The sequence below is a fragment of the Streptomyces sp. NPDC127117 genome, from assembly GCF_042677325.1.
Taxonomy (GTDB): domain Bacteria; phylum Actinomycetota; class Actinomycetes; order Streptomycetales; family Streptomycetaceae; genus Streptomyces.
Map to the genome: position 1 here is coordinate 255,903 of NZ_JBHXTM010000003.1, position 55,470 is coordinate 311,372.

At 72.1% G+C, this 55,470-nt stretch carries 53 protein-coding genes and 1 pseudogene (2 of these 54 running past the window's edge); 29 read left to right on the forward strand and 25 right to left on the reverse strand.

From position 1 onward, the window contains the following. Positions 1 to 131: the 3' portion of a ferredoxin gene (locus ACFVH0_RS04665; protein WP_385817998.1), read on the forward strand. Its footprint begins 103 nt before the window's first position; 131 of the gene's 234 nt are visible here — the last part of the coding sequence; its start codon lies off the left edge, out of view; its stop codon occupies positions 129 to 131. A 37-nt stretch (positions 132 to 168) separates the two neighbouring features. Here ACFVH0_RS04665 and ACFVH0_RS04670 read toward each other — a convergent pair whose 3' ends face one another. Beyond that, positions 169 to 684, reverse strand: a complete 516-nt coding sequence (locus tag ACFVH0_RS04670) for a hypothetical protein (protein WP_385817999.1) — start codon at positions 682 to 684, stop codon at positions 169 to 171. Between the two features lie 504 nt (positions 685 to 1,188). On the opposite strand from ACFVH0_RS04670, the gene ACFVH0_RS04675 reads away from it, so the two are divergent. From ACFVH0_RS04675 to ACFVH0_RS04705, 7 genes are all read left to right on the forward strand, one after another. After that, positions 1,189 to 2,163 carry an urea transporter gene (locus tag ACFVH0_RS04675; RefSeq protein WP_385818000.1) on the forward strand — a complete coding sequence of 325 codons (975 nt, stop codon included), beginning with the start codon at positions 1,189 to 1,191 and terminating at the stop codon, positions 2,161 to 2,163. A 4-nt stretch (positions 2,164 to 2,167) separates the two neighbouring features. Then, the gene (locus ACFVH0_RS04680) at positions 2,168 to 2,473 is read left to right on the forward strand and encodes an urease subunit gamma (protein WP_266419767.1); all 306 of its coding nucleotides are present in this window, start codon (positions 2,168 to 2,170) and stop codon (positions 2,471 to 2,473) included. Positions 2,474 to 2,511: 38 nt separating this feature from the next. Continuing rightward, positions 2,512 to 2,919, forward strand: coding sequence for an urease subunit beta (locus ACFVH0_RS04685; RefSeq protein WP_385818001.1), 408 nt, complete (start codon positions 2,512 to 2,514; stop codon positions 2,917 to 2,919). Then, positions 2,919 to 4,643, forward strand: a complete 1,725-nt coding sequence (ureC, locus tag ACFVH0_RS04690; protein WP_385818002.1) for an urease subunit alpha — start codon at positions 2,919 to 2,921, stop codon at positions 4,641 to 4,643. The genes ACFVH0_RS04685 and ureC overlap by 1 nt, the downstream gene beginning before the upstream one ends. Before the next feature lie 46 nt (positions 4,644 to 4,689). Beyond that, positions 4,690 to 5,388, forward strand: coding sequence for an urease accessory protein UreF (locus ACFVH0_RS04695; RefSeq protein ID WP_385818003.1), 699 nt, complete (start codon positions 4,690 to 4,692; stop codon positions 5,386 to 5,388). 110 nt (positions 5,389 to 5,498) lie between these two features. After that, positions 5,499 to 6,140, forward strand: a complete 642-nt coding sequence (gene ureG / locus ACFVH0_RS04700; protein ID WP_124718496.1) for an urease accessory protein UreG — start codon at positions 5,499 to 5,501, stop codon at positions 6,138 to 6,140. 59 nt (positions 6,141 to 6,199) lie between these two features. After that, complete coding sequence (locus tag ACFVH0_RS04705) at positions 6,200 to 7,078, forward strand: urease accessory protein UreD (protein WP_385818069.1); 879 nt, start codon at positions 6,200 to 6,202, stop codon at positions 7,076 to 7,078. A gap of 71 nt (positions 7,079 to 7,149) precedes the next feature. Here the strand turns inward: ACFVH0_RS04705 and ACFVH0_RS04710 are convergent, their stop codons facing one another. Then, positions 7,150 to 8,619 carry a PHB depolymerase family esterase gene (locus ACFVH0_RS04710; protein ID WP_385818004.1) on the reverse strand — a complete coding sequence of 490 codons (1,470 nt, stop codon included), beginning with the start codon at positions 8,617 to 8,619 and terminating at the stop codon, positions 7,150 to 7,152. A 283-nt stretch (positions 8,620 to 8,902) separates the two neighbouring features. On the opposite strand from ACFVH0_RS04710, the gene ACFVH0_RS04715 reads away from it, so the two are divergent. Continuing rightward, positions 8,903 to 9,709, forward strand: coding sequence for a 3-hydroxybutyrate dehydrogenase (locus tag ACFVH0_RS04715; RefSeq protein ID WP_385818005.1), 807 nt, complete (start codon positions 8,903 to 8,905; stop codon positions 9,707 to 9,709). 61 nt (positions 9,710 to 9,770) lie between these two features. Continuing rightward, positions 9,771 to 11,753, forward strand: a complete 1,983-nt coding sequence (locus ACFVH0_RS04720) for a helix-turn-helix domain-containing protein (RefSeq protein WP_385818006.1) — start codon at positions 9,771 to 9,773, stop codon at positions 11,751 to 11,753. A 119-nt stretch (positions 11,754 to 11,872) separates the two neighbouring features. Here ACFVH0_RS04720 and ACFVH0_RS04725 read toward each other — a convergent pair whose 3' ends face one another. The 8 genes from ACFVH0_RS04725 to ACFVH0_RS04760 all read right to left on the reverse strand — a co-directional run bounded on the left by ACFVH0_RS04725 (position 11,873) and on the right by ACFVH0_RS04760 (position 18,860). Further along, positions 11,873 to 12,757 (reverse strand): alpha/beta fold hydrolase, encoded by an 885-nt coding sequence (locus tag ACFVH0_RS04725; RefSeq protein WP_385818007.1) that lies wholly within the window; start codon positions 12,755 to 12,757, stop codon positions 11,873 to 11,875. Then, entirely contained in the window at positions 12,754 to 13,908 is a 1,155-nt protein-coding gene (locus ACFVH0_RS04730; protein ID WP_385818008.1) for a branched-chain amino acid ABC transporter permease, read from the reverse strand. The genes ACFVH0_RS04725 and ACFVH0_RS04730 overlap by 4 nt, the downstream gene beginning before the upstream one ends. Further along, entirely contained in the window at positions 13,905 to 14,792 is an 888-nt protein-coding gene (locus ACFVH0_RS04735; RefSeq protein WP_385818009.1) for a branched-chain amino acid ABC transporter permease, read from the reverse strand. The genes ACFVH0_RS04730 and ACFVH0_RS04735 overlap by 4 nt, the downstream gene beginning before the upstream one ends. Continuing rightward, complete coding sequence (locus tag ACFVH0_RS04740) at positions 14,792 to 15,538, reverse strand: ABC transporter ATP-binding protein (protein WP_385818010.1); 747 nt, start codon at positions 15,536 to 15,538, stop codon at positions 14,792 to 14,794. The genes ACFVH0_RS04735 and ACFVH0_RS04740 overlap by 1 nt, the downstream gene beginning before the upstream one ends. After that, positions 15,535 to 16,326, reverse strand: coding sequence for an ABC transporter ATP-binding protein (locus ACFVH0_RS04745; RefSeq protein WP_385818011.1), 792 nt, complete (start codon positions 16,324 to 16,326; stop codon positions 15,535 to 15,537). Before ACFVH0_RS04745 ends, ACFVH0_RS04740 begins: the two co-directional genes overlap by 4 nt. 3 nt (positions 16,327 to 16,329) lie before the next feature. Further along, entirely contained in the window at positions 16,330 to 17,571 is a 1,242-nt protein-coding gene (locus ACFVH0_RS04750) for a substrate-binding domain-containing protein (protein ID WP_385818012.1), read from the reverse strand. A 211-nt stretch (positions 17,572 to 17,782) separates the two neighbouring features. After that, entirely contained in the window at positions 17,783 to 18,133 is a 351-nt protein-coding gene (locus tag ACFVH0_RS04755) for a DUF4190 domain-containing protein (RefSeq protein ID WP_385818013.1), read from the reverse strand. 115 nt (positions 18,134 to 18,248) lie between these two features. Continuing rightward, positions 18,249 to 18,860, reverse strand: a complete 612-nt coding sequence (locus ACFVH0_RS04760; protein WP_385818014.1) for a TetR family transcriptional regulator — start codon at positions 18,858 to 18,860, stop codon at positions 18,249 to 18,251. Between the two features lie 230 nt (positions 18,861 to 19,090). Between ACFVH0_RS04760 and ACFVH0_RS04765 the strand changes: the two genes are divergently transcribed. The 3 genes from ACFVH0_RS04765 to ACFVH0_RS04775 are packed head-to-tail and all read left to right on the forward strand — an operon-like array spanning position 19,091 to position 22,333. Continuing rightward, complete coding sequence (locus ACFVH0_RS04765; RefSeq protein WP_385818015.1) at positions 19,091 to 20,422, forward strand: glycosyltransferase family 4 protein; 1,332 nt, start codon at positions 19,091 to 19,093, stop codon at positions 20,420 to 20,422. Positions 20,423 to 20,480: 58 nt separating this feature from the next. Continuing rightward, positions 20,481 to 21,239: a class I SAM-dependent methyltransferase gene (locus tag ACFVH0_RS04770; protein WP_385818016.1), complete on the forward strand. Its 759-nt coding sequence runs from the start codon at positions 20,481 to 20,483 to the stop codon at positions 21,237 to 21,239. Beyond that, the gene (locus ACFVH0_RS04775) at positions 21,236 to 22,333 is read left to right on the forward strand and encodes a prenyltransferase (RefSeq protein ID WP_385818017.1); all 1,098 of its coding nucleotides are present in this window, start codon (positions 21,236 to 21,238) and stop codon (positions 22,331 to 22,333) included. The genes ACFVH0_RS04770 and ACFVH0_RS04775 overlap by 4 nt, the downstream gene beginning before the upstream one ends. Before the next feature lie 73 nt (positions 22,334 to 22,406). On the opposite strand, the gene ACFVH0_RS04780 is transcribed toward ACFVH0_RS04775, so the two are convergent. Beyond that, positions 22,407 to 22,604 (reverse strand): hypothetical protein, encoded by a 198-nt coding sequence (locus tag ACFVH0_RS04780; RefSeq protein ID WP_360549374.1) that lies wholly within the window; start codon positions 22,602 to 22,604, stop codon positions 22,407 to 22,409. 352 nt (positions 22,605 to 22,956) lie between these two features. On the opposite strand from ACFVH0_RS04780, the gene ACFVH0_RS04785 reads away from it, so the two are divergent. The 6 genes and pseudogenes from ACFVH0_RS04785 (at position 22,957) to ACFVH0_RS04810 (ending at position 29,258) form a co-directional block, all read left to right on the forward strand. Beyond that, entirely contained in the window at positions 22,957 to 25,926 is a 2,970-nt protein-coding gene (locus tag ACFVH0_RS04785) for a BTAD domain-containing putative transcriptional regulator (RefSeq protein ID WP_385818018.1), read from the forward strand. Between the two features lie 175 nt (positions 25,927 to 26,101). Then, a complete protein-coding gene (locus ACFVH0_RS04790) occupies positions 26,102 to 26,668 on the forward strand; it encodes a hypothetical protein (RefSeq protein ID WP_385818019.1) in 567 nt (188 codons plus the stop codon). Between the two features lie 40 nt (positions 26,669 to 26,708). Continuing rightward, the gene (locus tag ACFVH0_RS04795; RefSeq protein ID WP_385818020.1) at positions 26,709 to 27,497 is read left to right on the forward strand and encodes a maleylpyruvate isomerase family mycothiol-dependent enzyme; all 789 of its coding nucleotides are present in this window, start codon (positions 26,709 to 26,711) and stop codon (positions 27,495 to 27,497) included. Between the two features lie 114 nt (positions 27,498 to 27,611). Continuing rightward, positions 27,612 to 28,688, forward strand: coding sequence for a PHP domain-containing protein (locus ACFVH0_RS04800; RefSeq protein WP_385818021.1), 1,077 nt, complete (start codon positions 27,612 to 27,614; stop codon positions 28,686 to 28,688). Between the two features lie 4 nt (positions 28,689 to 28,692). After that, positions 28,693 to 28,893, forward strand: a pseudogene (locus ACFVH0_RS04805) (VOC family protein); the annotation flags it as partial. 101 nt (positions 28,894 to 28,994) lie between these two features. After that, positions 28,995 to 29,258, forward strand: coding sequence for a hypothetical protein (locus ACFVH0_RS04810; protein WP_385818075.1), 264 nt, complete (start codon positions 28,995 to 28,997; stop codon positions 29,256 to 29,258). Here ACFVH0_RS04810 and ACFVH0_RS04815 read toward each other — a convergent pair. The 4 genes from ACFVH0_RS04815 to ACFVH0_RS04830 all read right to left on the reverse strand — a co-directional run bounded on the left by ACFVH0_RS04815 (position 29,251) and on the right by ACFVH0_RS04830 (position 32,969). Continuing rightward, a complete protein-coding gene (locus ACFVH0_RS04815; RefSeq protein ID WP_385818022.1) occupies positions 29,251 to 30,258 on the reverse strand; it encodes an LLM class F420-dependent oxidoreductase in 1,008 nt (335 codons plus the stop codon). The genes ACFVH0_RS04810 and ACFVH0_RS04815 overlap by 8 nt on opposite strands. A gap of 120 nt (positions 30,259 to 30,378) precedes the next feature. Next, positions 30,379 to 31,203, reverse strand: coding sequence for a DUF5336 domain-containing protein (locus ACFVH0_RS04820; RefSeq protein ID WP_385818023.1), 825 nt, complete (start codon positions 31,201 to 31,203; stop codon positions 30,379 to 30,381). Between the two features lie 192 nt (positions 31,204 to 31,395). Continuing rightward, a complete protein-coding gene (locus ACFVH0_RS04825; protein ID WP_385818024.1) occupies positions 31,396 to 32,346 on the reverse strand; it encodes an N-acetylmuramoyl-L-alanine amidase in 951 nt (316 codons plus the stop codon). Positions 32,347 to 32,381: 35 nt separating this feature from the next. Then, complete coding sequence (locus tag ACFVH0_RS04830; RefSeq protein ID WP_385818070.1) at positions 32,382 to 32,969, reverse strand: class I SAM-dependent methyltransferase; 588 nt, start codon at positions 32,967 to 32,969, stop codon at positions 32,382 to 32,384. A 360-nt stretch (positions 32,970 to 33,329) separates the two neighbouring features. Between ACFVH0_RS04830 and ACFVH0_RS04835 the strand changes: the two genes are divergently transcribed. Continuing rightward, entirely contained in the window at positions 33,330 to 33,764 is a 435-nt protein-coding gene (locus ACFVH0_RS04835) for a VOC family protein (RefSeq protein ID WP_385818026.1), read from the forward strand. A 110-nt stretch (positions 33,765 to 33,874) separates the two neighbouring features. On the opposite strand, the gene ACFVH0_RS04840 is transcribed toward ACFVH0_RS04835, so the two are convergent. Genes ACFVH0_RS04840 through ACFVH0_RS04850 form a run of 3 tightly spaced genes read right to left on the reverse strand, consistent with a single transcriptional unit; the run spans position 33,875 to position 37,544 of the window. Further along, positions 33,875 to 35,203, reverse strand: coding sequence for a M20/M25/M40 family metallo-hydrolase (locus ACFVH0_RS04840; protein WP_385818027.1), 1,329 nt, complete (start codon positions 35,201 to 35,203; stop codon positions 33,875 to 33,877). After that, positions 35,200 to 36,591, reverse strand: coding sequence for a cytosine permease (locus ACFVH0_RS04845; protein WP_385818028.1), 1,392 nt, complete (start codon positions 36,589 to 36,591; stop codon positions 35,200 to 35,202). The genes ACFVH0_RS04840 and ACFVH0_RS04845 overlap by 4 nt, the downstream gene beginning before the upstream one ends. Further along, positions 36,591 to 37,544 (reverse strand): DUF1177 domain-containing protein, encoded by a 954-nt coding sequence (locus ACFVH0_RS04850; protein ID WP_385818029.1) that lies wholly within the window; start codon positions 37,542 to 37,544, stop codon positions 36,591 to 36,593. The genes ACFVH0_RS04845 and ACFVH0_RS04850 overlap by 1 nt, the downstream gene beginning before the upstream one ends. 151 nt (positions 37,545 to 37,695) lie before the next feature. Between ACFVH0_RS04850 and ACFVH0_RS04855 the strand changes: the two genes are divergently transcribed. Beyond that, a complete protein-coding gene (locus tag ACFVH0_RS04855; RefSeq protein WP_385818030.1) occupies positions 37,696 to 38,523 on the forward strand; it encodes an IclR family transcriptional regulator in 828 nt (275 codons plus the stop codon). 29 nt (positions 38,524 to 38,552) lie between these two features. After that, a complete protein-coding gene (gene pepE / locus ACFVH0_RS04860; RefSeq protein WP_385818031.1) occupies positions 38,553 to 39,281 on the forward strand; it encodes a dipeptidase PepE in 729 nt (242 codons plus the stop codon). On the opposite strand, the gene ACFVH0_RS04865 is transcribed toward pepE, so the two are convergent. Beyond that, complete coding sequence (locus tag ACFVH0_RS04865; protein ID WP_385818032.1) at positions 39,244 to 41,037, reverse strand: MFS transporter; 1,794 nt, start codon at positions 41,035 to 41,037, stop codon at positions 39,244 to 39,246. The two genes, pepE and ACFVH0_RS04865, sit on opposite strands and share 38 nt — an antisense overlap. Positions 41,038 to 41,297: 260 nt before the next feature. Between ACFVH0_RS04865 and ACFVH0_RS04870 the strand changes: the two genes are divergently transcribed. From ACFVH0_RS04870 to ACFVH0_RS04880, 3 genes are all read left to right on the forward strand, one after another. Then, positions 41,298 to 43,478, forward strand: a complete 2,181-nt coding sequence (locus tag ACFVH0_RS04870; RefSeq protein WP_385818033.1) for an acyl-CoA dehydrogenase — start codon at positions 41,298 to 41,300, stop codon at positions 43,476 to 43,478. A gap of 47 nt (positions 43,479 to 43,525) precedes the next feature. Further along, positions 43,526 to 44,722 (forward strand): lipid-transfer protein, encoded by a 1,197-nt coding sequence (locus ACFVH0_RS04875; protein WP_385818071.1) that lies wholly within the window; start codon positions 43,526 to 43,528, stop codon positions 44,720 to 44,722. A gap of 87 nt (positions 44,723 to 44,809) precedes the next feature. Beyond that, positions 44,810 to 46,246, forward strand: a complete 1,437-nt coding sequence (locus tag ACFVH0_RS04880) for an MFS transporter (protein WP_385818034.1) — start codon at positions 44,810 to 44,812, stop codon at positions 46,244 to 46,246. A 118-nt stretch (positions 46,247 to 46,364) separates the two neighbouring features. On the opposite strand, the gene ACFVH0_RS04885 is transcribed toward ACFVH0_RS04880, so the two are convergent. Genes ACFVH0_RS04885 through ACFVH0_RS04900 form a run of 4 tightly spaced genes read right to left on the reverse strand, consistent with a single transcriptional unit; the run spans position 46,365 to position 49,937 of the window. After that, the gene (locus ACFVH0_RS04885; protein WP_385818072.1) at positions 46,365 to 46,997 is read right to left on the reverse strand and encodes a response regulator; all 633 of its coding nucleotides are present in this window, start codon (positions 46,995 to 46,997) and stop codon (positions 46,365 to 46,367) included. A gap of 5 nt (positions 46,998 to 47,002) precedes the next feature. Beyond that, on the reverse strand, positions 47,003 to 48,238 hold the full coding sequence (locus ACFVH0_RS04890) for a sensor histidine kinase (protein ID WP_385818035.1): 1,236 nt from the start codon (positions 48,236 to 48,238) through the stop codon (positions 47,003 to 47,005). A gap of 29 nt (positions 48,239 to 48,267) precedes the next feature. Continuing rightward, positions 48,268 to 48,990 carry an ABC transporter permease gene (locus ACFVH0_RS04895; protein ID WP_385818036.1) on the reverse strand — a complete coding sequence of 241 codons (723 nt, stop codon included), beginning with the start codon at positions 48,988 to 48,990 and terminating at the stop codon, positions 48,268 to 48,270. Next, a complete protein-coding gene (locus ACFVH0_RS04900; protein ID WP_385818037.1) occupies positions 48,990 to 49,937 on the reverse strand; it encodes an ABC transporter ATP-binding protein in 948 nt (315 codons plus the stop codon). Before ACFVH0_RS04900 ends, ACFVH0_RS04895 begins: the two co-directional genes overlap by 1 nt. 275 nt (positions 49,938 to 50,212) lie before the next feature. On the opposite strand from ACFVH0_RS04900, the gene ACFVH0_RS04905 reads away from it, so the two are divergent. The 3 genes from ACFVH0_RS04905 (at position 50,213) to ACFVH0_RS04915 (ending at position 53,254) form a co-directional block, all read left to right on the forward strand. Further along, positions 50,213 to 51,085, forward strand: coding sequence for a MaoC/PaaZ C-terminal domain-containing protein (locus ACFVH0_RS04905; protein WP_385818038.1), 873 nt, complete (start codon positions 50,213 to 50,215; stop codon positions 51,083 to 51,085). Positions 51,086 to 51,195: 110 nt separating this feature from the next. Then, the gene (locus ACFVH0_RS04910) at positions 51,196 to 52,272 is read left to right on the forward strand and encodes a Zn-dependent alcohol dehydrogenase (protein WP_385818039.1); all 1,077 of its coding nucleotides are present in this window, start codon (positions 51,196 to 51,198) and stop codon (positions 52,270 to 52,272) included. Positions 52,273 to 52,312: 40 nt separating this feature from the next. Continuing rightward, positions 52,313 to 53,254 carry a 3-oxoacyl-ACP reductase gene (locus tag ACFVH0_RS04915; protein ID WP_385818040.1) on the forward strand — a complete coding sequence of 314 codons (942 nt, stop codon included), beginning with the start codon at positions 52,313 to 52,315 and terminating at the stop codon, positions 53,252 to 53,254. An 86-nt stretch (positions 53,255 to 53,340) separates the two neighbouring features. Here the strand turns inward: ACFVH0_RS04915 and ACFVH0_RS04920 are convergent, their stop codons facing one another. Next, complete coding sequence (locus ACFVH0_RS04920; protein ID WP_259933563.1) at positions 53,341 to 53,508, reverse strand: hypothetical protein; 168 nt, start codon at positions 53,506 to 53,508, stop codon at positions 53,341 to 53,343. Positions 53,509 to 53,633: 125 nt separating this feature from the next. Then, on the reverse strand, positions 53,634 to 54,941 hold the full coding sequence (locus ACFVH0_RS04925) for a hypothetical protein (protein WP_385818041.1): 1,308 nt from the start codon (positions 54,939 to 54,941) through the stop codon (positions 53,634 to 53,636). A 199-nt stretch (positions 54,942 to 55,140) separates the two neighbouring features. Between ACFVH0_RS04925 and ACFVH0_RS04930 the strand changes: the two genes are divergently transcribed. Continuing rightward, positions 55,141 to 55,470 carry the beginning of an ABC transporter substrate-binding protein gene (locus ACFVH0_RS04930; RefSeq protein ID WP_385818042.1) on the forward strand. It continues 711 nt past the right edge of the window, so the window shows 330 of its 1,041 coding nt (coding positions 1-330); the start codon lies at positions 55,141 to 55,143; its stop codon lies beyond the right edge, outside the window.

The following is a 55,470-nucleotide window of genomic DNA, read 5'->3' on the forward strand; positions in this document are numbered from 1 at the left end:
AGTCCCGCCCGTCGGCCCCGGAGACCGACGCCGACGAGAAGGTGCTCGCGGCCGCGGAGGGGTGCCCGGTCGAGGCGATCACGATCACGCTGACCGACTCGGGGGAGGTCGTCTTCCCGCCGGAGGACTAGGGCCCGTCCGGCGGATGACTTGTGGGCAGCAGGGCCGTCACCGGGTATCGGCGCGCAGCCCCCGGATGTAGTGGCCGGACCGTGTGCCGTCCTTGCTGCGGGTCTGCTTGCCGGGGGTGAATCCTGCCCGCCGCGCGACCGCGGCAGATGCGGGATTCTCCGGCTCCACCTGGATCGCGGCCCCCTGCCCGCCCTCGCCGGCCGCGTACCGTAACGCCAGGAGGAGGCGCGGGTGGCCAGGCCGTGTCCCAAGTGCAGTGCTTCTGTCCGGAGTTGTCCCAGCCCGGACGGAGAATTCGCCGGTCTTCGCCTGCTCGACGGTGACCCGGGCCTTCGGGTCCTTCGCCTGGCCCTCGGGCACCCACTGCCCCACGTACTTCTCGGGCACGGGCGCCTCGCCGGCCCTGGCCCTGAAAAGGACGGCCCTGTACCGGCCGTTGTCGGTGGCGAAGTCGTGGTTGCCGTCCTTGCGGGTCTTCAGGGTGTACGACGGCAGGAACTTGCACGTGCCGCCGCTGAAGACGCTCTCGCTACGGGCGTCACGCCCTCCCACCGGTTCCTGGCCCGGAACCCGCGCTGTTCGGCCGAGTTGTGGCGGGTGCCGACGACCGCCGCCGTCACGCCGGCCCGCAAGCGGCCGGGGACCGAGCCGTTGATCCCGGAATTTCCGGGTTCGGAATCCGTACGTGAGCGGGGAATCGTCTCGTGTCCCCGATTGTGGACCCACGCCGCTCAACTGCCCCGATAGGCCAAGCAATTGGTCAAACAACAGGTACGAAATGTTCAACCTCTGACCAAGGTTTCCGTGGAAACAAGGCCGTAACACACTGCAAGGCGTCGTGCGGGCACGCCTCTCATCTGTGGACATGTCTGAGTGTATTCGTGCAGTCGCATTGTGTTTCGTCAACTCGGCGCCGTTGTCGCGCCGTTATCGGGCGTACCGTCTCAACAGATTGTTGATCAAGGTCCCTTTCTTCCGGGGTGCCAGGAGAAAGGGGTAATTCGGCATGCCTTCATTTGCCGTTGTCCCGTCCGTCATGTCCTCGAAGGAGAAGACGTGCCCGCAGCGAAACAGGCGGTGCAGATGCAGATGCGGGACTGGTCCTCCTACCGTGCCGGACTCGTGCAACTGCGCGGTGTTGCCCAGGTCGCGCTCATTTCCAGCCCCTGGGCCGGTCTGCTGTTCACCGTCGCGCTGTTCGTCGGCGGTTGGCGCATCGGTGTGTACGGTCTGCTCGGCGCCGCCTCGTCCGCCGGGGCGGCGGTTCTGCTGGGGGCGGACCGGCAGGGCGTGGTCAACGGGCTCCAGGGGTACTGCGGTTGCCTGACCGGCATCGCCCTCGTCGTACGGCTCGGCGCCTCGTGGCAGACCGCGGTGCTGGTCGTACTCGGCGCGGCGGTCTGCTCGGTGCTCAGTACCGCGGCTGGGCGCTTCCTCGACCCGCGCGGGCTGCCCGTGCTGACGGCCCCGTACTGCCTGGTCGCCGGTGCGCTGACGATCGCGCTGCCGAACGGCCCGGTCACCGCGGGCGCGGCCGCCCGTGTCCCGGGGTTCACCGGGCTGACGGCCGCCGAGGCCGGGCGGGCGCTCTGCAACAACATCGGCCAGATCTTCTTCCTGGACAACTGGTACGCGGGCCTGATCCTGCTCGCCGGACTCCTGGTCGCCTCCCGGACCGCGGCCCTCGCAGCGGCGGGCGCCAGCGTCCTCGCGCTGCTGACCGCCTGCGCGGCGGGGCTGCCCGTCGACCGGATCACCGAGGGGCTGTACGGCTACAACGCGGTGCTCTGCGCGATCGCGCTGGCCGCCACCTTCCTGACGCCCACCCCATGGACCTTCGGATACGCCGCGCTCGCCGTCGTGGCCTCGGTCCCTTTCACCGCCGCCTGGGAAGCCTTCGCCCAGCCGTCCGGCACAACCCCCTTCACCTGGCCGTTCACCGTGACGACCTGGCTCTTCCTGGCGGCCGGTCCGGCTCTGGACCGCCCCGGGCTCTCCTTCGGACACGCATCTTCGAGAAAGCAAACGTGACGTCATGAACCTCGCACCGCGGGAAATCGACAAACTCCACGTCTATGTGGTCGCGGACCTGGCCCGCCGCCGCAGGGACCGGGGAACCAAGCTCAACTACAGCGAAGCCGCCGCCCTGATCACCGAGGCCGTCCTGGAGGCCGCGCGCGACGGCCACACCGTCGCCGAGTGCATGGAACTGGGCCGCAGGGTCGTCTCGGGCGACGACGTGATGCCCGGTGTACGGGAGATGCTCACCGTCCTCCAGGTCGAGACGGCCTTCGTCGACGGGACGAAGCTGGTCACCTGCCACGACCCGATCAGCGCCTGAGACGTCCGGGACACCCAGGGGACACAGAGGAGATTCAGATGTCGGGCGGAGCTCACTACCTCTACGGGGACGACCCCGTGGAGATCAACGCCAACCGCGCCAGGACCAGGCTCACCGTCGCCAACACCGGTGACCGGGCCGTCCAGGTCGGCTCCCACTACCACTTCTTCGAGACCAACCGCGCCCTGCGCTTCGACCGCGAGGCCGCCTACGGCATGCGCCTGGACATCCCCTCCGGAACCGCGGTGCGCTTCGAGCCCGGCGACACCCGCGAGGTGGAGCTCTGCGCCTTCGGCGGCAACGGGCGGCTCACCGGCTTCGCCGCGCTCGTCAACGGCGGCCTGTCCGCCCCGGACACCCGGCGCGACGCGCTCCGCCGCGGAGCGGAACTCGGCTTCGTGCAGCCCGAGTCCGGAACCGAGAAGAACGAAGAGGAACGGATCTGATGGCGATCATCCCGCGCAAGCAGTACACGGATCTGTTCGGCCCCACCGTGGGCGACCGTTTCCACCTGGCCGACACCAACCTGATCGTCGAGGTCGAGTACGACCACAACGCCGGTTCCTACGGGGAGGAGGCCGTCTACGGGGGCGGCAAGGCCATCCGGGACGGCATGGCCCAGGACCCGTCCGCGCTCAACCGCGAGGGCGCACTGGACCTCGTCATCACCAACGTCGTGGTCCTCGACCCGGTCCTCGGCGTGGTCAAGGGCGACATCGGGGTCCGTGGCGGCCTGATCGTCGGCGTCGGCAAGGCGGGGAACCCGCATCTCCAGAACGGCGTCGACCCCAAGCTCGTCATCGGCCCCGGCACCGAGGTGATATCCGGCGAGCACCTCATCGCCACCGCGGGCGGCGTCGACACGCACATCCACTTCATCGCGCCCCAGCAGGCCCAGGAGGGCCTGTCCAACGGCATCACCACCTTCTTCGGCGGCGGCACCGGACCCACCGACGGAACCAACGGCACCACCTGCACCCCCGGTCCCTGGAACATCCACCGGATGCTGGAGGCCGTGGAGGACCTGCCGGTCAACGTGGGGCTGCTCGGCAAGGGCAACGGCAGTCTGCCCGAGGCGCTGCGGGAGCAGGTCGAGGCGGGAGCGGCCGGGCTGAAGGTGCACGAGGACTGGGGCGCCACCCCCGCCTCGATCGACACCGCGCTGCGGGTCGCCGACGAGTACGACGTACAGATGGCCATCCACACGGACACCCTCAACGAGGGGGGTTTCTACGAGGACACCCTCTCCGCGATCGACGGCCGGACCATCCACACCTTCCACACCGAGGGCGCCGGTGGCGGTCACGCCCCCGACATCATCCGGGTGTCGGGCGAGGCCAACGTACTGCCGGCCTCCACCAACCCCACCCTGCCCTACACGGTCAACGCGGTGGACGAGCTGCTGGACATGGTGATGGTCTGTCACCACCTGTCCCGCGACATCCCCGAGGACGTCTCGTTCGCCGACAGCCGGGTGCGCGCCGAGACCATCGCCGCCGAGACCGTACTCCACGACCTCGGGGTCATCAGCATCTTCTCCTCCGACTCCCAGGCCATGGGCCGGGTCGGCGAGTCCTTCCTCCGGGCCTTCCAGACGGCGCACCACTGCAAGGAGATGCGCGGCCCGCTGGCGGAGGACAGCTCCCGCAACGACAACGCCCGTGTCCTGCGGTACCTGGCCAAGCTGACCATCAACCCCGCGACCGCGGTCGGCGCCGCGGACGTGATCGGTTCCCTGGAGCCGGGCAAGCTCGCCGACATCGTGCTCTGGCCGATCCACTCCTTCGCCGCCAAGCCCAGGCTGATCATCAAGGGCGGCATGGTCAACTGGGCTCTGATGGGCGACCCGAACGCCTCGCTGCCGACACCCCAACCGGTGTACTACCGGCCGATGTTCGGCACCCACGGCCGGGCCAAGCAGCGCACCTCGGTGACGTTCATGTCGCAGGCGTCCATCGCCGCCGGGGTTCCGGACGAGCTGGGGCTCCAGCGGCGCATCGAGCCCGTGCGGCGCTGCCGGACCATCGGCAAGCAGCACATGGTGCGCAACGACGCGCTGCCGCACATCGAGGTGGACCCCGAGACGTACAAGGTCACCGTGGACGGCGAGCCCGCCACCATCGAGCCGGCCGAGCGGCTTCCGCTCAACCACCTCTTCTACATCGTCTGACGCATGCCCGACATCGTCTGACGACCGCCCGAACGGAAGACCCGGTGTGAACGACCCGATACCGATCCCGGCGCTGCTGACCGGACTCCAGCTCACCGACTCGGCCTTTCCCAGCGGCTACTACACCCTCTCCCACGGGCTGGAGGGCTTCCAGCAGGCCCGCTCGGTCACCCCGTCCGGCCTGCCGGCGCTCCTGCACGACCTGCTGCGCCACAGCGTGGGCCCGGCCGACGCCACCGCCCTCGCGCTCGCCCACCGTGCGGTCACCGCCGACGACTGGGACGAGGTGGTGGCCGTGGAGCAGCGGCTGCACGCCACGAAACTGGGCCGTGAGGCCCGGCAGGCCGCCGTCCGCACCGGGCGGCAGCTGCTGGACCTGGCCGGCGAGGTCTACGGCACCGCGCCGATCGAGCGGTACCGGGACCTGTACCAGGACGGCGCCGTACGCGGCTGCCAGCCGGTCGTCGCCGCCGTCGTCCACGCCGGCAACGGGCTGCCCGTCCGCCAGGCGGTCACCTGCGAACTGTTCGCCTTCGCGGCCAGTTTCGTGGGGGCCGCCATGCGGCTGCGGCTCACCGACCACCGCCGGGCGCAGGTCGTGCTGCACGGGGCCGCCCCGGTCATCGAGGAGACCGCCGAGGCGGCCCTGGACCGGGAACTGCCCGACATCGGCGGCTGCGTCCCGGTGGCCGACGTCATGGCCGGCCGCCACGAGCGGGCCGAGGCACGGCTGTTCGCCAGCTAGAACCCCCCTCGCACCCCTTCCACCACACCACACCACACCGAACCGCACCGGACAGGATCACCATGCACGACCCCATGCAGGCCAGGCACCACCACCACGACGACGAACTCATGCGGCGGCCGAAGGACGGCGTGCTGCGCGTCGGGATCGCCGGACCGGTCGGCTCCGGCAAGACCGCACTGATCGAGGCGCTCGTCCCGGTGCTGATCGAGCGCGGCCGGACCCCCGCCGTCATCACCAACGACATCTTCACCACCGAGGACGCCGCGCATGTGCGCCGTACCCTGGCCGGGATCCTCGACGCCGAGCGGATCGTCGGTGTGGAGACCGGAGCCTGCCCGCACACCGCCGTCCGGGACGACCCGACGATGAACCAGGCGGCCGCGGACGAACTCCTGGAGCGCTTCCCCGAGGTGGACACCCTGCTCTTCGAGAGCGGCGGGGACAACCTCACACTCACCTTCAGCCCCGCGCTGGTCGACCTGTTCCTGTTCGTGCTGGACACCGCCGAGGGTGACAAGATGCCCCGCAAGCGCGGACCCGGCATCACCGAGTGCGAACTGCTCGTCATCAACAAGGTGGACATCGCCCCCTACGTACGGTGCGACCTCGGTGTCATGGAGTCGGACGCGCACCGCGTCCGGGACGGCCGGCCGGTGGTGCTCACCAACTCGCTCACCGGAGAGGGCCTCGGCACCATCGCCGACTTCCTCCTGTCCCACGAAGCCGCCCAGGAGACGGCCTCCGCGTGACCGGGGCGCCCGCGCGGCTGGATCCCGCGCACTACGAACCCCGGCGGGTACCGGCCCGGATGCTCGGCCTCACCGGCACCCCGGACACCCTGGCCGCCGGGCGCCCCGGCAAGGTCGGACTGCTCGAACTGGGCTACGCGCGGGTGGGCGGGCGGACCGAACTCGTCGACCGGTACCAGAAGTCACCGCTGCAGATCATGCGCCCGCTGTACATCGATCCGCTGCGGCCCGACCTTCCGGTGACCTATCTGATGTCGACCGGCGGTGGCATCATCCAGGCCGACCGCAACCGGATCGACATCGACTGCGGCCCCGGCACCTCGGTCCACCTGACCACACAGGCCGCGACCAAAGTGCACCGGATGGAGTTCGACCACGCGACCCAGATCGTCAACCTGGCGGCGGGGGAGGGCAGTTACGTCGAGTACCTGCCGGACTCCCTCATCCCCTACCGGGACGCCCGCTTCTACCAGCACACCCGCGCGACCGTCGACCCGACCGCCACCGTGCTGCTGGGCGAGACGATCGCCGCCGGACGGCTCGCCCGAGGCGAACGGCACGCCTACCGGATGCTCTTCAGCGATCTGGAGATCCTGCGCCCCGACGGGACGCTCCTGGCGGTGGACAGCGTGCGGCTCGACCCGCACGGGCCGGGCGGGGTCACCGGGCCGGCCGTCTTCGCGGGCCACGACCTGATGGCCTCCCTGTACGCGGTCACCCCGCTCGCCCCCGCGGGCCGGATCGCCGACACCCTCCACGAGGCGCTCGAACCGACCGGTCTGCTCTTCGGGGCGAGCACCCTGCCCGACGACTGCGGGGCGTGGGTCCGGGTCGTCGGCAGCGATCCGCCCGCCCTCACCCGGGCGATGCGCACCGCGTGGGACGCCGTGCGGCGGCTGCTCATCGGCGTCCCGGCCCCGGACCTGCGCAAGACCTGACCCCACGTACCGGAGATCGGGGCCGCACACCGGGGCCGCACACCGGGGCCGGGCACCGCACCGGACACCGCTCAGGCCGTGCACCCGGTGTCCGCGATCACGAAGTACCCCGTCGGCGACTCCCGCAGGGTGTGGGTGACGAACACGTTGTACAGGCCCATGTTCTGGTCCGAGCCGTTGGCGTACACATAACCGCCCGTGGTGTGCGCCCGGCCCGCCGACACCTGCGCGTAGTTGGTGGCGGTGAAGCACCGCGCCGGGGTGCCGCCGGTGGTGGTCGCCGTCACCTGGGGCGAGGCGGTGCCGGGCGTGCCCGATCCGTCGACCGCCGTCACCGTGTAGCGGTACGCCGTACCGGCGGTGAGACCGGTGTCCGTGTACGCCGTACCGGCGGTGGCGGCGGCCTTCGTACCGTTGCGGTGCACCGCGTACGAGTCCGCCCCCGCGACCGCGTCCCAGGACAGCGAGACACGGTCCGCCGCGACGTCCGTGACACGCAGGCCGGACGGGGCGGGAAGCTGCTCCCCGCCGCCGGGCACGTCCCGGTCCAGGCCCCAGAAGACACCGGTGTGATACGTCGAGCAGATGGCGGTCAGGAAGTACGCGGCCGTCGTCCCGCACTGCTCGGCGCCCGAGCCGGGGCTCACGGCCAGACCATGGCCCATGCCGGAGACGGAGTACGTCACCACCGCCGGATTCCCCGAGGCGTCGTCGTACACGCTGCGCGTCGTGTTGCCGGGGAGGCTGTCCGTGGCCGACGGGGTCTGGCCGATGCCCCAGACGTCCGTCCACTGGTCGCGCAGGGCCGTCGCGTTGGCCGGGTACACCGTGTAGTCGGCGCTGCCCTGCCAGATCGCCACCCGGGGCCAGGGCCCCGTGTACCCGGGGTAGGAGGCGCGCACCTTGTCGCCCCACTGCGCGGGCGTCAGCTTCTGCGGCCCCGTCTGGCAGCCGGACGCGCCCGCCTGGCTCGTCGCGCACTGGGCGGGCAGGCCCGAGGCCACGGAGCCGCCCGCGAACACGTCCGGGTAGGCGGCCAGCAGGTCGGCCGTCATGCCGCCGCCCGCCGAGAGGCCGGTGACGTACACCCGGCGGCCGTCCGAGCCGTACTGCTGCTTCGCGTACTCCACCATCTGCACGATCGAGGCGGCCTCGCCCCGGCCCCGGCCGTCCTCGGCCGGATCGAACCAGCCGAAGCAGGACAGCGCGTTGTTGGCGGCCGTGGTCTGCGGGAACACCACGGCGAAGCCCCACAGGTCGGCGTACTTCGGCCAGCCCGAGTTCGTGTAGTAGTCGTTCGCGGTCTGCGTACAGCCGTGCAGGGCGACGACCAGCGGCGCGTTCGCCGGCAGGGACGCGGGGGCGTACTCGTACATCTGGAGGCTGCCGGGGTTCGAGCCGAAGCCGGTGACCTGTTGCAGACCACCGGCGGCCGTGGCCGGCGGCGCCGCTCCGGTGGTGCCGAGCATTGCCGCGACGAGAGCGAGAGCGGCCGTGGGGGCGACGCGCCGGAGCAGGCGTCGCAGGATCGATGGGCGCACGGGTGCCTCCCTGTGAGGGCTGTGCCTGCTGATCGGACACTGCCGGCGGACGCTACGACCCCCGCGCGCCCCCGCCCATGGGCCCGGCGGCCACTTGCCGGCACCGGCTGTGTGCGGCACCGCCGTTGCGTGCCCCGGCCGGCGGCGGCGGACCGTGCCCGGCGCGGCACACCGACGGCCCGCCGCCCGACCCGCCCCATGTACGCGGCCACCATGCCGGCGTACGACGGTGTGTGCACCGGCCCCGTGTGACGTGGGCCCCGGTCTCCTTACGGTGACGGCCATGGAGACTCCTCAGCCCCAGGCCCCCGGGCCCGCCCCGCTCACCGACCCGCCGCCCGCGAACCCGACGCCGACCGGGCGCACCGCGCTGGTGACCGGCGCAGCGAGCGGCATCGGGCGGGCCTGCGCACAGGCCCTGGCGGCCGCCGGCGCCCATGTGCACGTGGTGGACAAGGCCGCCGACGCCGTGAAGAGCCTGGCGGAGGCGATCGGCGGGACGGCGTGGGTGGCCGATCTCGCCGTCCCCGACGTGGTGGACACCCTGCCCGCCGACGTGGACATCGTGGTCAACAACGCCGGGCTCCAGCACGTCGCCCCCGTGCACGAATTCCCGCCGGACCGCTTCGCACTGATCCAGCGCGTCATGGTGGAGACCCCGTTCCGCATCTTGCGCCGGACCCTGCCGGGCATGTACGAACGCGGCTGGGGGCGTGTGGTCAACATCTCGTCGGTGCACGGACTGCGGGCCAGCCCCTACAAGTCGGCCTATGTGACGGCCAAACACGCACTGGAGGGACTCAGCAAGGTGGTCGCGCTCGAAGCGGCGGAGCACGGGGTGACGAGCAACTGCGTCTGCCCCGGGTACGTACGCACCCCGCTGGTCGAGAACCAGATCGCCGACCAGGCCCGTACGCACGGCATCTCCGAGGAGGAGGTGGTGGGCCGGGTCATGCTGGAACGCAGTGCGATCAAGCGGCTGATCGACCCCGGCGACGTCGCCGAGGCCGTGCTGTGGCTCTGCGGGCCGCGCACCGGGCACATCACCGGAACCTCGCTCTCCATGGACGGCGGCTGGACCGCCAACTGACCCCCGCCCCCGCGAATCCCGCCCCCCCACGAATCCCGTCCCCTACGAATCCCGGCCGCCCATGTCTGAACCGTCCACCTCCGCCTCCGCCGCGCCCCATCTGCGACGCCTGCTCGACCTGCTGGCCGACGACGCCCCCGCCGAGGCGCTGGGCGCGGTCTCCTCGCAGGCGCGGGCCGCCGGGGTGCCCGCCGGCGATCTGGCGGAGGTGGAGCGGGCCGCCGCCACCGCCCTGCGCATCAGGGGCGCCCTGCGCCAGCACCGCCGCCGCGAGCTCCAGCTCACCGCGCTCTTCGACACCGCGGGCGACCTGGCCGCCTCCCGCGACCTGGACGAGGTGCTGAACGCGATCGTCCGCCGGGCCAGGATGCTGCTCGGCACGGACACCGCGTATCTCACGCTTCCCGACGAGGAAGCGGGGGACACCTACATGAGGGTCACCGACGGATCGGTGTCGGTGGCCTTCCAGCGCCTGCGGCTGGAGCTGGGCGAAGGGCTCGGCGGGCTGGTGGCGCAGACCGCGAGCCCGTACGCCACCCACGACTACCGCACCGACGACCGCTTCCACCACACCCGCAACATCGACTTCGCGGTGCTCGACGACGGGCTCGTCGCCATCCTGGGCGTGCCGCTGCTCCTCGGTTCCAGCCGCGGCGGCACCGGAAAGGTCATCGGCGTCCTCTTCGCCGCCGACCGCGCGCCCCGTGTCTTCAGCCCCGACGAGGTCGCGTTGCTCTGCTCGCTCGCCGCCCATGCCGCGATCGCCATCGACACCGCCCGCGCGCTCGCCGACACCCGGTCCGCGCTGGACGAACTGGCGGGCGCGAACGCCGAGCTGGCCGAGGCCAACGCGGCGGTACGGGCGCACTCGGCGGCCATGCGACGGGCCGAGGAGTCCCACGACCGGCTCACCGACCTGGTGCTGCGCGGCCGGGACGTCAAGGACGTCGCGGCGGCGGTCGCCGGGCTGCTGGACTCCCCGCTGACCATTCACGACCCCGGCGGGCGGCCCCTGGCGGCCGTCCGGCCCGACGGCGCGGACTTCGCCGCCGACGGCATGGACGCCGGATGGCTGGCCGAGACCGCCGAGGAATCCCGTACCGGCGCCCGTGCCGTGCACCGCGACGGCCGGTGGATCTGCGCGGTCCTCGCCGGGCGGGAACTCCTCGCCGGTCTCGTCCTGCACCGGCGCGGACAGCTCGACGACTCCGACCGGCGGCTCTTCGAACGGGCCTCGGTGGTCACCGGACTGCTCCTGCTGCTGCGCCGCACCGTCGCCGAGACCGAGAACCGGATCCGGGGCGAGCTGATCTCCGACCTGCTGACCGACGCGGACCGCGACCCGGCCGGACTCACCGAACGCGGCCGCCGCCTGGGCATCGACCTCGACCGCCCGCATCTGCTGCTGGTGGCCGAGTGCGGGGCCCGGGAGCGGCTGGCCCCCGCCGCGATGCGCTATCTGTTCGGCGGGGACATCCACGGGGTGAGCGCGGAACACGCCGGGGCCGTGGTGCTGCTGGTGGCGGCCGGTGACCCCGGACCGGCCGCGGGCGACGCTGCCCGCGCGGCGGCGGCCCAGCTCGGCCGGCTCGCCCAGACCCCCGTCACCGTCGCCGCCACCGGCCCGGCGCGCGGCGCCCGCGAACTGGCCGCCGCCTACGGGGAGGCCACCCGCTGCCTGCGCGCGATGCGGGTCCTCGGGCGCACGGGAGAAGGCGCCTGCGTCGAGGAACTCGGCTTCCTGGGCGTGGTCCTGGGCAACGCGCAGGACATCGACGGCTTCGTCTCGGCGACGCTCGGCCCGTTGCTGGAGTACGACGCGCAGCGCGGCACCCACCTGGTGCGCACCCTCGGCGCCTACTTCGGCTCCGGGGGCAGCCTCGTCCGCGCCAAGGACGAACTCCACGTACACGTCAACACGGTGGTGCAACGGCTGGACCGGGTGCAGGTGCTGCTGGGACGCGACTGGAACGAGCCGGGACGCGCCCTGGAGCTGCAACTCGCCCTGCGGCTCCACCTGCTGGCGGGCGGCCGGGACCGCTAGGGCCTCTCGTTCGGATCCTGCCGGGCTCGCGTGCCCCGGTGCCTGATCCGGCCCGATCCAAACGAAAGGCCCTGGCGCGCGTGTCCGGCAGACCGGATCCGGACACGCCCCGGCCGTCCTCAGGCGCCGGACAGGTCCAGCAGCCGGCGCGCGATCTCCTTGCCGCCCGCGTCCCCCGTCAGCACCGTGTAGTGGTTGACGCCCCGCACCGCGACCGGCGTCACCCGGGTGCCCCCGAGGTCCGCCGCCGCCAGCCGGGTCTCGTCGTACAGGCCCTGCTCCTCGTCCATCAGGCCGCGCTGCGCCCACAGCAGCGTCGCCGGGACGGGCAGCTTCCGTACCGCCGTCAGCACCTCCTCGTCGAAGAGGCCGATGCCGTCGGTGCGCACCGCCTCGATCCGGCAGGTGGAACGCATGGCGGGCTCGTCCCCGGTCAGATCGCGCTGGATGTACGCGTCCACCTCGTCGGACCAGGCGTCCGCGAACGCGGGGTGCGCCCGCCAGAACGAGCGGTACGCCGCCCGGTCCGGAAAGGTCATCGACAGCCGGTCCATCGCCGGGCCGATCACGGCGGTCATCAGCTCGTCCGGCGCGAGGTGCGTGGGAGCGGGGAAGCCGATGCCGCCGTCCACCAGCAGCAGCGGCCCGAACCGCTCCGGGTGCCGTACGGCGGCCAGCGCCGCCACGAACGCGCCCATCGAATGGCCCGCCAGCACCACCCGGCCGGTGCCCAGCGCCGAGGCCACGGCGGCCACGTCGTCGGCGTGCGCGGCGATCCCGTACGGTCCGGGCAGCGCGGAACTCCCGGCCCGGCCCCGCAGATCCGGCGCGACCAGGGTGACGCGGCCGTCCAGCAGCCGCGCCACCGGCCCCCAGGACAGCGCGTTGGCCGTGATGCCGTGCAGGGCGAGGACGACCGGCGCCCCGGGCTCCCGGGCCGGCCACCGGAGCACCGCCAACTCGCCCCCGTCGACGGGGACTCGTACCTCTTCGTACGCGATCACGGGTGTCCGTTCTCCTTCCGGGACTTCCTGTCCATGGACGGTTCGGTGGCGGCGGGCGTACGGCGTGCCGCGCGCAGCCGGGACGGCAGCCGGGCCAGTCCGCCGGGCAGCAGGTGTACCACGGCGACGAACAGCACACCGAGCAGGAACAGCGGCTGGGACAGCGGCACCCGCAGCACCGCGGGCAGTTCGGCGACCGCGCCCGAACCGGCCAGATCGCCGAGCCGGTGATCGGCCCAGGTGTAGAGGATGCCGCCGGCCATCGGCCCCCACCGGGTGCCGGACCCGCCCAGCACCACCATCACCAGCAGCGACAGCGTGAAGTCGGAGGTGGTGGTCTGCGGGGTCGAGCCGCCGGTGAGCAGCAGGTGCACCAGACCGCCCAGCGCGGCCAGGGCGCCCGCCAGGACGAAGGCGGTGAGCTTGAACCCGTACGGCTTCAGCCCCAGCACCTCCACCCGGCGCTCGTTCTCCTTGATGCCCTCCCAGACACGCCCGGTGGGGGAGTTGACCGCCCGGTGGACGACGGCGAGCGTCAGGACCAGATAGCCGAGCGCCAGCCAGTAGAGGTTCGCGGTGTTCTCGATGCCGACCAGCCCGGACGGCAGCAGCTCGGCCGGGGCGGCCCGGCCCTCCTCGCCGCCGGTCAGGCCGCCGGGGTTGCGGGAGACCAGGATCGACCCGGCCTGGGCGAACGCCAGCGTCACCATGGAGAAGCCGATGCCGGTGACCCGCAGGCTCACCGACCCGAGGACCAGCGCGAGCGCGATCCCGCAGCAGACGCCGAGCAGCGCGGACACGGCGAACGGGAGACCGGCCTCCAGCAGGAACACGTTGGTGGCGTAGCTGCCCGCCGCGAAGTACAGCGCATGCCCGAAGGAGAGCAGCCCGGTGCGGCCGAGCAGCAGGTCGTAACCGGTCGCCAGGGCGCCGAACAGCAGGCAGATGGCGAGGAGTTGGAGACTTCCCGGACTGCCGAGCGGGCCGTCCAGGAGCCCCGGCAGCGGCAGCGCGCTGAACGGGGCGAGGGCCAGGACCAGCAGTACGGCGGCGGGCCACCAGCGGCGCAGCAGCCGGACGGTGCTCCCGGACGCCTGCGCGGCCGGATTCTCCCCGCCGGTGCGGTGTTGTGTCTCGGTGGCGGTGCTCACGCGAGCCTCCCGGTCAGTCCGCGCGGCCGTACGAGCAGCAGCGCGGCGAGCAGGACGACGACCGCCAGGTCGCCGAGGCCCGCTGCGGTGTAGTAGTTGGCGAACTGCTGGACCAGGCCGATGACGACGGACGCCACGGCGGCGCCGCTCACCGACCCCATGCCCCCGGTGACCACCACGACGAACGCGAAGATCAGCAGGGAGGTGCCCTGACGCGGGTCGACCGAGCCGAAGTACAGGCCGCCGAGCGCCCCGCCGAGCGCGGCCGCGCAGCCGCCGATCGCGAAGACCAGCGTGAACGCCTTCCGCACGTCGACGCCGAGCGCGGTGACCATGGCCCGGTCCTCGACCCCGGCCCGTACGACCAGACCGTGCCGGGTGCGGCCGAGGAAGAGCCGCAGCGCCACGAGGACGACGACCGCCGCCGCGACCAGGACCAGCCGGTTGACCGGCACCTGGGCGCCGAACAGGCCGAACGTGCCGGACAGCGCCTTCGGGCCGGGGAAGGTGCGGGCGTCCGAGCCCCAGATGCCCGACAGCAGCGCCGGGACGGCGAGCCCCACCCCGACCGTCGCGAGGACCTGCTCGCGGGGCCGGGTGTAGAGCGGCCGTACGACGGCGAGTTCCAGCAGCACGGCGGCCGCGGTGCCCACCGCCGTACCGAACAGGACGGCGAGGACGAAGCCCGCCCCGCCCGGACCGGCGCCCGGCAGATTGCCGGAGGCCGCCCACCAGGTGCCGTACGCGCCGATGGAGAGCAGCGCCCCGTGCGCGAAGTTGAGCACGTCCATCAGGCCGAAGATCAGCGAGAGTCCCGATGCGATCAGGAAGTAGAGGGCTCCCAGACCGAGTCCGGTCATGGTGAGCAGAACGACGGTGGACATCAGGAATCCGCCTCCACGGAAGGTGCTTCGGTGGCCGGGCCGTGTCCCACGCCCAGCAGGCGCCGTGCGGCTTCCGCGTCGCCCAGCAGCTCGGCGGCCGGTCCCTGATGGGCGGTCCGGCCGTCCGCGAGCACCGCGCAGTGCCGGGCCAGGCGCCGCACCACGGCGAGGTTCTGCTCCACGAGCAGCACCGGCACCGCCTCGGCGGCCCGCTCCAGCACCCGGGCGACCTCGGTGACCACCTTCGGCGCCAGGCCCTTGGTGGGTTCGTCGGCGATGATCAGCCGGTTCCCGTTGAGCAGGGTGCGGCCGATGGCCACCATCTGCTGCTGCCCGCCGGACAGTGTTCCGGCCAACTGCCGCTCGCGGCGCTTCAGTTCGGGGAACAGCTCATGGACCAGCGGGTAGGCGGGCCCGTCCGCGCCGCGCCGCTCGGCCAGGCGCAGGTTCTCCGCGACGGTCAGCCCGGCGAAGACACCGCGGTCCTCGGGCGCGTAACCGATGCCGAGGCGCACCACGGTGTGGGTCGCCATCGCCACGGTCTCCTCGCCGTCCAGCCGCACGCTGCCGGTGCGCGGGACGAGGCCGAGCACGCCGCGTACGGTCGTGGTCTTCCCGGCGCCGTTGCGGCCGAGCAGCGCGGTCACGCCGTGCCGGGCGACGTCCAGGTCCACGCCGTGCAGGATGTGCCGGCCGCCGATCAGGACCCGCAGATCCCGTACGGCGAGCAGGGTTCCGGCCGTCACAGCCCCTCCCCGAGATAGGCCTGCTGGACGGTCGGATCGGCGGTCACTGCCTCGGGGGTGTCCAGCGCCAGCAGCCGTCCGTGGTGCATCACGGCGAGCCGGTCGGCCAGCCCCAGCAGGACGTCCATGTGGTGCTCGACCATCAGGACCGTGCGGCCCTCGTCCCGGTGCAGGGCGCGGATGAGTTCGGTCAGCGCGGGGACCTCCTCCGCGCTGACCCCGGCCATCGGCTCGTCAAGCAGCATCAGCCGGGGCTCGCCCACCAGCAGCACCGCGAGTTCCAGCTTCCGCTTCTCGCCGTGCGACAGCTCGGCCGCCGTCGCCCGTGCCCGGTGGCCGAGACCGGTGCGTTCCAGTACGCCGTCCACCTCGGCGGTGTACCGGGACGCCCGCCGCCACAGCCGGTGGGAGCCGCCCCGCGCGGCCTGGGCGGCCAGCCGGACGTGGTCGGCCACGCTCATCGCCGGCCAGAGGCTGGACGTCTGGAACGTGCGGCCGATGCCGTGCCGCGCCCGTGCGTGCGCGGGCCGGCCGGTCATGTCCGTGCCGTCCAGCGCGATGGTGCCGGAGGTGGCAGTGGTCAGCCCGCTGATCAGATTGAACAGGGAGGTCTTGCCCGCCCCGTTGGGGCCGATGAAGGCCAGGAACTCGCCCTCGTGGACGCTCAGTGTGACGTCCTCGACGATCGTCGCCCCGCCGACGCCCCAGCCGAGCCCGTCCAGTCGGAGCACCGGGGCGGTGCTCCGCACCCCGCCCGGGTGTTCCGCGGTGGTGTCCGGTGCGGTCATCGGTCAGCCCGCCGAGGGCTTCGCGGGCGGCGCCACCTCGTCCATCGGCGCGGTGCTCACCAGCTCCGGGCGGGCTCCGGCGCCCGACCCCCTGAGCCTGGCGACGAACATCGGCTGCACCAGGGCGTGGTCCTCGGCCCGGACCTGCTCCTTGCCCTTCACCCCGTCGAAGCTCCAGCCCTCCAGGGCCTCGACCATGGCGGCGGTGTCGGTGGCGCCGCCCTGCTCGACCGCGCGCACCACCATCTGCGCGGCGGTGAAACCGTCGGGGGTGAACAGGTCCGGGGTGCCGCCGGCCTTCTCGACGGAGTCGAGCATGGACTTCTCCACGGCGTTGTCGCCGCCCGCGCCGGGGAAGTAGTGCGCCAGGAACGAGACCTTGGATCCGGCGGCACCGAAGACCGGGTACGAGGCCGTTCCGGCGAGGCCGGTGACGACCTTGCCGGCCTCCAGCACGCCCTGCTGGTCCAGCGCGGTCCACAGCGCCGGCGCGGTCGAGCCGGCCCAGGCGACGAAGACCAGATCGGGCCTGCCCGCCTTCACCTGCCGGGCGAACGGGGTCAGGTCCGTGGCGCTGGGCGGGGCCAGTACGGAGCCGACCTTCGCCCCCTCGGCACCGAGTACGGCCTTCACCGCGGTGACATTGGCCTGGCCGAACGTGGAGTCCTGGGCCAGCACCGTGACTTTCTTGCCCCTGGCCTCGCCGAGCATCGCCCCGGCGGTGAGGATGTCCTGGTAGGACTGCCGTCCCGACCGGAAGGTGTAGTCGTTGATGCCGGTCACGGCGTCGGTGGCGGCCGGGCCGCTGATGTAGAGCACCTTGTTCTGGGCGGCGAGCGGCGCCATCTGGAGCGCCACCCCGGAGTCGGTGGTGCCGGCCAGCACCTTGTAGCCCTTGCCGATCAGGTTCTTCGCCGCCGAGACCGCCTTGCCCGGATCGCCCGCGTCGTCCTGCTCGGTGACCTCGATGCGGTGCCCGGCCACCTTGCCGGTGCCCTTCGTGGCGTGGTCCAGACCCGCCATGAACCCGTCGCGGTACTGCTTGCCGTAGTCCGCGAGGAGCCCGGTCCGGGAGTACACCAGACCGACCTTGACGGTTCGGTCCTTCGAGTCCCCGCCGGAGTCGCTCCCGCCCGCCTTCCCGGCGGCGGTGCACCCGGCCAGCACGAGACCGGCGGCGGTCAGCACGGCGGCGGTGGAGAGGGATCTGCGGTGACGGGCGGTGCCCGTGGCTCTGCGACGCATGGTGACCGGCTCCTCGGCGTGTTCATGTGATGTCGCCGAACCGTATGAACACTGTGGAGCCGTCGACATGGTGCAGGACACCCCACCTGGCGCGGTGCGCGTGTGGGGGCCGCACATGGGCCCGGAAAGCGAAAGCCGCGCCGGGGAACCGGATCGTACGGTTCCATCGGCGCGGCCGGTGCGCGGTGCGCGGGTCCTGGGCGGTGGCCCGTCACATCGCGCTGATGCCCTGGACCGTGGCCACGGTGATGCCGAGCACGGCGAACGCGATGCCGACCCAGCCCATCACGATGCCCGCGACCGCCTGGCCGCGGCCGCTGCCCTCGCCCCGGTCGGCCATGCGCTTGGCCGAGATGCCGAGGCACAGCGCGATGATCGGCAGGATGATCGGAATGAGCACCAGACCGAGGATGCCGAGCACCATCGAGGCGGTCGCCTTGCCGCTGGGCAGCGCGGCACCACCGGCGTATCCGTAGCCGGCCGGGGGCTGAGCGCCGTATCCCGGTCCGCCGGGGGCCTGGGCCTCCGTCGTGCCGCCTGCAATGCCTGACTGGTCAGCCATGTCTTCCTCTCCATCGGTGCTGGTCATGACCATGTTAAGGAGCCGCCTGTGGCTCTTTCGGTCAGAACGGTGAGAGGAGTGTGATGAAAACGCCGCGAAGTGGGGCCTGTGTGTGCTAGGGGGCTTCCGTGGGCTTGGTCACGTCGATCAGTCGGCACACCGTGTCGATGTCGATCTTCACCTGGGCGATCGACGCCCGGCCCGACAGCCAGGTGATCAGCGCGGAGTGCCAGGTGTGCTCGATGACGCGGACCGCGGACAGCTGCTCCGGCGTCGGATGCTCCAGACCCATCGCGTCCAGGATGATCGCCGTCGTGATCCGCGAGACGGTGTCCACCTCCGGGCTGACGCTGCGGTCCGCGAACGTCAGCGCGCGCACCATCGCGTCCGCCAGATGCGGCTCGCGCTGGAGCGCGCGGAAGGCCCGCATCAGGGTGTCGGCGACCCGCTGCGCCGGGTCCTGGCCGGCCGGCGGGCGCTTGTGCAGCGTCGTGTGCATGTGCTGGAGCTGGTCCTGCATGGTGGCGACCAGCAGATGGATCTTGGACGGGAAGTAGCGGTACAGCGTGCCCAGGGCGACCCCGGCCTCCTCCGCGACCTCGCGCATCTGCACCGCCTCGAAGCCGCCCCGGCCGGCGAGCTGGGCGCTGGCGTGCAGGATGCGGCGCCGACGGGCCTCCTGCCGTTCGGTCAGGGGCGGCGATGCCGGCTTGGCCTCAGCTGTCATGTGTCCCCATCCATGGCTTCTGTCCGCGACCGGAGGGAGGCGCTCGGTCTCCCGGGGGCGCACAGCATGCCAGCGTGCCCGGTGGTGGCGCGAATCACCTGATCCGGCCGTTGCACCGACGCTACCTGCCGGTAGATTCGTAGCTCATTGAACGATCCAGTCTGAAACTTGTTCTAGATTAGCGTGAGCGGTTACGCTCCGGCGAACACGCAGTGAGAAGGGGGCCGAGTGTGACCGCTGAGGCCATAGAGTCGGGCCCCCGCACGGGCAGCGACACGTCGGGCACCGCCGACGACCGTCCGTTGCGCATCGCACTCCTCACCTACAAGGGCAACCCCTTCTGCGGCGGCCAGGGCGTCTACGTGCGCCACCTCGCCCGCGAGCTCGCCCGCCTCGGGCACAGCGTCGAGGTGATAGGCGCCCAGCCCTATCCGGTGCTCGACGAAGGCGTCCCGCTCACCGAGCTGCCGAGCCTGGACCTCTACCGCCAGCCCGACCCGTTCCGCACTCCCGGGCGCGGCGAGTACCGCGACTGGATCGACGCCGCCGAGGTCGCCACCATGTGGACCGGCGGCTTCCCGGAACCGCTCACCTTCAGCCTGCGCGCCCGGCGCCATCTCGCCGCCCGCCGCGGCGAGTTCGATGTCATCCACGACAACCAGACGCTCGGCTACGGACTCCTCGCCGACCTCGGCGCCCCGCTCGTCACCACGATCCACCACCCCATAACCGTCGACCGCCGACTGGACCTGGACGCCGCCGGCACCCGCCGCCGGCGCGCCTCCGTACGCCGCTGGTACGGCTTCACCCGGATGCAGAAGCGGGTCGCCCGCCGGCTGCCCTCGGTGCTCACCGTCTCCGGCTCCTCCCAGCAGGAGATCATCGACCACCTCGGGGTGCGCCGGGACCGTATCCATGTCGTGCACATCGGCGCCGACACCGACCTCTGGTCGCCCGACCCGTCGGTCGCCGAGGTGCCCGGCCGGATCGTCACCACCTCCAGCGCCGACGTCCCGCTGAAGGGTCTCGTCCACCTCGTCGAGGCGCTCGCCAAGCTCCGTACCGAGAACCCGAAGGCGCACCTCGTGGTCGTCGGAAAGCGGGCCGAGGACGGACCGGTCGCACAGGCCATAGAGCGGCACGGACTCCGGGAATCCGTCGAGTTCGTCAAGGGCATCAGCGACGCCGAGCTCGTCGACCTGGTGCGCGGCGCCCAGATCGCCTGCGTCCCCTCGCTGTACGAAGGGTTCTCGCTGCCCGCCGCCGAGGCCATGGCCACCGGCACCCCGCTCGTCGCCACCACCGGCGGTGCCATCCCCGAGGTCGCGGGCCCGGACGGCGAGACCTGCCTGGCCGTCCCGCCCGCCGACGCCGGGGCGCTGGCCGACGCGCTCGCCCGGCTGCTCGGCGACCCGGAGCTGCGGGCCCGGCTCGGTGCCGCCGGCCGTGACCGGGTGCTCTCCCGCTTCACCTGGAAGCAGGCCGCCATCGGAACCGCCGCCCTCTACCGCGAGGCGATCGCCGCCCGGTCCGGTGCCACGCGCGCCGGCCGCGGCCGTTGACGCCGCCCGTTCCCGTCGTAACCGCCCCCGCCTCCCCCGACCGCGAAAGCAGGCACTCGTGCTGACCGTGGACTTCACCCGCTTCCCGCTCGCCGCAGGTGACCGAGTGCTCGACCTGGGCTGCGGCGCCGGACGCCACGCCTTCGAGTGCTACCGGCGCGGCGCCCAGGTCGTGGCCCTCGACCAGAACGGCGAGGAGATCCGCGAGGTCGCGAAGTGGTTCGCCGCGATGAAGGAGGCCGGCGAGGCCCCCGAGGGCGCCACCGCCACCGCGATGGAGGGCGACGCGCTCAACCTGCCGTTCCCCGACGAGTCCTTCGACGTCGTGATCATCTCCGAGGTCATGGAGCACATCCCCGACGACAAGGGTGTGCTCGCCGAGATGGTCCGGGTGCTCAGGCCCGGCGGCCGGATCGCGATCACCGTGCCCCGGTACGGCCCCGAGAAGGTCTGCTGGACGCTCTCCGACGCCTACCACGAGGTCGAGGGCGGCCACATCCGGATCTACAGGGCCGACGAACTGCTCGGCAAGATCCGCGGCGCCGGCCTCAAGCCGTACGGCACCCACCACGCCCACGCCCTGCACTCGCCGTACTGGTGGCTCAAGTGCGCCTTCGGGGTCGACAACGACAAGGCGCTGCCGGTCCGCGCGTACCACAAGCTGCTGGTCTGGGACATCATGAAGAAGCCCATGGCGACCCGGGTCGCCGAGCAGCTGCTGAACCCGGTCGTCGGCAAGAGCTTCGTGGCGTACGCGACCAAGCCGCACCTGCCCGTGGCCGCCGCGGCCGAGGACCTCACCAAGGCCGAGGCGTGACCGTTCCCGAGCAGACCGAGCACCTCGTACTGCCCGGGGTCCTCACCGCCGAGGAGGCCGCCGAGACCGTCGCGGCCCTGCTCGCGGTGCAGCGCGAGGACGGCGCCCTGCCCTGGTTCCGCGGCCACCACCTCGACCCGTGGGACCACACCGAGGCCGCCATGGCCCTCGACGTGGCGGGCGAACACGCCGCCGCGGAGCGCGCGTACGACTGGCTGGCCCGGCACCAGAACGAGGACGGATCCTGGTACGCCGCGTACCACGACGGAGACCCGGACCGGCCGACCGACCGCTCGCTGGAGACCAACTTCTGCGCGTACGTGGCCGTCGGCGTCTGGCACCACTACCTCGCCACCGGCGACGACGCGTTCGTCGACCGGATGTGGCCGACCGTCTTCGCGGCCGTCGAGTTCGTCCTGCGGCTCCAGCAGCCCGGCGGCCAGATCGGCTGGAAGCGCGAGGCCGACGGAACCCCCGTCGACGACGCGCTGCTGACCGGCTGCTCCTCCATCCACCAGGCGCTGCGCTGCGCGCTCGCCATCGCCGAACGGCGCGAAGAGCCGCAGCCCGACTGGGAGTTGGCGACCGGTGCGCTGAGCCACGCGATCCGCAGCCACCCGGAACGCTTCCTGGACAAGAGCCGCTACTCGATGGACTGGTACTACCCGGTCCTCGGCGGCGCGCTCACCGGAACGGCCGCCAAGGAGCGCATCGAGGAGAGCTGGGACCGCTTCGTGGTCCCCGGCCTCGGGGTGCGCTGCGTGCTGCCCAACCCGTGGGTGACCGGCGGTGAGAGCTGCGAACTCGCCCTGGCGCTCTGGGTGATGGGCGAGTCCGACCGGGCGCTGGAGATCCTCCAGTCCATCCAGCATCTGCGCGCCGAGGGCGGCATGTACTGGACGGGGTACGTCTTCGAGGGCAACCGGGCGTTCTGGCCGGAGGAGCTCACCACCTGGACCGCCGGATCGCTGCTGCTCGCGGTCGCCGCGCTCGGCGGCGACGAGGCGACCGCGGAGGTCTTCGGCGGCGAACACCTGCCGCGCGGGCTGGAGCCGGACTGCTGCCGCCAGGGCGAGAGATCCCAGGACGGGTAACGGCCGCGTGACTGGGGGAAGCGGCTCTTGTCCCGCCGCTTCCCCGAGCCGGATACGTACTCCGTGCGGATACCTATGCCGGGGTGCTGAGCACGGCATACAGGGCGTAGAGCACCACGGGAAGCGCACCCACGAGCCCCGTCACGGCCGCGATCACCGAGGGCAGCCGCTTGTTGGTCCTCAGCGACCTGATGAGGTAACCGACCAATACGAAATAGGCCAGAGTGACCACGACTCCGGCCCACAGCACAGGTGGACTGATTGATTGCATGACAATGCTCGTTCTCCTTGTGACGGTGCCCAGTCCGGATCTGCTGCGCGCACCGACAGGCAGGCCATGCAGGGCCCTTGGCAGGGGCCGGTCCACCCGCGGTTCGCGGCAACGGGATGACGGTAGCTCAAAGTCACTTGACTGAGCTAGAGTTGAAGAAAAGTGCAGCGCGAAATGATCGGCTGTCAGGCCGGGCGGTCGGGGCCCGGGATGCCACTCCCGGGAGCCCCGCCTCGGCGCAGCCCCGGACTGGGCAAGTCACAGAGTGCGATGCGTCGATGGTCGCAGGTGCCGATAAACGATCCGTATACGTCTGCTAAACGAGTTGGTACGCTGCCGAAAGGGGGCAGCGATGGATGACGCGTCACGGGAGCCGGAGCGGCGTCCCGTCATGTCGCCCGACGGCCCGGTGGCACTGCGCTTCAGCGTACTCGGCCCGGTGCGCGCCTGGCGCGGAAACGAAGCACTGCCGAGCGGATCACCGCAGCAGCGCGGGCTGTTGGCCGCCCTGCTGCTGCGCGAGGGCCGTACGGCGACCGCGGCCGAACTGATCGACGCGCTGTGGGGCGACGAGCCCCCGTCGCAGGGGCTGGCCGCCATCCGGACATATGCCTCCCGTCTGCGCAAGGTCCTCGACCCGGGCGTCCTGGTGAGCGAGTCGGGCGGTTACGCGATCCGGGGCCTGCCGGACGGAGCCCTGGACCTGTCGACGGTGCAGGATCTCGCGGAGCGGGCGGAGCGGGCCAGAGGCGATGGGGAGGCGGGCCGCGCGAGTGATCTGCTCCGCAGGGCGCTGGACCTGTGGGACGGCGAGCCGCTGTCGGGGGTGCCGGGCCCGTACGCGGAGGCCCAGCGCATCCGTCTGGAGGAGTGGCGCCTCCAACTGATCGAATTCCGCCTGGACATGGAGCTGGAGCAGGGCCACCACGCGGAAGCGGTCTCGGAACTCACGTCGCTGACGGCGGTGCATCCGCTGCGCGAGCGGCTGCGGGAGCTGCTGATGCTTGCGCTGTACCGCAGCGGCCGTCAGGCGGAGGCACTGGCGGTCTACGCCGACACCAGACGGCTGCTGGCGGACGAACTGGGAGTGGACCCCCGCCGCGCCCTGACGGAGCTGCAGCACCGGATTCTGCAGGCTGACCCGGCCTTGGCGGAGCTGTCCGCTCCGGAGCCCGAGCCGCCCGTGGCCTCCGTTCGTCCCGCCCAACTGCCCGCCACGGTCCCCGACTTCACGGGCCGTGTGTCGTACGTGGAGGAGCTGGGGGAGGTGCTGGCATCGGCCGACGGGCAGGTCATGGCGGTGTCGGCACTGTCGGGAATCGCGGGCGTCGGCAAGACGACGCTGGCGGTACACGTCGCTCACCGGGCCCGCCCGGCATTTCCCGACGGTCAGCTGTACGTAGACCTTCAGGGCCTGCGGACGACGAGGACGGAGCCCGAGACGGTCCTGGGTTCCTTCCTGCGCGCTCTGGGCACGCCGGAAGCGGCGATCCCCGCCTCCCTGGAGGACCGGGCGGCGCTGTACCGCTCGGTCCTGGACGGGCGGCGGGTGCTGGTGCTCCTGGACAACGCGTGCGACGCCGCCCAGGTGAGGCCGCTGCTGCCGGGCACGGAGGGATGCGCCGCGCTGATCACGTCCAGGGGGCACCTCGGCGACCTGGCGGGCGCCCGTCTGGTGGACGTGGACGTGCTGAGCCCGGAGGAGGCCCTGCACCTGTTCACCAGGATCGTCGGCCACGAACGGGTCGCGAGCGAGAGTGTGGCGGCGCGCGACGTCGTTGCCGCGTGCGGCTTCCTGCCGTTGGCGATCCGGATCGCGGCGTCGCGGCTGGCGGTGCGGCGGACCTGGACCGTTTCGGTACTGGCCGCGAAGCTGGCGGACGAGCGGCGGCGACTGGACGAGCTGCAGTCCGGTGACCTGGCGGTGAAGGCCGCCTTCGAGCTGGTCTACGGGCAGCTGGAATGCGCGCAGGCGCGCGCGTTCCGTCTGCTGGGCCTGGCGGACGGGCCGGACCTCTCTCTGCCGGCCGCCGCGGCCGTGCTCGGCCTCCCCCAGGAGGACACCGAGGAACTCCTGGAGTCCCTCGTCGACACATCGCTGGTGGAGTCGGCGGCACCGGGCCGGTACCGGTATCACGACCTGCTCCGCCTCTACGCGCGTGCCTGCGCGGAGCGGGACGAGCAACTGCCGGGTGAGCGGGCAGCGGCGCTGTCCCGGTTGCTCGACTTCTACCTGGCCACCGCAGCGGGCGTGTACGCACTGGAGCGGCCCGGCGACCGCCTGATCGAGCACCTGGAGCCGACCACCGGCGACGGGCTGGTCTTCACCGCCCGCGCCGAGGCGTTGGACTGGCTGTTCGGCGAGGCAAAGGCGCTGCTGTCCGCGGCCCATCAGGCCGTCGACACGGGCGAGTTGCGCAAGGCGGCCGATCTGCTGCTGGCGACGCGGGACCTCGCCGAGTCCGGCAGCGAATTCAAACGCTACGAGTTGGCGGTCACGGCCCTGCGGGGCGCCGCTGCGGCAACCGGCGACGAGCGCACCGAGGGCCGGACGCGAACCGCTCTCGCCCACCTGCACTCCCTCGCGGGCCGCTTCCGGGAGGCGGACCACGAAGCACGCGAGGCGGTACGGCTCGGCGGTTCGGCCGGCGACTCCTGGACCATGGGCGACGCGCTCAACAGCAGAGGCGTCATCGCGCTGTACCAGAAGCGGTACGGGGACGGGGAGGCGCAGCTCTCCCGGGCCATCGAGTGCTTCCGCGCGCTCGGCGACCGCCCCGGAGAGGCCGCCGTCCTGTGCAACCTCTCGCGCATCCACCTCGCGACCGGCCGGACCGCGAGCGCCATCGCGCTGGCCCGGCAGGGCATCGAGATCTACGACGCGATGGGCAGCTCCGTGCGCGGCGCCAACGGCCGCTACGCGCTTGCCCTGGCCCTCACCCGGAGCGGCGAACTGGACTCCGCGAGCGACTGCCTCCACGAGGCGCTGGACGTCTTCCGTGCGGGCCGGCAGCAGCTGTGGGAAGGCATGAGCCTGTTCCGTCTGGCCGAGGTCGACCTCGCCGCGCGGCGCCCGGCGCAGGCCGCGGCCAACGCCGAGACGGCGCTGATCACGCTGGGCGGAATCGGTGGGGAGTGGCGTCGGGCCAACGTGCTGACCGTGCTCGGCCACGCACTTTCGGAACTGGGCCAGACCGGCCGTGCCGTCGCTTCGTGGAACGAGGCGCTCGATGTCTACGAGCGGTTGCACGCCCCGGAGGCCGGGACGGTGCGCGCATTGCTCCTCGACGGGCACCCGGACCGGACGTACAGCGTCGCCTGACGCGACCGCCGCACCGGCCGGTCCTCATGCCCCTGTCGCGTGCCCCGCACCGGGAACCCGGACGGCGTTTCCCGAGTGGCACGCCGTCCCGGGCCGGGCGAACCTTACCGAGAGTGCCCACAAGCGTCACTCACCGTAGAGATCGCCCTGATGCGCCCGGCCAGGGAGGCCCGCTGTGCCCAGTTCCGCCGCGACCGGTCCCGTACCGCTCCGCCGTCCGATCGTCTCGCTGCTGCTGTCCTGCGCCCTCGTCGTGGGCGCCACCGCGTGCGGCGGCGGCGACAAGAGCGGTGCGAGCAGTTCGGCGTCCCCGAGCGGCACCTCGTCGGCCGAGGCGCAGAAGTTCGCCAAGACCCGGTTCGTCACCAACGCGGGGCTCGCGGCCGGTGCGACGTACCAGTGGATCGTGAAGCCCTACCGGGCGGGCAAGTTCAAGAAGGGTGCCGACGGGCGGACGTTCGCGCTGGTCAAGGCCGGTCTCGCGGGTGGCTTCGCCTACAACCGGCTGAAGGCGGCGACGGTCAACGCCAAGGGCGACCCGCTGCTGTCCAAGGCGGTCGCGCCGCTGACGGCGGGCATCGAATCGCTCAAGGGACTCGCCGACAAGCTCCGCAAGGGCCAGGCGGGCGAGGGGGACATCGGGGCCTTCGAGAGCGTGATCAACGGCATCAAGGACGCGGGCAGGAGCGCCGGTGCCGAGGTCAAGGACAAGGTACCCACCACCTCGCAACTCGGCGGATAACCAATGGGGTTCGGCCCGTGATCGCACTAGGGTGCGAGACATGAGCGCACTCACGCAGGACCTCACGCACGACCTCTACTGTGACGAGATCATCGCCCGGACCGACGCGCTGAGGGCCACCATCCTCGGCGCGGACCTCGGCGCGACCGTACCGACCTGCCCCGACTGGACCCTGCGCGAACTCGCCCTCCACGTCGGCCGGGCCCACCGCTGGGCCGGCGAGATCGTACGCACCCGGGCCACCGAGGTGGTTCCGCCGGAGCGGGTTCCGGACTCCGCCCCCGGGAGCGAAGACCCCGCCGCCCTCGACGCCTGGCTGGCGGACGGCGCGGCCGGCACGGTCGAGGCGCTGCGGGCCGCGGGCGCGGGACAGAAGGTGTGGTCCTGGGCCTGGGAGGGGAGCACCGGTTTCTGGGCGCGCCGGATGGCGCACGAGACGATCGTCCACCACGCCGACGCGGCGGTCACCGCGGGGACCGGGTACGAGGTGGCGCCGGCGCTGGCCGCCGACACGATCGAGGAATGGCTGGAGATCGTCGACTTCGCCCGGAGCGCGGGCGATGCGCACGCCGCCGAACTGACCGGGGCCGGGCGCTCCATCCACCTCCACGCCACGGACGTGCCGGGCGCCGAATGGCTGATCGAGTTCGGCGAGGACGGCTTCACCTGGCGGCGCGCCCACGAGAAGGCGACCGTCGCGCTGCGGGGCCCGCTCACCGACGTCATGCTGGTCTTCAACCGGCGCCTGGCGGCAGACAGTGACCGGGTCGAGGTGCTCGGTGACACGGAGCTGCTGGACTTCTGGCTGGAGCGCGCCACCTTCGGCTGAGCCCCCCGGCCCGGGGAGCCCGCCGCCGGCCTGCCCGTTGTGCGGGCCGGGCGGGGCTGAGCGAAGCTGGATGGGACAAGCCCGTAGTGTCCGGCGGCCCCGGTGGAGGTGCCGATGGAGCCAGTGCGCGCCCTGAAACGGATCGCCTTCCTGCTGGAACGCGGCAGGGCCGGCACCTACCGCGTGCGGGCCTTCCGCGCTGCCGCCGACGCGGTGGCCGCGATGGCGGACGGCGAGGCCGGGCGGCGGGCGGCGGACGGTTCACTGGAGTCGGTCAAGGGCATCGGGCCGAAGACCGCGCAGGTGATCCGGGAAGCGGTGGCCGGGGACGTACCCGGCTATCTGGAACGGCTGGAGGAGGAGGCCGCGACCGGGCCCGACGAGGGCGGCGCGGACCTCCTCGCGCTCCAGCGCGGCGACTGCCATCTGCACTCCGACTGGTCGGACGGCGGCAGCCCGATCGACGAGATGGGCCGCACCGCGGCGGAGCTGGGCCACGAGTGGGCGGTCCTCACCGACCACTCGCCCCGGCTGACCGTCGCCAACGGTCTCTCCCCGGACCGGCTGCGCCGGCAGCTGGCACGGATCGCCGAGCTGAACGCGCGATGGGCGCCGTTCCGGCTGCTCACCGGCATCGAGTGCGACATCCTTCCCGACGGCTCCCTCGACCAGGAGGACGAGCTGCTGGAACAGCTGGACGTCGTGGTGGTCTCCGTCCACTCCGAGCTGCGGATGGCCCCGGCGCCGATGACCAGGAGGCTGGTCGCGGCCGTCCGCCATCCGCGGGCGAACATCCTCGGACACTGCACGGGACGGCTGGTCGCGGAGCGCAAGCGCCCGGAGTCCCGGTTCGACGCGGACGCGGTCTTCGCCGCGTGCGCGGAAGCAGGCACCGCCGTGGAGATCAACAGCCGACCGGAACGGCTCGACCCGCCCCGCAGGCTGCTGAGCCGCGCCGTCGGGGCGGGCACCCTCTTCGCCGTCGACACCGACGCCCACGCACCCGGACAGCTGGACTGGCAGATCCACGGCTGTGCCCGCGCCGAGGAGTGCCTGGTCCCGGCGGAACGCGTCGTCACCACCTGGCCGGCCGGCCGGCTCCTGGCCTGGTCGCGCGGCGGCACGATCCCGGAGCGGGCCCGCTCCGGGGCGGACGGGGCCATCGGCGCGGCCCCGGGACAGGAACGGTGAAGCCATGACGGCCACGAGCGTGCGAGGCATCGACCACATCGGGGTCACGGTCCCCGACCTGGAGACCGCGACCCTCTTTCTCACGAGGGCCTTCGGCGCCGAGGTGCTCTACGACACCCTGCGCCGCCAGGACGGACCCAACAGTGGCCCGGAAGTCGAGCAGCGGCTCGGCGTTCCGGCCGGCACCCAGCAGCTGGCGGTCAGGATGCTGGCCCTCCCCGGCGGCGGACCGGGCATCGAGCTCTGCGAGTTCCAGGGCCCCGCCGCGAACCCCCGGCACTGCCCTGCGACTTCGGCTGGCAGCACGTGGCGTTGTACGCCGACGACCTGGACGCGGCCGTCCGCGACTGCGTGGCCGCGGGCGCCTCGCTGCTCGCCGCGGCCCAGCCGCTGCCGGGCCCCGAGGCGGGGGAGCACAACCGGTTCGCGTATCTGCGCACCCCGTGGGGCAGCACCCTGCAACTCCTGACCTACCCGGACCCCCAGCCCTGGGAGCGCACCGCGACACGACGGAGCGGACGCCCGGCCGACACCTGGCCGACCGACCCGGCCCGCCCAGGCCCTAGTTGAGCTCCGCGAGCACCCGCAGTGTCTGCGGGTCGGGCGCCGTCACCAGGAGATCGGTGACCGGGCCCTTGCGCCACGACTCCAGGCGCTCCGCGATCCGTTGACGCGGCCCGACGAGCGAGATCTCGTCCGCGAACGCGTCCGGAACCGCCAGCACCGCCTCCTCCTTGCGCCCTTCGAGGAACAGTTGCTGGATCCGCCGTGCCTCCTCCTCGAACCCCATCCGCGCCATCAGATCGGCGTGGAAGTTACGGGCCGAGTGGCCCATCCCCCCGATGTAGAAGCCGAGCATCGCCTTCACCGGCAGCAGCCCCGTGGCGACATCGTCACAGACCTGGGCCCGCGCCATCGGCGCGATCATGAATCCGTCGGGCAGGTCCGTGAGCGACGCCTCGTACACATCGGTGCGCATCGGGGACCAGTACAGCGGCAGCCAGCCGTCCGCGATCCGGGTCGTCTGCGCGATGTTTCTCGGCCCCTCCGCCCCGAGCAGGACGGGCAGCCCCGACCGCAGTGGATGGGTGATCGGCTTCAGCGGCTTGCCCAGACCGGTGGCGTCCGGACCGTTGTACGGGTGGGAGTGGAACCGGCCGTCCAGCTCGACGGGGGCCTCGCGGCGCAGGACTTGGCGGATGACGTCGACGTACTCCCGGGTCGCGGTCAGCGGGCTCTTCGGGAACGGCCGCCCGTACCAGCCCTCCACCACCTGCGGCCCGGACAGCCCGAGGCCGAGCATCATCCGGCCGCCGGAGAGATGGTCGAGGGTGAGGGCGTGCATGGCGGTCGCGGTCGGGGTGCGCGCCGCCATCTGCGCGATGCCGGTGCCCAGCCGGATCCGGGAGGTGTGGGCGGCGATCCAGGTCAGCGGGGTGAAGGCGTCCGAGCCCCAGGCTTCGGCCGTCCACACCGACGCGTACCCCAGCTCCTCCGCCTCCCTGGCCAGCTCCAGATGGGCGGGGTTCGGGCCGCGGCCCCAGTATCCGAGCGCCAGTCCGAGCCGCATGTCCGCCGCCTCCCAATAGTTCTGACGATACGTCAGAAAATGAAGTACGGACGGAGGGTACGACAGCGGCCCCCCGCCCGGAAGGGGCGGAGGGCCGCTGTCGTACCGCGTGTGGTGGGCTCAGCCGCGCTGGATGCCCGTGGTGTCCTGGAGCACGCCGCGACGGCCGTCCTGGGTCTGGGCGATCAGGCCCGGACCGCGCTGCTCCACCGCGAGGTACCAGGTACCGGGCGCCAGTTCGGCGATCGGCGACGGCGAACCGTCCTCCCCGTACAGCGGGCGGGCCACCGGCACCGCGAACCAGAACGGCGTGAAGTCACCGGCCGGCGCACCGGCGGCCTTCGGGGCGTTGCCCTGGGGCTGCGGCTCCGGCTGACCGGGCTGCGGCTGCGCACCGTACGGCTGCTGCTGACCCGGCTGACCGCCGTACGAAGGCTGCGGCTGGCCCGGGTAACCGTACCCCTGGCCGGGCTGCGGCTGACCGCCGTACGGGGCCTGCACGCCCCTCGGAGCCGAGGCGCTCACCAGCGGGGCCTTGAGGGCGGGGACCAGCGGGGTGGCGACCGCGCCGCCCGCGAGCACGATCGTGGCCAGCAGTCCGAGGATCATTCCGGCGCCCGCGTCGCCGGCGTCGATGGTCGTCCAGAAGGACGTCCACACCGCGAAGACACTGAAAGCGGCACCGAATTGACCGAGGTCGAAGCCGACGACCTTACGGGCCGGGGTGGCGCGGCCCACGATGACCAGCGCCGCTCCGATGATTCCGGCCAGATAGACGCTCATCAGCAGCCCGAGCGAGTCCCAGGCGTTCGGGGCGTTGTAGTTGGAGCAGTTGATGCCCGCAGGGCAGTCGAAGCCGGAGAGGTCGAGGAAAGAGGCGATGAACAGCACGACCGCTGCTCCGATCACCACGCCGTCGCCTCGAGTGAGGGAGCGGATATTCACGTGAAGGTCCTTAGTCGATCGTCTCGTCGGGGCGGTCGTCGCTGCCGCCTGCACGGGTGCGGCGGGCACGGCACGAAGCTCGGGGGCGGCTCCCCATCGTACGGATGAATCTATCGTCTGCCCGGGCGGGTTGTGCCCCTGCCCGGCCCTCGGACGCACTTCCCCCCAATTTCGCCTCAGAACTACCTCTTGCTACCCGCTGAGGTAGCTGCTGATGCCATCGGCAATGCCTTGTGCCGCCTTCTGGCGCCAGCCCGCGCTGGTGAGCAGTGCGGCGTCCTTCGGATCACGCATATTGCCGCATTCGATGAACACTTTGGGCACGGTCGACAAATTAAGTCCGCCCAGATCCTTTCGGATGTCCAACCCGCTATTGCCGCCGACATAATTGGAAGGTGCACTTCCGGTATCGCGGACGAAGAGGCCGGCGATCCTGGTGCCGAGGTCGCGCGACGGCTCGACGATCTTCGAGGTGTCGGCCCTACCGCCCCGCACCAGCCCGGGAAGGATCACATGGAAGCCGCGGTTGCCGACCGCGGAACCGTCCGCGTGCACCGAGACCACCGCGTCGGCCCGCGCCTCGTTGCCGATCCGGGCCCGCTCGTCGACACACGGCCCGTACGCGCGGTCGTTGTCGTACGTCAGCACGACCTTCGCACCCTGCTTCTGGAGGAGGGTGCGCAGCCGGTGCGACACATCGAGGGTGAACTGCGCCTCCGCGTAACCGGAGTTGGTGGATGTCCCGGTGGTGTCGCACTCCTTGTGCGTGGTGCCGATGTCCACCTGGCGGTTGATCTCGCCGGTGTGCAGATGGTTGTTCGGGTTGTGTCCGGGGTCGATGACGACGGTCTTGCCGGACAGCGGCCCGGTGGCCCCGCCGCCCGTGGAACCGGAGGGCCCGGAAGGCTTCGGGGGCTTCGCGGACGCGGTGGGGGAGGCGGACGTCCGCTCCGGTGCCGGAGCGCTCTTCGACGGCGATGGTGCGGAGGTACCGCTGCCGCCCTGCCTGGGCTCGGCCCGCGTCCCGCCGCTGTCGTCGCCCGCGCCGCAGCCCGCGGCGGTCAGGCACACGGCGGCGAACGCGGTGGCGGCGAGCAGGGACCGGCGGCGCCGGGTGGGGGGAACGCTCTCGTCGTACGGCACCACGCGATGCTATCCGGGCCTCCGGACCGCCACCCTCAGATGCCCGTTCCGGTACGCCGCAGCACCCGCAGCGAATCCGTCACCGAGACCTCGGTGAACGCCCCGGACTCCAGCGCCCGCAGATAGACGCGGTACGGGGCCTGGCCGCCGTGCGCGGGGTCCGGGAACACATCGTGGATCACCAGCAGCCCGCCCTCGGCCACATGCGGCGCCCAGCCCTCGTAGTCGCCGTTCGCGTGCTCGTCGGTGTGGCCGCCGTCGATGAAGACGAAGCCGAGCTTCCCGCCCCAGACCGCCGCGACCTGCGGAGACCGCCCGACCAGTGCCACGACATGGTCCTCCAGGCCCGCCGCGTGCAGGGTCCGGCGGAAGGTCGGCAGCGTGTCCATCCGCCCGACCTCGGGGTCCACCACGGTCGGGTCGTGATACTCCCAGCCGGGCTGCTGCTCCTCGCTGCCGCGGTGGTGGTCGACGGTGAGCGCCGTCACACCGGCCGCCCGCGCGACGTCGGCGAGCAGGACCGTGGAGCGCCCGCAGTACGTGCCGACCTCCAGGATGGGCAGCCCCAGCGCGGCGGCCTCGGCGGCGGCCGCGTACAGCGCGAGTCCCTCGCCCACCGGCATGAAGCCCTTGGCGGCCTGGAAGGCGGCGAGAATCTCGGGCGACGGCTCGACGACGGACTCGGCGGGCACGGGTTCCTCCTGGTGGGGACGGTGGTCGGGGGTGCGCGTTTCGACGGCGCCCCATCGTGCCGTACGCGCTCATCGGTGGTGTCGGCGGGGGCGGCGGGGCAGCTTGTCACCGGCGGGGCCGTCTTCTGATCCCCTGCGGGTTCTCGCAGTCGACGTACCGGCAGAACGTGACCGGGCTTCCGGCGAGGCGTTCACCGACCTGTCCGCACCTGCTCCTGGACCGCAGGAGTCCTTGCGCATCGTTCGTGCGGCCATGACCCGACTGTCACAGGCGCGCAGTACGGTCCTGGCATGGCAGCCGGAATCGACCTGACGCTTGATTGTGCGGACGCGCGGACCCTCGCCGCTTTCTGGAAGACGGCCCTCGGCTACGTCGACGAGCCACCGCCGGCCCCCTTCAAAACGCGTGCGGAGTGGTTCGCGTCCTTCGACCTGCCGGAGGACGACTCCGTGGACGACGGAGCGTGGCTCTGCGATCCCGACGGCGTCGGCCCCCGCTTGTGCATCCTCAAGGTCCCCGAGCCCAAGACGGCGAAGAACCGGCTCCACATCGATGTCCGAGTGCCGGGGCACGGCGGTCCCGACGAGCGGTGGGCCCGGATCGACGCGGAGTCCGAACGCCTGGTGCGGGCGGGCGGGACCGTCCTGGAGAAGTTCGACGGGCACCACGTGGTGATGGCGGACCCGGAGGGCAACGAATTCTGTGTCGGCGCGGCCGCTGCGTGACGGGTCGGCGGCGCCGGGCCCGGCCGCAAGGCCGTACGCCCCCGCCGGGCACGGTGTGTGCTCGGCGGGGGCGTACGAGGGGTGAGCCCGGGTCGGGGCGGATCGTGGGGTCAGCAGGTCTGCCAGAGGCGGGTCATGACGCGGACGCCGAAGCGCAGGCCCTCCAGCGGGACGCGCTCGTCCACGCCGTGGAAGAGACGGCCGTAGTCCAGGTCGTGCGGGAGCTTGAGGCCCTTGAAACCGAAGCAGCGGATGCCGAGGTGGGTGAAGGCCTTGGCGTCGGTGCCGCCCGGGTTGCAGTACGGGACGGGGTGGCCGTCCGGGTCCTCGGCGCGTACGGCCTCGCACATGGCGTCGACCAGCGGGCCGTCGAACGTGGTCTCCAGCGCGATGTCGTGGTTGACCCACTCGCGGGTCACCGAGGGGAGCAGGAGCTTGTCGATGGTGTCGATCAGCTCCTGTTCGTGGCCGGGGAGGAAACGACCGTCCACCCGGGCGGTCGCCTTTCCGGGGATGACGTTGGTCTGGTAGCCGGCGTCGAACATGGTGGGGTTCGCGGAGTTGCGGAGCACCACCTGCATGAAGTCGGAGACCGGGCCCAGCTTCGCGAGGCTGCCCTCGATGTCGTCCTCGTCGAACTCGACGCCGTAGAGGCGGGCCGCCTCCTCCAGCAGTGCGCGGACCGGCTCGATCAGCCGGATCGGGAAGGTCTCGCGGCCGATCCGGGTGAGTGACTCGGCGAGGTCGGTGACCGCGTTCTCGTCGTTGGGGGACGAGCCGTGGCCGGCCCGGCCGGTCGCGGTGAGCTCCATCCAGGCCATGCCGCGCTGGGCGTTCTCGATCGGGTAGAGGCGGCGGGTGTCGTCGATGGCGAAGGAGAAACCGCCGCCCTCCCCGATCGCCTCGGTGACCCCGGCGAACAGCTCCGGGCGGTGTTCGACCAGCCAGTGGGCGCCGAACTTGCCGCCCGCCTCCTCGTCGGCGAGGAAGGCCAGGACCAGATCGCGCGACGGCCTGGTGCCGGTGCGGGCGAAGTGGCGGGCGGTGGCCAGCATGACGGCCACCGTGTCCTTCATGTCGATCGCGCCACGCCCCCACAGGTAGCCGTCGCGGATCTCGCCGGAGAACGGCGGGACCTGCCACTCGGAGGCGTCGGCCGGGACCACGTCCAGATGGCCGTGGACCAGGAGGGCGCCGCGCCCGGAGTCGGTTCCGGCGATCCGGGCGATGACACTCGCCCGGCCCGGGGCGGACTCGACCAGCTCGGACTCGATGCCCACCTCGGCCAGCCGGCCCACCACCCAGTCGGCGCTCGCGCGCTCGTTGCTGGTGGGGTTGGAGGTGTCGAACCTGATCAGCTCGGCGCAGAGTTCGACGACCTCGTCCTGGGCCTCGGCCGAGGCCGGGACGAGAGGGGAGGTGGGGTCGGGGGTGGTCATGCTGCTCCCACAGGGGTTGTCGCGGGGGCGGCGGGGGCGGCGGTGTCGTCCTCGTCGTCCAGGGTGGAGGTGCCGTACGGCTTCACCCAGCCCAGCAGGCCGAGGACGCTGTACAGGATGAAGGCGGTGGCCAGCGAGTTCAGGGCCGGGATGCCACCGTCGTAGAACTTGCCGACGCAGAACGCCGCGATCCAGATGACGATGGACATCGGAACCCAGGTGGGCGAGGTTTTCGGCAGGGTCTCGGACTCGCGGGTCTCGTCCAGCGGCTTGCGCATCTTCTTCACGACCCAGTACTCGGCCACGATGATGCCGCCGATCGGCGGGATCGCGACGCCGAGGATGGAGAGGAACTCGGTGAAGTGGGTCATGATCCCGACCGCGGACAGGACCGTGCCCGCGATGCCGAGGACGATCGTGACCGCGCCGCGGTGGATCCGCTTGCCGAAGACGACCTGGAAGAAGTTGACGACGCCGAGCGAGGAGCCGTACAGGTTCCAGTCGTTGATCTTCGCGGTGGACATCAGGACCACGATGACGCCGAAGGCGCCGGAGGTGGAGAGCACGATGTGCGAGACCTCGTTGCTCTTGACCAGGTGGCCCAGGAGCACACCGGTCAGGCCGACGATGTACTCGGAGAGGATCATCGACGAGGCGCTCTGCAGGAAGACGTGCGAGCCCTTCCGGTTGTACCGGGTCATCTCCGGGGACACGATCGCGCCGGTCATGTAGCCGCCCGCGATGGCGGTGGCGGCGACGGCCAGCGGGATGGTCTGGCCGGGCGGCGGCGAGTGGATCAGCTCGCTGAGCGAGTGGTCCTTCAGCGTCGAGACGATCGACCAGGCGACCATCGCGAAGAACAGCGGGGTCACGATCTTGGCGAAGACGGCCATGTACTTGAAGCCGAAGATCACCAGCGCGGTGATGGCGATGCCCGCCAGCACGCACCACATCCAGGACGGGCCGCCGACCAGCGCCGAGACGCTGTTGCCGAAGATCGTGTTCTGGACGCCGAACCAGCCGACCAGGCTGACCGCGATCACGAAGCTGACCAGCGCCGAACCGTTGCGGCCGAAACCGACCCAGCGGGTCAGCATCGGCGTCGCCAGGCCCTCGCGCATGCCGGCCAGGCCGATCGCGAAGATCACGATCTCCAGGATCACCGCGCCGAGCGTGAAGGCGAGGAAGGCGTCCCCGAAGGTCATGCCGACGCCGATGGTGGCGCCGAGGGTGAACTGCGAGATCGAGCCGGACTGGGCGAGCCACTGGAGCAGCATCGACCAGAAGCCGAACCGCTTGTCGCGCGGCACACGGGAGAGCGCGTAGTCGTCGCTGCCGATGCTCTTGGCCTCGGGGGCCGCGGCCTCGGCCTGCGGGGTGGCTGCCATCAGGACTCCTGGGGTGTGCGGCCGAGGGTCTGGAGGTGAGCCAGCGACCCGTAACGGCTGACGAGGTTGTCGAACTCCACCGCGTCGTGGAAGTCCAGTTGTCCGCTGCCGTAGGCCTTGGCGACCTCCACGGCGTAGCGGGCGGCGGACGCGATGTCCGCCTCATGGCTCGCGCCCGTACCGCAGCCCGGCACCGCGGCGGCCGAGGTGATGGCCAGACCGACGACCGGGGCGGCCGTCGCGGTGGCGGGCTGAAGGATCGAATTGATGTGGTGTGCCCCATTACCGTACGGGGTGATGTCCTGCGTGGTCACGGGGTACGTGACCAACGGCTCACCGGTCACCACGGCCAGCAGCTCGCCGAGCTGCTCGCTGACCCGGAGCACCCAGCCCTCCTTGACGGTGGGCGAGAGGGCGAGGCCCTTGTGGTTGATGATCCGGTTGCCCTTGGTGGTGTCGATGGAGAGCACGGCCTCCATCTCGTCGGCCACCTCGTGGCGGTTCATGGTGGCGATGTCCACGGGCGAGCCCATGAACGGCACCGGGTCGTGCGGCTCGGTCGGCGCGTTCGGGCAGATGTGGGTGGCGACGATGACATCGCCGGGCAGCACGTCGCCGCGGCGGCGCATGTCGAGCAGTTTGGCGGCGGTGGCGATCGCCGAGACCGCGCCGTCGGCGTCGGAGACCAGACCGGTCACCTCGGGCCGGGCGCCGATGCCGCCGAGCCGGCCCACCACGCCCAGCGTGCGGGCGTCGCCCCCGGACGTACGCCCTCGGGCGCCCGGGATGCGGACCATCACGAAGTCGGTCGAGCCCTGCTCTCCGATGACGGTGGTGACCTTCGCGGACGAGCCCTCGGTCCCGCTCACGGAGTCGAGGTACTCGACGACCGCCTTGCCATTGACCTGGGGATCGTCCAGCAGATCGACGATGTCCAGCACGTACTTCAACATGGGGGGCCTTTCTCGCTCATCCGGGCACCCCGGCCGGCGCTCGACGGGGGGAAGCGCGGGGCGGGGTGCTGAGGCCACATTCGGGATCGGATAGCGTTGAACGCAACTGTTTCCCGTTATTTGCAATTCAGGTCTGAATGGTGAGATGACGATGGCGGACTTCGATCTGGACCGGCGCACCCCCGCCGGAGCCCTGCAAACCGTCGACCGGGCGCTCCTGGTGCTGCTCGCCTTCGAGCGGACCCGGCCCGACTGGGGCGTCACCGAGGTCGCCGAGGAGTTCGGCTGGGACACCTCGGTGGCCCAGCGGCTGCTCGCCACCCTCGCCGGGCGCGGCTTCCTGGTCTCCGACCCGGTCACCCGCCGCTACCGCATCGGCCCCGCCGTGCTGCGCCTGGGCCGGCTCTGGGAGCGCTCCGGGTCGCTGGAGCTGCTGGCCGGACCGGTCCTGGAGGAACTGCGCCGGGTCACCGGCGACACCGTCCTGTTCTGCCTGCCGGACAGCTTCCACATGCGGTGCGTCGCCGCGGAGGAGGGGGAGGCCGGGCCGCTGCGCTACTACCCGCTGGTCGGCGAGCTCTACCCGGCGCACGCCGGGGCGACCAGCAAGTCGTACTACGCGTATCTGCCCGACGAACAGCGCCACCGGCTCTTCCGGGGCCGCCCGATGGCCCGCTTCACGGAGCGGACGGTCACCGACCCGGACCGGCTGGAGGAGGAGTTCCTCAAGATCCGGGCCCAGGGATACGCCTGGACGGTCGGCGAGTACGACACCGGCATCGCGACCGTCGCCGTACCGGTCTTCCTGGGGCGCGAGCCGTACGGCAGCCTCAGCCTGGGCGGTGCGAAGGAGCTCTTCGGGGGAGCGCCGGACGACCGGCTCGACGCACTGCGCCACGCGGCCGAGCTGCTGGAGCGGCGGCTCACCCACCCTCCGCAGCGCCCGAAGCCCCGCACCCGTCGCCCCCGTACTGCCTGATGATCCGGAAGAGAACCAAGAGGAACCCCATGAATCTGCTGCTGCTCTCCAACTCCACCCAGCACGGCCGCGGTTATCTGGAACACGCCATCGACACCGTCACCGCGTTCCTGCCCTCCGGCGCCCGGCTGGCCTTCGTGCCCTACGCGCTCGCCGACTACACCGCCTACACCGCACGCGTCCGCGAGGCCCTCGAACCCCACGGCATCACCGTCCGCGGGGTCCACGAGAACGCCGACCCGGTCGCCGAACTCGCCGCGTCCGACGCCGTGTTCATCGGCGGTGGCAACTCCTTCCGGCTGCTCAGCGCCCTGTACCGGACCGGTCTGCGGGACGCCGTGACCGAGGCGGTGCGGGACGGGCTGCCGTACATGGGGGCCAGCGCCGGTACGAACATGGCGGCGCCCACCCTGCGCACCACCAACGACATGCCCATCGTGCAGCCGCCGTCCTTCGAGACGCTCGGCCTCGTCCCGTTCCAGATCAACCCGCACTACCTGGACCCGGACCCGGCCAGCACCCACAAGGGCGAGACCCGCGAGGAGCGGCTCACCGAATTCCTGGAGGAGAACGACGTGCCGGTGCTCGGCCTGCGCGAGGGATCGTGGCTGCGGGTCGAGGGGCGCCAGGCCCGGGTGCAGGGGGCCCGCCCCGCCCGGCTGTTCACCCGCGGCGCGCAGCCGCAGGAACTCCCGGCGGGGTCGGACGTCTCTCATCTGCTCACGACGACACCGCGGTTCGACGCTCCGGTGCGCTGACACCCAGCACCAGATCCGTGTCGACCGGCAGGCCGTCGCCCGGGTACGCGGCCGGGCGGGCGCTCGGCGCGTACCCGGCGGCCGACCCCGCCAGCACGAAGTTGCCGCCGTGCGGGGCGGTCAGCGCGTAGTGGCCGTCCCCGTCCGCCACGGTGAGACCGGCCTGCCGGCCCCGGTGGTCGATCAGCGTGACATTGGCACGGGCCACCGGGGCGCCGTCCGCGTCCAGCACCCGGCCGCGGAAGCAGCCCGAGCCGGCGATTGGGCGGGAGGCGGTGGGCGCAGGGGCGTCGTCCCCGGCGCTGCTCGCCAGCAGCGACGGACGCATCGCCTCGCGCTGCGACGGCAGGAACGAGGCCAGCACCAGCCCGATCACCACCGCACCCGTCGCGATCAGGAACGAGATGCGGAACCCCTCCATCGAGGGCAGCGCGGCCCCGCCGGCATGCACCGAGGTGTTCGCCAGCACCATGCCGATCACGGCGCTCGACACCGACGTACCGATCGACCGCATCAGGGTGTTCAGACCGTTGGCCGCACCCGTCTCGGACGCGTCGACGGCCCCGATGATCAGCGCGGGCAGCGAGGAGTACGCGAGCCCGATGCCGGCCCCGAGCACCATCGAGATCACCACGGTCTGCCAGGCGGCGCTCATCAGCCCCTGCCCCGCCCCGTAACCGATCGCGATGACCAGCATGCCGAGCATCAGCGAGACCTTGGGGCCCCGGCGGGCGGACAGCCGGGCGTACAGCGGGGCGACGAGCATCATCGTCACACCGAGCGGCGCCACGCACAGACCCGCGACCACCATCGACTGCCCGAGGCCGTACCCCGTCGACACCGGCAGCTGGAGCAGCTGCGGCAGGACCAGCGAGACGGCGTAGAAGGCGACCCCGACCATGATCGAGGCGAGGTTGGTGAGCAGCACCTCGCGCCGGGCCGTGGTCCGCAGATCGACCAGCGGGGCCGGGCTGCGCAGCTCGAACAGGCCCCACAGGACGAGGATCACCAGCGCGGCGCCGATCAGTCCGAGGGTGCTGCCCGAGGTCCAGCCCCAGTCGCTGCCCTTGGTGATGGGCAGCAGCAGGCAGACGAGTCCGAGCGACAGTCCCAGCGCGCCGACGAGGTCGAACCGGCCGGGGGCGCGCAGCGTGGGCTCCGGCACGGCCACGACGGTGAGCGCCATCGACAGCACGCCGAGGCCGGCCGCGCCGAGGAACAGGGTGTGCCAGTCGAAGTGCTGGGCGACCAGTGCGGCGGCGGGCAGCGCCAGGCCGCCGCCGACCCCGATCGAGGAGCTCATCAGCGCCATCGCCGAGCCGAGCCGCTCGCGCGGCAGCTCATCGCGCATGATGCCGATGCCCAGCGGGATGGCGCCCATGGCGAAGCCCTGGAGCGCGCGGCCCACGATCATGACCACGAGATCGTCGGTGGAGGCGCATATCAGTGAGCCGATCACCATCACGGCGAGGCTGGCGAGCAGCATCTTCCGCTTGCCGTAGAGGTCGCCGAGCCGCCCCATGATCGGGGTGGAGACGGCACCCGCGAGCAGCGTCGCGGTCATCACCCAGGTGGCGTTCGACGGGTCGGTGTGCAGCAGGGCGGGCAGGTCCTTGATGACGGGGACGAGCAGGGTCTGCATCACCGCGACGGTGATACCCGCGAAGGCGAGCACGGGGACGACCCCGCCGCCCGCCTTGCGCGGCCGCGGATCGGGGAGTTCCCCGGCGTGCTGTTCGTTCGTCGTCTGTGGCATACGTGCGGCCTCCGGGCGGCGTGATCGAGGGTCGGAAGAGGCATACGGGCGGTGCGGGCGGGCAGCGCCCGACCGCCGAGTGTGTGCAGCGTGGAACCTTCCAGGTGCCCGCGGTATTCCGGTGAACGCGCTGCGAACGGGGCACGACGGCGCACTCGGCCCGGAGCGCACGGAGATCCGGCCGCCATCTGACCTTCCGTCAGAATGGAACGTGTTCTACCCTTGCGCCGTTCCAGTGGCTGCGACCGGCGAGGATCCGCATGGGCATCGGAATCACCGAAGAACACAGGGAGTTGGCGCAGGCCGTACGCGGCTGGCTGGCGCGCGCCGTCCCGTCGAAGGAGATCCGCGCACTCCTGGACGCGGATGCCTCAAGTGCCCCCGGCGTGCGCCCCGGGTACTGGGACGGGCTCGCGGAACAGGGCCTGCTCGCCATCCACCTGCCCGAGGAGCACGGGGGCGGGGGCGGCCGGCTCCTCGATCTGGCCGTGGTCCTCGAAGAGGCCGGCCGGGCCCCGCTCCCGGGCCCGTACCTGCCGAGCGTCCTGGCCTCCGCCGTACTGCACACGGCGGGGCCGGACGGCCTGGTGCGCGACCTCGTGGCCGGTACGCGGATCGGCGCGGTGGCCCTCGGCCCCGGCACGCTCACCGCCGTCGAGCACGAGGACGGCCATCTGCTCGACGGCACGGCACCGCCCGTCCTCTCCGGCGCCGAGGCCGACCTGCTGCTCCTGGCCGCCGAATCGGCCGCCGGCACGCTCTGGTTCGCCGTCGACGCCGCCACCGCCGGGCTCAGTGCCCGCCCGCACCGCGGCGCCGACCCGACCCGGCCCACCGCCGAGGTCCGCGCCGAGGGCGTACTCGTCCCCGCCGACCGCCTCGTACGCACCGACACCACCCGCGTCCGCGACCTCGCCGCCGTCCTCCTCGCCGCGGAAGCCTGTGGAACGGCAGCCAGGGCGCTGCACACCGCCGCCGAACACGCCAAGGTCCGCGAACAGTTCGGCCGGCCCATCGGGCAGTTCCAGGGCGTCAAGCACCTCTGCGCCGACATGCTGGTGCGGGTCGAGCGGGCCCGCGCGCTGGTGTGGGACGCGGCCCGCGCCGCCGACGAGGAGACGGACCCGGACGCACGGTCCATGGTCGCCGCCCTCGCCGCCTCGGACGCACTCGACGCCGCGTACGGCTGCGCCAAGGACTGCATCCAGATCCTCGGCGGGATCGGCTTCACCTGGGAGCACGACGCCCATCTGTATCTGCGCCGGGCCCTGGTGGCCCGGCAGTTGCTGGGGGCCGGGGACGGCCACCGGCTGCGGGCCGTCCGGCTGGCCGAGGGCGGGGCCCGCCGCGGACTCGCCCTCGAACTCCCCGACGGGGCCGACGCCCACCGGGCCGGCGCGCGCGAGGCCGTCGCCGCCGCCCGCGGCCTCGGTCCGAAGGAGGCCCGCCGCACCCTCGCACCGACCGGCTACGCCGCCCCGTACCTCCCCGCCCCCTACGGCCTGGGCGCCGGCCCCGTACAACAGCTCGTCATCCAGCAGGAATTGAAGGAACAAGGGGTGAAGCTGAGCGACCTGGGAATCGCCACCTGGGTGGTGCCCTCGCTCCTCGCCCACGGCACGCCGCAGCAGCAGGAGCGCTATCTGCTGCCCACCCTGCGCGGCGAACTCCTGTGGTGCCAGCTGTTCTCCGAGCCCGGCGCGGGATCCGACCTCGCCTCGCTCCGCACGAAGGCGGAACGGACCGAGGAGGGCTGGCGGATCAACGGACAGAAGGTGTGGACGAGCGCCGCCCAGTGGGCCGACCACGGGATCCTGCTCGCCCGGACCGACCCGGACGCCCCCAAGCACCGTGGGATCGGCTACTTCCTCGTCGACATGAAGAACACCCCGGGCATCGACATCCGGCCGCTGAAGGAGATCACCGGCGACGCCCTCTTCAACGAGGTGTACTTCGACGACGTCCTGCTGCCGGCCGACGCCGTCGTCGGCGAGCCCGACGGCGGTTGGAAGGTCGCCCGCAACACCCTGGGCAACGAACGCGTCCACATGGCCGACCAGATGACCTTCGACACCGGCCTCGAGGCGCTGATCGCCCGCTCCGGCGAACTCGACGGCGCCTGCCGGGCCCGTATCGGAGCACTCGCCGCCGAGGCCCACGCACTGGGCTGCATCGGGCTGCGCACCACGATGCAGCAGGTCTCCGGACTCGAACCCGGCGCGGGCGCCTCCGTCCGCAAGCTCGTCCAGACCACCCACCAGCAGAAGGTCGCCGAACTCGCCCTCGAACTGCTCGGCCCGGCGGGCGCGGCCGGCGAAGGGCCGGGGGAGCGGGCCCTGCACGGCTTCCTGATGTCCCGCTGCCTGACCATCGCGGGCGGCACCACCCAGGTTCAGCTCAATGTCGTCGCCGAGCGCATCCTCGGCCTCCCGCGCGATTGAAGGGACCTCCCATGAAGCCCGTACAGCACGCGAAGCCCATGAAGCTCATGAAGGCGTACGTCGTCGGCGTCGGAATGACGAAGTTCGAGAAGCCCGAGACCCGTGACTGGCAGTTCTGGGACATGGCGAAGGAGGCGGGCACGGCGGCGCTGGCCGACGCCGGGATCGCGTACGAACAGATCCAGCAGGCCGCCGTCGGCTACTGCTTCCAGCCATCCACCGCAGGCCAGCGCGCCGTCTACGAACTCGGCCTGACCGGAGTGCCCGTCTACAACGTCAACAACAACTGCGCCACCGGCTCCACCGCTCTGATGATGGCCCGGCAGTTCGTCGAGGGCGGCGGCAGCGACTGCGTACTCGCGCTCGGCTTCGAGAAGATGACGCGCGGCGCCCTCGGCGGCGGGGGAGCGGACGGCGGTGCCGCGGACTTCAAGACGTCACCCGTCGCCCGGCACTACGGGATCATGGCCGCCGCCCACGGCTTCGAGATGAGCCCGCCCACCGCCCAGATCTTCGGCAACGCGGCCCGCGAGCACATGGAGCGGTACGGGACGACCGAGGCGCAGCTCGCCGCCGTCGGCGCCAAGAACCACCGGCACTCGGTGAACAATCCGTACGCCCAGTTCCAGGACCCGTACACGGTCGAGGAGATACTCGCCGCGAAGACCATCCATCGCCCGCTGACCAAGCTCCAGTGCTCACCCACCTCCGACGGCGCGGCCGCCGCCGTCGTGGTGTCGGAACGCTTCGTCGAGAGCCACGGACTGGGCGACCGGGCGGTCGAGATCGTCGCCCAGGCCATGACCACCGACACCGGCGACTCCTTCGCCTCGGGGACCTGCATCGACGCCGTGGGCCGGCCGATGTCGCAGGCCGCCGCCCGCCAGGTCTACGAGGCGTCGGGGCTCTCGGCCGCCGACCTGGACGTCATCGAACTGCACGACTGCTTCTCCATCAACGAACTCCTCACCTATGAGGCGCTCGGGCTGTGCGGCGAGGGCGAGTCCGGGAAGCTCGTCGAGTCCGGGGCCACCACGTACGGCGGCCGCTGGGTGGTCAACCCGTCCGGCGGGCTGATCTCCAAGGGCCACCCGCTCGGCGCCACCGGCATCGCCCAGGCCGCCGAACTCACCTGGCAGCTCAGGGGCGAGGCGGGAAACCGGCAGGTGCCGGACGCCCGGATCGGCCTGGCCCACAACATCGGGCTCGGTGGGGCGGCGGTGGTGACGCTGCTGCGCCGCTGAGGCCCGGCGGAGCGCGGGTCCTACGCCGCTGGACCGGGGCCGCCACCGCCCGGAAACCGATGTACGGGGCTCGGGGTGGCTGCGAACATGACAGCCATGGTTGACGTGACGACGCCCATCCGCAGAACCGGCCGGCCCCGGGCCCGGACCCACGCCTGGGCGGTCGTGCTCATCGCCTGCACCGGCCAGTTCCTCGTCGTTCTCGACGTGTCCGTCGTCAATGTGGCCCTCCCGTCCATGCGTACCGGTCTGGGGCTGAGCACCGCAGGACTGCAATGGGTGCTCAACGCGTACTCGATCGCGTTCGCCGGGTTCATGCTGCTCGGCGGGCGGGCCGCCGATCTCTACGGCCGCAAGCGGATGTTCCTCGTCGGCCTCGGCCTGTTCACCGCCGCCTCCCTGGCCGGCGGACTCGCCCAGGAGGGCTGGCAGTTGCTCGCCGCGCGAGCCGCGCAGGGACTCGGCGCGGCCGTGCTCGCCCCCGCGACCCTCACCCTGCTCACCGCCGCCGTCCCCGAGGGCCCCGCCAGGACCAGGGCCATAGGGACCTGGATGGCGGTCGGCGCGGGCGGCGGCGCGGCCGGCGGACTGATCGGCGGTGTGCTCACCGAAGCGCTGTCCTGGCGCTGGGTCCTGCTCATCAACGTACCCATCGGGGTCCTCGTCCTGACCGGCGCCGCACTCCGGCTCACCGAGGGGCGGGCCGGTGAGCGCAGCCGCATCGACATCCTGGGGGCGGTGCTCGTCACGGCGGGCCTGGCCTCGGTCGCGTACGGCATCGTGCAGATCGAGGCGGCGGGCTGGACGGCGGCGGCGACCCTCGTACCGCTGCTGGGCGGAGCGGCGCTGCTCGCCCTGTTCGTCCTGGTGGAGGCCCGCACGGCGAAGCCCCTGATGCCGCTGCGGGTGCTCGGGAAGCGGTCGGTGGCATCGGCGAACGTGGCGATGTTCGTGATCGGCTCGGCCACCTTCTCCATGTGGTACTTCATGACCGTGTACGCGCAGAACGTGCTGGACTACAGCGCGCTGAAGGCCGGACTCGCCCTGATGCCCACCTCGGTGGCCGTCGTGGTCGGCTCCATGTGCGCGCCCAGAATGATGGCCCGGACCGGCGCGAAGAACCTGGCGCTGATCGGCACGGCGGTCGCCGCCGCGGGCTTCGGCTGGCAGTCCACGATGACGGCCGACGGCTCGTACCTCACCGCGGTCTGTCTGCCCGGTGTGCTGATGATGACCGGCAGCGGCCTCGCGGCCACCCCGCTCGCCGCCCTCGCCACCTCCGGCGCGGCCCCCGGCGAAGCGGGCCTGGTCTCCGGCCTCGTCAACACCTCCCGCACGATGGGCGGCGCACTCGGCCTGGCCGTCCTCTCCACGGTCGCCGCGGCCCGCACGGGCGGCGCCGCGGACCCGGTGGAACTGACGGCCGGCTACGCACTGGCCTTCCGGACGGCCGGCGCGGTGCTGCTCGGCGGACTGCTGCTGATGGTCCTCCTGCTGCCGCGCCACCGGCCGGAACGCCACTGAGGCACGGGGCCCGCGGGCATCGGGGCCCTCCGTCCGGATCGGGCCGGGTCCGCAGGCTCTGTGGCCACGCTTGCCGCCGTGGCGTCCGCGGGTATCGGGGCCCTCCGTCCGGACCGGGCTACAGCCACCCCTGCTGCCGCGCCGCCCGCACCGCCTCCATCCGGTTGCGCGTTCCCGTCTTGCCGATCGCCGCGGACAGATAGTTCCGCACCGTCGACTCGGACAGATGCAGCTTCGCCGCGATGTCGGCGACCGTCGCCCCGTCCACCGAGGCGTTCAGCGCGTCCCGCTCCCGCGCGGTCAGCGGGCTGGGCCCGGCGCTGAGCGCGGCGGCGGCCAGCGCCGGGTCGATCACCGTCTCGCCGCCCAGCACCCGCCGGATCGCGGCGGCCAGCTCCTCGACCGGCCCGTCCTTGACCAGGAACCCCGCCGCCCCGGCCTCCATCGCCCGGCGCAGATAGCCGGGGCGGCCGAACGTGGTGAGGATCAGCACCCGGCAGTCCGGCACCTGCTCACGCAGATCGGCGGCGGCGTCCAGCCCGCTGCGGCCGGGCAACTCGATGTCCAGCAGCGCCACATCGGGCCGGGACAGCAACGCGGCGTCCACGATCTCGTCCCCGGCGGCCACCTGCGCCACGACCTCGATGTCCGGCTCAAGACCGAGCAGCAGCGCGAGCGCGCCCCGCATCATCCCCTGGTCCTCGGCGAGCAGTACCCGTACGGACTTGGCCGGGCGGTGGTCCTGCGGCATCTCGTTCACCGTCCCAGCGTATGGCTCTCGGCCGGGCCGGAAGCCGGGTCGGCGTCCACCGGGCCGGGTGCGTCCGCCGGGAGTTCCGCCGTGACCACGAAACCGCCCTCGGGGCCACTGCCCGCCGTCAGCGAGCCGCCGGCCGCGGCCAGGCGTTCGGCGAGGCCCTTCAGGCCGGTGCCTCCGATGCCCGGGGAAGGCGGTGCGGGCGGGGTCCGGCCGTCGTCGGTGACCGTCAGCCGGACCCGTTCGGCCGTGCCGTCGAGCACGAACGAGCAGGTGGTCGCCCGGGAGTGGCGTACGGCATTGGTGACGGTCTCCCGCACCACCCAGCCCAGCAGGGCCTCCGTCTGCGGGGCGAGCGGTGGGCCCGAGCGGCGGAGCACCGGTTCGATCCCGGCGGCGGTCAGCGCCGAGCGGGCCCGGTCCAGTTCGGTGGCCAGGCTGCCCTCCCGGTAGCCGGTGACGGCCTCCCGGATCTCGGTGAGGGCCTGCCGGCCGACGGACTCGATGTCGGCGACCTGGGTGAGCGCCGCGTCCATGTCGCGGGGCGCGAGCCGGCGCGCGGCCTCCGACTTGACCACGATCACGGAGAGCGTGTGGCCCAGCAGATCGTGCAGATCGCGGGAGAAGCGCAGCCGCTCCTTCTCGACGGCGGTCCGGGCCAGTTCCTGCCGGGTGGCCCGCAGTTCCATCACGGTCTCCGCGAGGGTGAGGATCGCGGCGGTCACCGCACCCGAGATGAATGTGCCGTAACCGATCGTCCACGGGTCCGAGCTGCCGTTGCCGCGCCACACCGCCACGAAGGTGGCGGTCAGGGCGAGCGCGAGCACGCAGACCGCCAGCTGCCGGTTGCGCAGGACGGCGCCGCAGGCCAGTGAGAGCAGCGGGAAGAACAGCAGCCAGCTCCCGCCGTAGCCGATCGCCAGCGCGAACGTGACGGCGGCCATCGCGGCGAGCAGCCAGTACGACACCGGGCTCTCCCGCTTCCTCCGGTCGAAGCCGCGGAACACCACCGAAACATAGAGGGAGTTGAACGTGAGCAGCCCGAGACCGCCGAGCCAGGGGTTGGCCGCCTCGCCCTGGAAGAGATTGGAGAAGGAGCCCATCCCCATCAGCAGCCAGGGCAGCATGGCGTACGGGCCGGGCGGGCCGGGACGCCGCTCCTCGCCCTTCCTGCGCCGGCGCCGCCACGGGCCCGGCCGCCGGTCCGCACACGTATCCGTTCGGTTCCCGGACATGCCCACTCCTGTCACACGGTCCTCACGGATCACACGGTCCTCGCGGACCGACGGTACGAGATCACGGCGTACGTACCGAACAGCAGGAGCCATCCGCACAGCACCCCGATCGTGCCGGCGCCGGGCGCGTGGCCCTCGGTGGTGGCCCAGCCCAGGTCGGCGAAGCGGTTGGCCGGGGTGAACCTGCCGATGGAGCGCAGCCACCCGGGCAGCAGCTCCAGCGGGAACCACAGCCCGCCGACGATCCCGAAGCCCATCAGACAGGCCACATTGACCACCCCGGTGCCCTGCGGGGTGAGCCGGTAGCCGTTGCCGAGCCCGAGCATGGTGAACGGCAGCGCGCCGATCCACAGCAGCAGCACCAGCGCGATCCACTGCCAGGCGTCCAGCCGCACCCCGTTGACCAGCCCGCCGGTCAGCAGCACCGTGAGGATCGTCGGCAGGACCGTCACCGAACCGCTGATCGCGCGGCCCACGACCGCCTGTGAAGGGGCGAGCGGGGTGACCCGCAGCTGGTCCAGCCAGCCGAGCGTCTTGTCGGAGGCGACCCCCGTACCGATCGACATGGCCGAGCCCAGCGCCCCGTACGCGGCCATGCCGACCATCGAGGCGGTCTTCCAGCCGTCGACGTCGTTGCCGCCGCCGATGTTGGTGAAGAGCAGGTACATCATCACCGGCATCCCGGTCCCGAAGATCAGGAAGAAGCCGTCGCGCAGGGTCCGGCGGATTTCGAGCACGATGTAGCGGTACATCAGGCGGTCTCCCTCTCGGAATCGGACACGGGGGCCGCGGCGGGTGCGGTGAGGGAGAGGAACGCGTCCTCCAGTGTGGCCCGGGAGACCTGGAGGTCGCGGATCGCGTCCAGGCGGGCCAGCTCCCGGACGGTGGCGTCCGAGTCGTCGGTGTACAGCAGCGCCCGGTCCCCGGACACCTCCACGGTGACCACGCCGGGCAGCCGCTCCAGGCCCTCGGTCGGGCCGCCCGCCAGGTCGAACGAGACGAGGCTGCGGCCGGCCGAGCCCCGGATCGCGTCGCCGGTGCCGTCCGCGACGATCCGGCCCCGGTCGATGACGACGATCCGGTCCGCGTTCTCGTCGGCCTCCTCCAGGTAGTGGGTGGAGAACAGGACGGTGTTGCCGCGTCGGGCGTAGGCCCGCATCGAGTCCCAGAACGTGCGCCGGGCCTCCACGTCCAGGGCGGCGGTCGGCTCGTCCAGGACGATCAGCTCCGGATTTCCGGCCAGCGCCACGGCGAAGCGGACGCGCTGGGTCTGGCCGCCGGAGAGCTTGTCGATGCGCCGGTTCGCGTAGTCGCTCACCCCGGCCAGCGCGAGCGCCTCGGAGACCGGCATCGGCGCCGGATATGTCGAGGCGACGAAGTCGATCAGCTCGCGGACGGTGACCCGTTGGATGGGCCGCCCGTCCTGGAGCATGGCGCCGACCAGACCGTCCCGTACCGCGTGCTCCGCGGCCCGGTCCAGCACCCGCACCGTGCCCGAGTCCGGAACGTCGAGGCCGAGCAGCAGCCGGATGGTGCTGGACTTGCCCGCGCCGTTGCGGCCGAGCAGGGCGACGGTCTCGCCGCGGCCGATGGACAGATCGATCCCGTCCACGGCCCGTACGCTGCGCCCCGCCCGGCCGAAGGTCTTGACCACCCCGGTGAGGTCCACCGCGGCTCCGCTCCCCGTTGTCCGTTTCATGGGTATGACGCTACGGAGGCGGCCGGGGCCCCGGGCAGATGTGTGTGTACGGACTTCGCCATGACATATGTCATGGCCGGGCGGCGGCCCGCAGATCGATCTGACGCAGCGTCAGCAACGGTCTTCACAACTGCTGGGCGCTGCGTTATACATGGGTTCATCGGCTAGAACGCGTTCTAGAACGGGCGTGGCGGCCGGTCCCGCGCGACCTCGGTGCGGCCGACGGTGCGGACGGCCGCGCCGAGGTCTTCCCACCATCAAGGAGCAGCTCTCCCATGCCCATTGATGCCGAAAAGGCTCTCGCCGCCGAACCCCGCTCCACCCGGATCAGCTGGGGCCACAAGGACGTCCAGCTCTACCACCTCGGGATCGGCGCCGGCTCCGACCCCGACCGGGCCGATGCCGCCACCCACCCCGACGAGCTGCGCTACACGCTGGAGTCCCGGCTCCAGGTGCTGCCCTCCTTCGCCACCGTCGCGGGCGCCGGCATGGGCGTCGTCGGCGGACTCTCCTCGCCCGGCGTCGACATCGACCTCGCCGCCGTCCTGCACGGCGGGCAGAGCGTACGGGTGCACCGGCCGATCCCGGTGAGCGGCAGCGCCGTACAGACCTCGAAGGTCGCCGCGGTGTACGACAAGGGCAAGGCGGCCGTGCTGGTGCTGCGCACCGAGGCAGCCGACGAGGAGGGCCCGCTGTGGACCAACGACGCCCAGATCTACGTCCGGGGCGAGGGCGGCTTCGGCGGTGAACGCGGGCCCTCCGAGCGGGTCGCCCACCCCGCGGTCGCCCCGGACCACATCGTGCGGCGGCCCGTCCGCCCGGACCAGGCGCTGCTGTACCGCCTCTCCGGGGACTGGAACCCGCTGCACGCCGACCCCGAGTTCGCCGCGCTGGCCGGCTTCGACCGGCCGATCCTGCACGGACTGTGCACCTACGGCATGACGCTGAAGGCCGTCACCGACACGGTCCTGGGCGGCGACGTGTCCCGGATCCGCTCCTGCCGCACCCGCTTCGTCGGTGTCGTCTTCCCCGGCGAGACCCTCCGCATCGAGATGTGGACCGCCGGGAACCAGGTGCGGGTCGAGGTGAAGGCCGTGGAGCGGGACAACGCTCCGGTCCTCGGCGACACCTTCGTCGAACACTCCTGAACCCGAACCGACTCCAAGAGGAGCACTGCTCCACGTTCCACCGGACCACGTTCCACCGGACCACGTTCCACCGGCCCTACGTTCCGCAGGCCCATGAGGGGAGCCGCACCATGCGCGCAGCCGTACTGCACGAGATAGGCCAGGACAAACTCGAAGTCCTCGACGACGTCGAGGCGGTGGGCTTCGGCCCCGGCAAGGTCAGGCTCCGCATCCGGGCCACGGGCCTGTGCCACTCCGATGTCTCCGCGATGAGCGGGGTGCTGCCGCAGCCCGCCCCGTTCATCCCGGGCCACGAGGGCGCCGGCGAGGTCATGGACGTCGGCGACGGCGTCACGGGACTGAGCGCCGGGGACCGGGTGCTGGTCTGCTGGCTGCCCGCCTGCGGGGCGTGTCCGTCCTGCAAGCGCGGCCAGACCCAGCTCTGCCTGGCCGGCTTCATGAACGCGGGCACCCCCAACTTCAAGCGCCCCGGCGGCGACGTGTTCGGCTTCGCGGGCACCGGCACCTTCACCGAGGAGGTCGTCGTCGGCGCGGGCTGCGCGGTGCCGATCCCCGACGACGTACCGTTCGAGATCGCCGCACTGATCGGCTGCGGGGTGACCACCGGGCTCGGCGCGGCCATCAACACCGCGCAGGTGGAGGCGGGTTCGTCGGTCGCCGTGATCGGCTGCGGCGGCGTCGGCATCTCCACGATCCAGGGCGCCAGGGTGCAGGGCGCCGCCCAGATCGTGGCCGTGGACCCGGTCGCCTCCCGGCGCGAGGCGGCGCTGCGGTTCGGCGCGACCGAGGCGGTGTCGCCCGACGAGTTCGCCGACGCCAAGCAGCGGGTCACCGCGGGCGAGGGCTTCGACTACGTCTTCGAGGTCGTCGGCAAGTCGGCCACCGCCCGCACGGCGTACGAGAACACCCGGCGCGGCGGCACCCTGTGCATCGTCGGCGCGGGTGCGATGGACGACAACTTCCAGGTCAACATGTTCGAGCTGTTCTTCGACGAGAAGCGGATCCTGCCCTCCATGTACGGGGGAGGCGATGTGCTCCGCTCGTACGAACGGGCCATCGCGCTCTGGCGGGCCGGCCGGATCGACCTCGAATCGATGATCACCCACCGGGTGCGGCTCGACGGGATCAACGACGCGCTCGACCAGATGCGGACCGGCGAGTCGCTGCGCACCTGCGTCGAACTCTGACCCCTGCCCCGCCCCTCCCGAGAGGACTGGAGAGATTCCGATGTCACTTCCCCTGGACGGCATGTCCGCGATCGTCACCGGCGCCGGCCGCGGCCTCGGACGCGCCGAAGCGCTGGAACTGGCGGGGCTGGGCGCGTCCGTGGTCGTCAACGACTACGGGCAGCCGGGCCGCGACGGCTCCGGCGAGGCGTCCGCGACGCCCGCCGAGGAGGTCGCCGAGGAGATCCGGGCCGCGGGCGGCCGGGCCGTCGCGCACCTCGGCGACGTCTCCGACCACGAACAGGCCCGCGCCCTGGTGGAGCTGGCCGTCGACACCTACGGAAAGCTCGACATCCTGGTCAACAACGCGGGCATCCTGCGCGACCGGATGATCTTCTCGATGACCGAGGACGAGTGGGACTCGGTCATCAGGGTCCACCTCAAGGGCCACTTCAACACCACGCACTTCGCCGCCGCGCACTGGCGCACCCGCTCCAAGGAGTCCGGCGGCCCGGTCCACGGGCGGATCGTCAACACCTCGTCGGAGGCGTTCCTGGCCGGCTCGGCGGGCCAGCCGAACTACGCGGCGGCCAAGGGCGGCATCGTCGGCCTCACCACCTCCACGGCCCTGGCCCTGGCCAGGTACGGCGTCACCGCCAACGTCATCTGCCCGCGGGCCCGCACCCGGATGACCGAGGACGTCTTCGCGGGCTTCCAGGAACCGGCGGACGGCCGGCTCGACGCGCTCGCCCCCGAGCACGTCGCGCCGCTGGTCGGCTATCTGGCCTCCCCGGCCGCCGCCAAGGTCAACGGGCAGCTGCTCGTGGTGCACGGCGGGATGGTCGCGATCGTCGAACGCCCGAGGGTGGCGGCGAAGTTCGACTCCTCGAAGGAGACGTTCTCCTTCGACGAACTGGACGAGCTGATCTCGCCCTACTACCAGGACCGCCCGCCGAACGAGACCTTCGCCGCGGCCGAGGTGCTCGGCCTGAAGCGGGGCTGACGAGCGCGTCGGGGAAACGGGTGGGCCCCGGCAGCCGTCCGGCCGCCGGGGCCCACCCGTCCCTCGTTCGTCGACGTTCCGCGCGGTCAGGCCGCCCGGCTGTCCCCCTCGGAGGGGCGGCGGTGGCGGCCGTGCGGCTGTGCAGACGTGTCGTCCATCGACTCACCCCCTCGGTGCTTTCCGTAGCCGCCGGCTTCGGCCCGGTCGGCGTCCTCCGGACGCGTCTGGGTCGGGTCGGTTCGGGCTTCAGACATGATGGGAAGTCACCCCGTTGTGATCGCTTACATGTGTGTGTCCCAGGGCCGATCACGCCGGCCGCGCCCCGGCACGGTCACCGCCGGCGACCGTCGGACACGACTGCGTGGCCCGGGCCCAGATTTTAACCAGGCACCATGCGCCCCGTGAGAGGCGCCTGCCCCAGTGGAACCGGCTTGCACACGGGTAGAGGCACGGCGCCGGCGGACGGTTGCATACCGCTTCCCGCGCCGCATCCCGACGACGGCCACGCCCCGGGTTCCTCGTCCGCCGGGGCCTCCAGCAGGGCCACGCCGCACGCCACGTCACCGCCGGCGTACGGGAGTCTGAGCACACCGTCCCGGGTCCACACGCCGCGTCCGGCCTGCCACCCCTCGGGGGCGGCGAGTTGATGCAGCCGGCGCCCGGCCGGACGCCACACCCCGACCCAGCTGCCCGCCGAGCCGTCGATCCGCAGCGCCACCGCGCAGCTCTCCGGCATCAGCATCTGGCCCGGCTGCACCGCGAACGGCGTCACCGCCACATCGGCCGGGCGCAGGCATTCCGGGAAGCGCACCGGCAGACAACTGCCGAGCACCCCCCACCCCAGCCGGTCGTGCCCCGGCGCGTCCGAGCGGATCAGCAGCAGCCCGCTGTCCGGGTCGGCGAGCAGCAGCCGGTCGTTGCTGTCCGGGGCGATCTGCAGCAGCGGCGTCACCTCGCCGCCCCGCTCCAGGTCCACGGCGACCGCCTTGACCGGGCCGCCGCCCGGCATCTCCCGGTCCAGGGCCAGCATCCGGCCCGCCCGGTCCAGCCAGACGCCGCCGGAGCAGCGCCCCGGTACCTCCGCGACCAGCTCGGGCCCGAAGGCGCCGCCCGCCACCAGCCAGACGGAGGTGGCGCGCGGACCGGCCGACAGCGCGTACGCGCTCACGCCGTCCGGCGACGGCGGCAGCAGGGTCAGCTCCGCGCACTCGACGGCGCCGAGCGGGAGTTCACCGGTGCCGGGGCCGGTCGGATAGAGCAGCGACACCGCGTGCCGGTCCGCCACCCGGCGCCGGATCAGTACCCGCCCGTCGGCCAGCGGCAGCACCTCGGAGTCCGGCTCCTCCGGCTGGTCCAGGGGGAGCGGCACGGCGTACGGCTCGTGCCCGTCGAGCGTCCAGCGCTCCACGAACCACGCCTCGCCCGCCCCGCCGGCCCCCTCGGACGGGTCCGCCGTCACTCCCGCGAGCGCGAGCCGGGCCGCGTACGAGCCGTCCGCGGAGATCGTGAACGCGGGCGCGACGGGAGGCGCCCCGGGGGATGCGCCGCCCGGCCCACCGGGGTCGTCCGGCGGATCGTCCGGCGCGCTGTCCTCCAGGACCGTTTCTCCGGTGTTCGCGGTGCTCCCGGCGTCCGGGGCGGCCCCGGTCGCCTCCGCGGTCCCGTTCTCGATGGCACAGGCAGTCATGGAATGGTCACCTCCGGCGACCGAAGCTAGTTTTCGCACTTCCTGCCGAACAACACCAGACCCACCTCTTCACACATAAGGGTGGTGATGCCCGGATTCGCCTGAGAGGGAGGGGGTGGCTGTGCTGGGAGCGAGGCGGGTGCGTAAGGTTAGGCAGCCCTAAGCAATACCTGTGTGACCCTTACAACTGGAGCAAGTGATGTCCCTTCGTCGCCGCGGCACAGCCGCAGTCGGCCTGGCGGTGGCTGCCGCCCTCTCCCTCTCGGCCTGCGGGAGCGACGACGGAAAGCCGGGCGGTTCGGCCAAGGCGGAGGGTGGCGACAAGAAGGCCGCCGTCGCCACCGGCGGCAAGGACTTCGGCGACGCCGCGAAGAAGACGGCGGCGTACGGGACGGATGCCGAGGCGGGCGAGTTCCCCCGGACCCTCACCCACGCCATGGGCAAGACGGAGCTCAAGTCCGCCCCCAAGCGCGTCGTCGTGCTGGACGTCGGCGAGTTCGACAACGTCGTCTCGCTGGGTGTGAAGCCG

What these genes read in the sequence shown, in the direction of transcription:
- ACFVH0_RS04680 (WP_266419767.1), top strand. Translation starts at nt 2,168, where the DNA reads ATGAACCTCGCACCGCGGGAAATCGACAAACTCCACGTCTATGTGGTC.
- ACFVH0_RS04685 (WP_385818001.1), top strand. Translation starts at nt 2,512, where the DNA reads ATGTCGGGCGGAGCTCACTACCTCTACGGGGACGACCCCGTGGAGATC.
- ureC (WP_385818002.1), top strand. Translation starts at nt 2,919, where the DNA reads ATGGCGATCATCCCGCGCAAGCAGTACACGGATCTGTTCGGCCCCACC.
- ureG (WP_124718496.1), top strand. Translation starts at nt 5,499, where the DNA reads ATGCGGCGGCCGAAGGACGGCGTGCTGCGCGTCGGGATCGCCGGACCG.
- ACFVH0_RS04705 (WP_385818069.1), top strand. Translation starts at nt 6,200, where the DNA reads ATGCTCGGCCTCACCGGCACCCCGGACACCCTGGCCGCCGGGCGCCCC.
- ACFVH0_RS04715 (WP_385818005.1), top strand. Translation starts at nt 8,903, where the DNA reads ATGGAGACTCCTCAGCCCCAGGCCCCCGGGCCCGCCCCGCTCACCGAC.
- ACFVH0_RS04720 (WP_385818006.1), top strand. Translation starts at nt 9,771, where the DNA reads ATGTCTGAACCGTCCACCTCCGCCTCCGCCGCGCCCCATCTGCGACGC.
- ACFVH0_RS04735 (WP_385818009.1), bottom strand. Translation starts at nt 14,792, where the DNA reads ATGTCCACCGTCGTTCTGCTCACCATGACCGGACTCGGTCTGGGAGCC.
- ACFVH0_RS04745 (WP_385818011.1), bottom strand. Translation starts at nt 16,326, where the DNA reads ATGACCGCACCGGACACCACCGCGGAACACCCGGGCGGGGTGCGGAGC.
- ACFVH0_RS04750 (WP_385818012.1), bottom strand. Translation starts at nt 17,571, where the DNA reads ATGCGTCGCAGAGCCACGGGCACCGCCCGTCACCGCAGATCCCTCTCC.
- ACFVH0_RS04755 (WP_385818013.1), bottom strand. Translation starts at nt 18,133, where the DNA reads ATGGCTGACCAGTCAGGCATTGCAGGCGGCACGACGGAGGCCCAGGCC.
- ACFVH0_RS04760 (WP_385818014.1), bottom strand. Translation starts at nt 18,860, where the DNA reads ATGACAGCTGAGGCCAAGCCGGCATCGCCGCCCCTGACCGAACGGCAG.
- ACFVH0_RS04780 (WP_360549374.1), bottom strand. Translation starts at nt 22,604, where the DNA reads ATGCAATCAATCAGTCCACCTGTGCTGTGGGCCGGAGTCGTGGTCACT.
- ACFVH0_RS04785 (WP_385818018.1), top strand. Translation starts at nt 22,957, where the DNA reads ATGGATGACGCGTCACGGGAGCCGGAGCGGCGTCCCGTCATGTCGCCC.
- ACFVH0_RS04795 (WP_385818020.1), top strand. Translation starts at nt 26,709, where the DNA reads ATGAGCGCACTCACGCAGGACCTCACGCACGACCTCTACTGTGACGAG.
- ACFVH0_RS04800 (WP_385818021.1), top strand. Translation starts at nt 27,612, where the DNA reads ATGGAGCCAGTGCGCGCCCTGAAACGGATCGCCTTCCTGCTGGAACGC.
- ACFVH0_RS04815 (WP_385818022.1), bottom strand. Translation starts at nt 30,258, where the DNA reads ATGCGGCTCGGACTGGCGCTCGGATACTGGGGCCGCGGCCCGAACCCC.
- ACFVH0_RS04830 (WP_385818070.1), bottom strand. Translation starts at nt 32,969, where the DNA reads ATGCCGGTGGGCGAGGGACTCGCGCTGTACGCGGCCGCCGCCGAGGCC.
- ACFVH0_RS04835 (WP_385818026.1), top strand. Translation starts at nt 33,330, where the DNA reads ATGGCAGCCGGAATCGACCTGACGCTTGATTGTGCGGACGCGCGGACC.
- ACFVH0_RS04840 (WP_385818027.1), bottom strand. Translation starts at nt 35,203, where the DNA reads ATGACCACCCCCGACCCCACCTCCCCTCTCGTCCCGGCCTCGGCCGAG.
- ACFVH0_RS04845 (WP_385818028.1), bottom strand. Translation starts at nt 36,591, where the DNA reads ATGGCAGCCACCCCGCAGGCCGAGGCCGCGGCCCCCGAGGCCAAGAGC.
- ACFVH0_RS04850 (WP_385818029.1), bottom strand. Translation starts at nt 37,544, where the DNA reads ATGTTGAAGTACGTGCTGGACATCGTCGATCTGCTGGACGATCCCCAG.
- ACFVH0_RS04855 (WP_385818030.1), top strand. Translation starts at nt 37,696, where the DNA reads ATGGCGGACTTCGATCTGGACCGGCGCACCCCCGCCGGAGCCCTGCAA.
- pepE (WP_385818031.1), top strand. Translation starts at nt 38,553, where the DNA reads ATGAATCTGCTGCTGCTCTCCAACTCCACCCAGCACGGCCGCGGTTAT.
- ACFVH0_RS04865 (WP_385818032.1), bottom strand. Translation starts at nt 41,037, where the DNA reads ATGCCACAGACGACGAACGAACAGCACGCCGGGGAACTCCCCGATCCG.
- ACFVH0_RS04870 (WP_385818033.1), top strand. Translation starts at nt 41,298, where the DNA reads ATGGGCATCGGAATCACCGAAGAACACAGGGAGTTGGCGCAGGCCGTA.
- ACFVH0_RS04875 (WP_385818071.1), top strand. Translation starts at nt 43,526, where the DNA reads ATGAAGGCGTACGTCGTCGGCGTCGGAATGACGAAGTTCGAGAAGCCC.
- ACFVH0_RS04880 (WP_385818034.1), top strand. Translation starts at nt 44,810, where the DNA reads ATGACAGCCATGGTTGACGTGACGACGCCCATCCGCAGAACCGGCCGG.
- ACFVH0_RS04885 (WP_385818072.1), bottom strand. Translation starts at nt 46,997, where the DNA reads ATGCCGCAGGACCACCGCCCGGCCAAGTCCGTACGGGTACTGCTCGCC.
- ACFVH0_RS04890 (WP_385818035.1), bottom strand. Translation starts at nt 48,238, where the DNA reads ATGTCCGGGAACCGAACGGATACGTGTGCGGACCGGCGGCCGGGCCCG.
- ACFVH0_RS04895 (WP_385818036.1), bottom strand. Translation starts at nt 48,990, where the DNA reads ATGTACCGCTACATCGTGCTCGAAATCCGCCGGACCCTGCGCGACGGC.
- ACFVH0_RS04900 (WP_385818037.1), bottom strand. Translation starts at nt 49,937, where the DNA reads ATGAAACGGACAACGGGGAGCGGAGCCGCGGTGGACCTCACCGGGGTG.
- ACFVH0_RS04905 (WP_385818038.1), top strand. Translation starts at nt 50,213, where the DNA reads ATGCCCATTGATGCCGAAAAGGCTCTCGCCGCCGAACCCCGCTCCACC.
- ACFVH0_RS04910 (WP_385818039.1), top strand. Translation starts at nt 51,196, where the DNA reads ATGCGCGCAGCCGTACTGCACGAGATAGGCCAGGACAAACTCGAAGTC.
- ACFVH0_RS04915 (WP_385818040.1), top strand. Translation starts at nt 52,313, where the DNA reads ATGTCACTTCCCCTGGACGGCATGTCCGCGATCGTCACCGGCGCCGGC.
- ACFVH0_RS04920 (WP_259933563.1), bottom strand. Translation starts at nt 53,508, where the DNA reads ATGTCTGAAGCCCGAACCGACCCGACCCAGACGCGTCCGGAGGACGCC.
- ACFVH0_RS04925 (WP_385818041.1), bottom strand. Translation starts at nt 54,941, where the DNA reads ATGACTGCCTGTGCCATCGAGAACGGGACCGCGGAGGCGACCGGGGCC.